Annotated in this window: 48 protein-coding genes and 1 tRNA gene (1 of these 49 running past the window's edge); 30 read left to right on the top strand and 19 right to left on the bottom strand. The window is 65.0% G+C overall.

What is annotated here, in order from left to right; all coding sequences use genetic code 11:
• Window positions 1–1,060 carry the 5' portion of an acetyl-CoA carboxylase biotin carboxylase subunit gene (locus F753_RS32900; protein ID WP_014822037.1) on the bottom strand. Its footprint begins 356 nt before the window's first position, so 1,060 of the gene's 1,416 nt are visible here — the first part of the coding sequence; it begins with the start codon at window positions 1,058–1,060; its stop codon lies beyond the left edge, outside the window.
• A gap of 239 nt (window positions 1,061–1,299) precedes the next feature.
• Between F753_RS32900 and F753_RS32895 the strand changes: the two genes are divergently transcribed.
• Window positions 1,300–2,259 (top strand): LysR family transcriptional regulator, encoded by a 960-nt coding sequence (locus F753_RS32895; protein WP_023444817.1) that lies wholly within the window; start codon window positions 1,300–1,302, stop codon window positions 2,257–2,259.
• Here the strand turns inward: F753_RS32895 and F753_RS0124800 are convergent.
• Both F753_RS0124800 and hexR read right to left on the bottom strand, forming a co-directional pair.
• Window positions 2,204–2,416 (bottom strand): PA3496 family putative envelope integrity protein, encoded by a 213-nt coding sequence (locus F753_RS0124800; RefSeq protein WP_031297448.1) that lies wholly within the window; start codon window positions 2,414–2,416, stop codon window positions 2,204–2,206. The genes F753_RS32895 and F753_RS0124800 overlap by 56 nt on opposite strands.
• 101 nt (window positions 2,417–2,517) lie before the next feature.
• Window positions 2,518–3,384 (bottom strand): transcriptional regulator HexR, encoded by an 867-nt coding sequence (hexR, locus tag F753_RS32890; protein WP_014822039.1) that lies wholly within the window; start codon window positions 3,382–3,384, stop codon window positions 2,518–2,520.
• 142 nt (window positions 3,385–3,526) lie between these two features.
• On the opposite strand from hexR, the gene zwf reads away from it, so the two are divergent.
• From zwf to trhP, 8 genes are all read left to right on the top strand, one after another.
• Window positions 3,527–4,969 carry a glucose-6-phosphate dehydrogenase gene (zwf, locus tag F753_RS32885; RefSeq protein ID WP_031297446.1) on the top strand — a complete coding sequence of 481 codons (1,443 nt, stop codon included), beginning with the start codon at window positions 3,527–3,529 and terminating at the stop codon, window positions 4,967–4,969.
• Between the two features lie 629 nt (window positions 4,970–5,598).
• Window positions 5,599–6,114 (top strand): diaminobutyrate acetyltransferase, encoded by a 516-nt coding sequence (gene ectA / locus F753_RS32880; protein ID WP_003297792.1) that lies wholly within the window; start codon window positions 5,599–5,601, stop codon window positions 6,112–6,114.
• Window positions 6,111–7,388: a diaminobutyrate--2-oxoglutarate transaminase gene (gene ectB / locus F753_RS32875; protein ID WP_023444814.1), complete on the top strand. Its 1,278-nt coding sequence runs from the start codon at window positions 6,111–6,113 to the stop codon at window positions 7,386–7,388. Before ectA ends, ectB begins: the two co-directional genes overlap by 4 nt.
• 10 nt (window positions 7,389–7,398) lie before the next feature.
• Window positions 7,399–7,800, top strand: a complete 402-nt coding sequence (locus F753_RS32870) for an ectoine synthase (protein WP_003297794.1) — start codon at window positions 7,399–7,401, stop codon at window positions 7,798–7,800.
• Between the two features lie 69 nt (window positions 7,801–7,869).
• A complete protein-coding gene (gene thpD, locus F753_RS32865) occupies window positions 7,870–8,778 on the top strand; it encodes an ectoine hydroxylase (protein WP_023444813.1) in 909 nt (302 codons plus the stop codon).
• Between the two features lie 154 nt (window positions 8,779–8,932).
• On the top strand, window positions 8,933–10,363 hold the full coding sequence (locus tag F753_RS32860; protein WP_023444812.1) for an aspartate kinase: 1,431 nt from the start codon (window positions 8,933–8,935) through the stop codon (window positions 10,361–10,363).
• A gap of 174 nt (window positions 10,364–10,537) precedes the next feature.
• The gene (locus F753_RS0124795) at window positions 10,538–10,756 is read left to right on the top strand and encodes an HP1242/YdcH family protein (protein ID WP_031297443.1); all 219 of its coding nucleotides are present in this window, start codon (window positions 10,538–10,540) and stop codon (window positions 10,754–10,756) included.
• Window positions 10,757–10,883: 127 nt separating this feature from the next.
• Window positions 10,884–12,257 carry a prephenate-dependent tRNA uridine(34) hydroxylase TrhP gene (gene trhP, locus F753_RS32855; protein ID WP_023444810.1) on the top strand — a complete coding sequence of 458 codons (1,374 nt, stop codon included), beginning with the start codon at window positions 10,884–10,886 and terminating at the stop codon, window positions 12,255–12,257.
• Between the two features lie 33 nt (window positions 12,258–12,290).
• On the opposite strand, the gene F753_RS32850 is transcribed toward trhP, so the two are convergent.
• Window positions 12,291–15,143 carry an EAL domain-containing protein gene (locus F753_RS32850; RefSeq protein ID WP_031297441.1) on the bottom strand — a complete coding sequence of 951 codons (2,853 nt, stop codon included), beginning with the start codon at window positions 15,141–15,143 and terminating at the stop codon, window positions 12,291–12,293.
• 255 nt (window positions 15,144–15,398) lie between these two features.
• Here F753_RS32850 and uvrD point away from each other — a divergent pair, with 255 nt between their 5' ends.
• The 3 genes from uvrD to F753_RS32835 all read left to right on the top strand — a co-directional run bounded on the left by uvrD (window position 15,399) and on the right by F753_RS32835 (window position 19,790).
• Window positions 15,399–17,588, top strand: a complete 2,190-nt coding sequence (gene uvrD / locus F753_RS32845) for a DNA helicase II (protein WP_023444808.1) — start codon at window positions 15,399–15,401, stop codon at window positions 17,586–17,588.
• 73 nt (window positions 17,589–17,661) lie between these two features.
• Entirely contained in the window at window positions 17,662–18,765 is a 1,104-nt protein-coding gene (locus F753_RS32840) for a TRAP transporter substrate-binding protein (protein ID WP_023444807.1), read from the top strand.
• Window positions 18,766–18,947: 182 nt separating this feature from the next.
• The gene (locus F753_RS32835; RefSeq protein WP_023444806.1) at window positions 18,948–19,790 is read left to right on the top strand and encodes a Tim44 domain-containing protein; all 843 of its coding nucleotides are present in this window, start codon (window positions 18,948–18,950) and stop codon (window positions 19,788–19,790) included.
• A 130-nt stretch (window positions 19,791–19,920) separates the two neighbouring features.
• Here the strand turns inward: F753_RS32835 and F753_RS32830 are convergent, their stop codons facing one another.
• Together F753_RS32830 and F753_RS32825 are read right to left on the bottom strand one after the other, a co-directional pair.
• Window positions 19,921–20,871 carry an alpha/beta fold hydrolase gene (locus F753_RS32830; protein WP_023444805.1) on the bottom strand — a complete coding sequence of 317 codons (951 nt, stop codon included), beginning with the start codon at window positions 20,869–20,871 and terminating at the stop codon, window positions 19,921–19,923.
• 38 nt (window positions 20,872–20,909) lie between these two features.
• Window positions 20,910–21,338, bottom strand: coding sequence for an organic hydroperoxide resistance protein (locus tag F753_RS32825; protein WP_014822048.1), 429 nt, complete (start codon window positions 21,336–21,338; stop codon window positions 20,910–20,912).
• 119 nt (window positions 21,339–21,457) lie between these two features.
• Here F753_RS32825 and F753_RS32820 point away from each other — a divergent pair, with 119 nt between their 5' ends.
• The 9 genes from F753_RS32820 (at window position 21,458) to F753_RS32775 (ending at window position 32,087) form a co-directional block, all read left to right on the top strand.
• Entirely contained in the window at window positions 21,458–22,294 is an 837-nt protein-coding gene (locus F753_RS32820; RefSeq protein WP_023444804.1) for an AraC family transcriptional regulator, read from the top strand.
• Between the two features lie 150 nt (window positions 22,295–22,444).
• Window positions 22,445–25,519, top strand: coding sequence for a formate dehydrogenase-N subunit alpha (fdnG, locus tag F753_RS32810; protein WP_156924029.1), 3,075 nt, complete (start codon window positions 22,445–22,447; stop codon window positions 25,517–25,519).
• On the top strand, window positions 25,519–26,457 hold the full coding sequence (fdxH, locus tag F753_RS32805; protein ID WP_023444802.1) for a formate dehydrogenase subunit beta: 939 nt from the start codon (window positions 25,519–25,521) through the stop codon (window positions 26,455–26,457). The genes fdnG and fdxH overlap by 1 nt, the downstream gene beginning before the upstream one ends.
• 57 nt (window positions 26,458–26,514) lie before the next feature.
• A complete protein-coding gene (locus tag F753_RS32800) occupies window positions 26,515–27,138 on the top strand; it encodes a formate dehydrogenase subunit gamma (RefSeq protein WP_023444801.1) in 624 nt (207 codons plus the stop codon).
• 130 nt (window positions 27,139–27,268) lie between these two features.
• On the top strand, window positions 27,269–28,186 hold the full coding sequence (gene fdhE, locus F753_RS32795) for a formate dehydrogenase accessory protein FdhE (protein WP_023444800.1): 918 nt from the start codon (window positions 27,269–27,271) through the stop codon (window positions 28,184–28,186).
• Window positions 28,183–29,592 carry an L-seryl-tRNA(Sec) selenium transferase gene (gene selA, locus F753_RS32790; RefSeq protein ID WP_023444799.1) on the top strand — a complete coding sequence of 470 codons (1,410 nt, stop codon included), beginning with the start codon at window positions 28,183–28,185 and terminating at the stop codon, window positions 29,590–29,592. Before fdhE ends, selA begins: the two co-directional genes overlap by 4 nt.
• Window positions 29,589–31,505: a selenocysteine-specific translation elongation factor gene (gene selB / locus F753_RS32785; RefSeq protein WP_023444798.1), complete on the top strand. Its 1,917-nt coding sequence runs from the start codon at window positions 29,589–29,591 to the stop codon at window positions 31,503–31,505. Before selA ends, selB begins: the two co-directional genes overlap by 4 nt.
• 38 nt (window positions 31,506–31,543) lie before the next feature.
• A tRNA-Sec gene (locus tag F753_RS32780) sits at window positions 31,544–31,639 on the top strand.
• A 130-nt stretch (window positions 31,640–31,769) separates the two neighbouring features.
• A complete protein-coding gene (locus F753_RS32775) occupies window positions 31,770–32,087 on the top strand; it encodes a hypothetical protein (protein ID WP_031297438.1) in 318 nt (105 codons plus the stop codon).
• A 95-nt stretch (window positions 32,088–32,182) separates the two neighbouring features.
• Here F753_RS32775 and F753_RS32770 read toward each other — a convergent pair whose 3' ends face one another.
• Window positions 32,183–32,647: a glycine cleavage system protein H gene (locus F753_RS32770; protein WP_023444796.1), complete on the bottom strand. Its 465-nt coding sequence runs from the start codon at window positions 32,645–32,647 to the stop codon at window positions 32,183–32,185.
• On the bottom strand, window positions 32,644–33,018 hold the full coding sequence (locus F753_RS32765; RefSeq protein ID WP_023444795.1) for a DsrE family protein: 375 nt from the start codon (window positions 33,016–33,018) through the stop codon (window positions 32,644–32,646). The genes F753_RS32770 and F753_RS32765 overlap by 4 nt, the downstream gene beginning before the upstream one ends.
• Window positions 33,019–33,167: 149 nt before the next feature.
• On the opposite strand from F753_RS32765, the gene cfaB reads away from it, so the two are divergent.
• Window positions 33,168–34,349, top strand: coding sequence for a C17 cyclopropane fatty acid synthase CfaB (gene cfaB, locus F753_RS32760; RefSeq protein ID WP_023444794.1), 1,182 nt, complete (start codon window positions 33,168–33,170; stop codon window positions 34,347–34,349).
• A 40-nt stretch (window positions 34,350–34,389) separates the two neighbouring features.
• On the opposite strand, the gene F753_RS32755 is transcribed toward cfaB, so the two are convergent.
• From F753_RS32755 to F753_RS32745, 3 genes are all read right to left on the bottom strand, one after another.
• Entirely contained in the window at window positions 34,390–35,241 is an 852-nt protein-coding gene (locus F753_RS32755; RefSeq protein ID WP_023444793.1) for a universal stress protein, read from the bottom strand.
• A gap of 14 nt (window positions 35,242–35,255) precedes the next feature.
• Window positions 35,256–36,743: a SulP family inorganic anion transporter gene (locus F753_RS32750; RefSeq protein WP_023444792.1), complete on the bottom strand. Its 1,488-nt coding sequence runs from the start codon at window positions 36,741–36,743 to the stop codon at window positions 35,256–35,258.
• 292 nt (window positions 36,744–37,035) lie between these two features.
• Entirely contained in the window at window positions 37,036–38,250 is a 1,215-nt protein-coding gene (locus F753_RS32745) for a cyclic di-GMP phosphodiesterase (protein WP_084799367.1), read from the bottom strand.
• A gap of 200 nt (window positions 38,251–38,450) precedes the next feature.
• Here F753_RS32745 and F753_RS32740 point away from each other — a divergent pair, with 200 nt between their 5' ends.
• Both F753_RS32740 and F753_RS32735 read left to right on the top strand, forming a co-directional pair.
• The gene (locus F753_RS32740) at window positions 38,451–40,214 is read left to right on the top strand and encodes a sensor histidine kinase (protein ID WP_023444790.1); all 1,764 of its coding nucleotides are present in this window, start codon (window positions 38,451–38,453) and stop codon (window positions 40,212–40,214) included.
• A 31-nt stretch (window positions 40,215–40,245) separates the two neighbouring features.
• Complete coding sequence (locus tag F753_RS32735; RefSeq protein ID WP_023444789.1) at window positions 40,246–41,589, top strand: sigma-54-dependent transcriptional regulator; 1,344 nt, start codon at window positions 40,246–40,248, stop codon at window positions 41,587–41,589.
• 272 nt (window positions 41,590–41,861) lie between these two features.
• Here F753_RS32735 and F753_RS32730 read toward each other — a convergent pair whose 3' ends face one another.
• The 3 genes from F753_RS32730 to F753_RS32720 all read right to left on the bottom strand — a co-directional run bounded on the left by F753_RS32730 (window position 41,862) and on the right by F753_RS32720 (window position 43,985).
• A complete protein-coding gene (locus F753_RS32730) occupies window positions 41,862–43,079 on the bottom strand; it encodes an RNA polymerase sigma factor (RefSeq protein WP_023444788.1) in 1,218 nt (405 codons plus the stop codon).
• 2 nt (window positions 43,080–43,081) lie between these two features.
• Window positions 43,082–43,438: a YciI family protein gene (locus F753_RS32725; RefSeq protein ID WP_023444787.1), complete on the bottom strand. Its 357-nt coding sequence runs from the start codon at window positions 43,436–43,438 to the stop codon at window positions 43,082–43,084.
• 88 nt (window positions 43,439–43,526) lie between these two features.
• Window positions 43,527–43,985 carry a YybH family protein gene (locus F753_RS32720; RefSeq protein ID WP_023444786.1) on the bottom strand — a complete coding sequence of 153 codons (459 nt, stop codon included), beginning with the start codon at window positions 43,983–43,985 and terminating at the stop codon, window positions 43,527–43,529.
• A gap of 279 nt (window positions 43,986–44,264) precedes the next feature.
• Between F753_RS32720 and F753_RS32715 the strand changes: the two genes are divergently transcribed.
• Genes F753_RS32715 through F753_RS32705 form a run of 3 tightly spaced genes read left to right on the top strand, consistent with a single transcriptional unit; the run spans window position 44,265 to window position 47,850 of the window.
• The gene (locus tag F753_RS32715; RefSeq protein ID WP_031297437.1) at window positions 44,265–46,505 is read left to right on the top strand and encodes a TonB-dependent receptor; all 2,241 of its coding nucleotides are present in this window, start codon (window positions 44,265–44,267) and stop codon (window positions 46,503–46,505) included.
• Window positions 46,505–47,632: a PepSY-associated TM helix domain-containing protein gene (locus F753_RS32710; RefSeq protein ID WP_023444784.1), complete on the top strand. Its 1,128-nt coding sequence runs from the start codon at window positions 46,505–46,507 to the stop codon at window positions 47,630–47,632. Before F753_RS32715 ends, F753_RS32710 begins: the two co-directional genes overlap by 1 nt.
• Window positions 47,629–47,850, top strand: a complete 222-nt coding sequence (locus tag F753_RS32705; protein ID WP_023444783.1) for a hypothetical protein — start codon at window positions 47,629–47,631, stop codon at window positions 47,848–47,850. The genes F753_RS32710 and F753_RS32705 overlap by 4 nt, the downstream gene beginning before the upstream one ends.
• Here the strand turns inward: F753_RS32705 and F753_RS32700 are convergent.
• Window positions 47,813–50,599, bottom strand: a complete 2,787-nt coding sequence (locus F753_RS32700) for a response regulator (protein WP_023444782.1) — start codon at window positions 50,597–50,599, stop codon at window positions 47,813–47,815. The genes F753_RS32705 and F753_RS32700 overlap by 38 nt on opposite strands.
• Window positions 50,596–51,753, bottom strand: coding sequence for an acyl-CoA dehydrogenase family protein (locus F753_RS32695; protein WP_023444781.1), 1,158 nt, complete (start codon window positions 51,751–51,753; stop codon window positions 50,596–50,598). Before F753_RS32695 ends, F753_RS32700 begins: the two co-directional genes overlap by 4 nt.
• 129 nt (window positions 51,754–51,882) lie before the next feature.
• Here F753_RS32695 and F753_RS32690 point away from each other — a divergent pair, with 129 nt between their 5' ends.
• Window positions 51,883–53,067 (top strand): lactonase family protein, encoded by a 1,185-nt coding sequence (locus F753_RS32690; RefSeq protein WP_023444780.1) that lies wholly within the window; start codon window positions 51,883–51,885, stop codon window positions 53,065–53,067.
• A 71-nt stretch (window positions 53,068–53,138) separates the two neighbouring features.
• On the opposite strand, the gene F753_RS32685 is transcribed toward F753_RS32690, so the two are convergent.
• A complete protein-coding gene (locus tag F753_RS32685; RefSeq protein WP_014822075.1) occupies window positions 53,139–53,351 on the bottom strand; it encodes a hypothetical protein in 213 nt (70 codons plus the stop codon).
• 190 nt (window positions 53,352–53,541) lie between these two features.
• Between F753_RS32685 and F753_RS32680 the strand changes: the two genes are divergently transcribed.
• Window positions 53,542–54,963 carry an iron-containing redox enzyme family protein gene (locus F753_RS32680; RefSeq protein WP_023444779.1) on the top strand — a complete coding sequence of 474 codons (1,422 nt, stop codon included), beginning with the start codon at window positions 53,542–53,544 and terminating at the stop codon, window positions 54,961–54,963.
• Between the two features lie 22 nt (window positions 54,964–54,985).
• Complete coding sequence (locus F753_RS32675) at window positions 54,986–55,933, top strand: methyltransferase (RefSeq protein WP_023444778.1); 948 nt, start codon at window positions 54,986–54,988, stop codon at window positions 55,931–55,933.
• A gap of 113 nt (window positions 55,934–56,046) precedes the next feature.
• Here F753_RS32675 and F753_RS32670 read toward each other — a convergent pair whose 3' ends face one another.
• Both F753_RS32670 and F753_RS32665 read right to left on the bottom strand, forming a co-directional pair.
• On the bottom strand, window positions 56,047–56,979 hold the full coding sequence (locus F753_RS32670; RefSeq protein WP_023444777.1) for an AEC family transporter: 933 nt from the start codon (window positions 56,977–56,979) through the stop codon (window positions 56,047–56,049).
• Window positions 56,980–57,108: 129 nt separating this feature from the next.
• Entirely contained in the window at window positions 57,109–57,627 is a 519-nt protein-coding gene (locus F753_RS32665; protein WP_023444776.1) for a hypothetical protein, read from the bottom strand.
• Window positions 57,628–57,671: the final 44 nt, after the last annotated feature.

Raw genomic sequence — 57,671 nt, 5'->3', positions numbered from 1 at the left:
TGATCTTGCCGAAGCAGGGCAGGAAGTCGTTGCGCGGCTCTTCGGCGTTGATGCGGAACTGCAGGGCAAAGCCGCGGTACTGGATGTCTTCCTGCTTCACCGACAGCGGCTGGCCGGAGGCGATGCGGATCTGCTCGCGGACGATGTCGATGCCGGTGATTTCCTCGGTGATGGTGTGTTCCACCTGCACCCGGGTGTTCATTTCCATGAAGTACACCTCGCCATCGGCGAGCAGGAACTCCACGGTGCCGGCGTTCTCGTAACCCACCGCCTTGGCCGCACGCACGGCCAGGTCGCCGATATAGGCGCGCTGCTCGGGGGTGAGCTGCGGGCTCGGGGCGATCTCGATGAGCTTCTGGTTGCGGCGCTGGATCGAGCAGTCGCGCTCGAACAGGTGCACGGTGTTGCCGAACGAATCGGCGAGGATCTGCGCCTCGATATGCTTGGGTTCGACGATGCACTTTTCCAGGAAGACTTCAGCGCTGCCGAAGGCCTTGGTCGCCTCGGAAATCACTCGCGGAAAGGCCGATTCCAGCTCTGCCTGCGAGTTGCAGCGGCGAATGCCACGACCGCCACCACCGGAGGTGGCCTTGAGCATCACCGGATAGCCGATACGCTCGGCTTCGCGCAGCGCCTCGGCAAGATCGGCGACGTTGCCCTCGGTGCCCGGCGTGACCGGCACGCCCGCCTTGATCATGCTGCGCCGCGCTTCGGTCTTGTCGCCCATGCGGCGGATGACTTCGGCGCTGGGGCCTACGAAGCGGATGCCACGTTCGGCGCAGATCTCCGCCAGTTCGGCATTCTCGGAAAGAAATCCATAGCCTGGATGCAGCGCATCGCAGCCGGTTTCCACAGCCAGGTTCACCAGCTTGCGCGGGTTCAGGTAGCCGGCCAGCGGGTCTTCGCCAATGAAATGCGCCTCGTCGGCACGCTTGACGTGCAGCGCGTGGCGGTCGGCTTCGGAGAATACCGCCACCGAGCGGACACCCATTTCGGCACAGGCGCGGACAATGCGCACCGCGATTTCCCCGCGGTTGGCGATCAGCAGCTTCTTGATCACGCTGTCTTCCCTCGGATCGTTGAGCAGGGGACCCGCGTGCGGGTCATGATCACTCGCATTTGCAACGAGCCGTTTCACCCTACGCCCGCTGGGGGGATTACTGAAAATGAATAATTGTTTGATTGAGAATAAGTAATTACTTATAGATGCACCCTGAGCAGCATTAATCTGGCCGAACGGTCAGCGCCGCTGGCAACGGTGCAACGGGGTTGCGCTTCAATAATATTGCGGAGAACGTGATGCGAAAGTCGTTGATGCGCATGACATTGCGCCAGCTTCAGGTATTTCGCGCAGTGTGCGAAACGCACTCGTATAGCCGTGCGGCGGAGGAAATGGCACTGACCCAGCCCGCCGTCAGTTTGCAGATTCGGCAGCTCGAGGAACTGGTCGGTCAACCGCTTTTCGAGTATCTCGGCAAGAAGCTCTACCTGACCGATGCGGCCGAAGCGCTACAGCGCGCCAGTACCGACATCTTCGGTCGCCTGGACAGCCTCGACATGCAGCTCTCGGATCTGCAGGGCTCGTTGCAGGGCCAGCTCAACCTGGCGGTGGAGTCCAGCGCCAAGTACGTCACGCCGCACCTGTTCGCCGCCTTCAAGCGCCTGCACCCTGAGGTCAGCCTGCAGCTGGTGGTGGTCAACCATGCCCAGGCGGTCAAGCGCCTGTCGGTGAGCCGTGACGACCTGCTGATCATGTCTCAGGTGCCTACCGACATGGACCTGGAGTTCATGCCCTTCCTAAACAACCCGATCATCGCCGTGGCGCCACCCGACCATCCGCTGTGCAACGCCGCCACGCTGTCCCTGCAGGACCTCACGGACTATCCCCTGCTGGTGCGTGAGCCAGGCTCGGGCACGCGACGGGCCGGCGAGGACTACCTGCGCCAGAAGCGCGCGCATTTCGCCCAGAGCATTCAGGTCGCCTCGCTGGATGCGCTGCGCGAATGCGTGGTGGCCGGGCTCGGCCTGGCGCTGCTGCCGCGCCATGCGGTGCATCTGGAGCTGGCCAACGGGCTGCTACGCGAGCTGCCGGTCGAGGAATTGCCGCTGTATCGCAGCTGGTGCGTGGTGCATTCGCGCGGCAAGCGCCTGAGTCCGGTAGCCCAGGCGTTCTTCGCCTTCCTCCGTGAAGAGCGCGCGCAGATCAGTGCGCTGGCGGAGCGCTTCGCCGGCTCGCCGATGACGAGCGCAGCGAGCTGAGCACCAGCGCATCGGCGTAGTCGTTCAGCTCGGCATGCAGCTGACGCTGCTCGGTATAGCTTTCGATGGCGCGGCGAAAACGCATGCGCCGTTCATCCTGCTGTTTGCGGCGGGACTTGCTGTCGAGCTGGCTGCTGTCGTCGGTGTGCCGGAGCATGAGGCGATTTCCCAGAACAGGTAAGGAGAGATCAGCATCGACGTCATGGATGACAAACTGAAGTCAGGGCGATTACGCGACCGTGAAGGTGCAGCGGCGCCTCAATCGTCGTGCGTCTTGACCTTCTGCGGCGACAGGCGAAGGCTGCGCAGGCTGCGCTTCACGCTCTTGAGGTGATTGACCAGACTCGGTCCGCGCGCCATGGCAACACCCATCGCCAGCACGTCGATCACTACCAGGTGAGCGATACGCGAGGTCAGCGGGGTGTAGATCTCGGTGTCTTCCTGTACGTCGATTGCCAGGTTGATGGTGGCCAGCTCGGCCAGCGGCGTCTGGCTCGGGCACAGCGTGATGAGCGTCGCGCCGGATTCACGCACCACGTTGGCGGTGATCAGCAGATCCTTGGAGCGCCCGGACTGCGAGATGCAGATCGCCACGTCGGTGGGCTTGAGCGTCACCGCCGACATGGCCTGCATGTGCGGATCGGAATAGGCGGCAGCTGACAGCAGCAGGCGGAAGAATTTGTGCTGGGCGTCGGTGGCCACCGCGCCGGATGCGCCGAAACCGTAGAACTCCACGCGCTCGGCCTTGGCCATGGCAGCGATGGCGCGCTGCAGCGCTTCGGGGTCGAGCCGCTCGCGCACTTCCATCAGCGTGTGCAGCGTGGTGTCGAAGATCTTCAAGGCGAAGTCGGCCACCGAATCGTTCTCGCTGATGGCGAACTGACCGAAGCTGGCGCCAGCCGCCAGGCTCTGCGCCAGTTTGAGCTTGAGATCCTGAAAACCCAGGCAACCGATGGCGCGGCAGAAGCGCACGATGGTGGGTTCGCTGACACCGACCACGTGAGCCAGGTCGGCCATGGAGCTGTGCATCACCGACGCCGGATCGAGCAGGACATGGTCGGCCACTTTCAGCTCCGACTTCCGTAGCAGGCTTCTGGATTGGGCGATGTGCTGCAGCAGATTCACGTTCCGGACTCGCTATGCTCTCGTCTGATGGCTTTGCTCGGGCGCGATCGGCGCCACTCAGCCGTCAGCGGGTTGTAGTGGGGCGGTAGTTATACTACAAGCCTCGCCACGACGCCCATTTTTTGGCCCTGGGAGAGAATCGATGTCGATATCCTGTGACATGCTCGTGTTCGGCGGGACCGGTGACCTGACGCTGCACAAACTGCTTCCGGCGCTCTACCACCTGCACCGTGACGGGCGCCTGCACGCCGACGTACGGATACTCGCCCTGGCGCGCAAGAAGCTCGACCGCGACGGCTACCTGGCCCTGGCCGAGCGGCATTGCCGCGCGCAGGTCGCCCGCAGCGACTTCAGCCCTGACACCTGGCAGGCCTTTGCCCAGCGCCTGGACTATTTCGCCATGGACGCCAACCAGCGCGGCGACTACGTGCGCCTTGCTCATCACCTCGGTCAGGCCGACGGCCGTGTGCGGGTGTACTACCTGGCGACCGCGCCGGATCTGTTTGAACCCATCGCCGCCAATCTCGAAAGCGCCGGGCTGGCCGGTGACGATGCGCGCATCGTGCTGGAAAAGCCGATCGGCCATTCGCTGGACTCGGCGCTGGAAATCAACGAATCGATCGGCGCCGTGTTCCCCGAGTCGCGGATCTACCGGATCGATCACTACCTGGGCAAGGAAACGGTGCAGAACCTCATGGCGCTGCGCTTCGCCAACGCGCTGTTCGAGCCGATCTGGCGCTCCGGGCATATCGACCATGTGCAGATCACCGTCGCCGAAACCCTCGGCGTGGAGAACCGCGGCGGCTACTACGACAACGCTGGCGCGATGCGCGACATGCTGCAGAACCACCTCCTGCAGCTGCTCTGCCTGGTGGCAATGGAGGCGCCGGTGCGTTTCGATGCCAAGCACATCCGCGGCGAGAAGGTGAAGGTGCTCGAGGCGCTCAAGCCGATCACGGGCAACGACGTGCTGGACAAGACCGTGCGCGGCCAATACGGCGCCGGCCGCATCGGTGGCCACGACGTGCAGGCCTACTACTTCGAGCCGAACATCGACAACGACAGCGACACCGAAACCTTCGTCGCGGTGAAGGCCGAGATCGACAACTGGCGCTGGGCTGGCGTGCCCTTCTACCTGCGCACCGGCAAGCGCATGGCGCGCAAGCGCTCGGAGATCATCATCACCTTCAAACAGGTGCCGCACCTGCTGTTCAGCAAGGGTGAAGTGAACCGCCTGGTGATCAGCCTGCAGCCGGAAGAAAGCATCAGCCTGCAGCTGATGGCCAAGGCACCCGGCAAGGGCATGCAGCTGGAACCGGTGGAGCTGGATCTGAACCTGGCGCACGCCTTCAGCAGCACCCGTCGCTGGGAAGCCTACGAGCGGCTGCTGCTGGATGTGATCGAAGGCGACTCCACGCTGTTCATGCGCCGTGACGAGGTCGAGGCGGCCTGGAACTGGGTCGATCCGATCCTGCGCGGCTGGCACAGCTACTACCGTAAGCCGCGCCCCTATCCGGCCGGCGAGGACGGCCCGGAACAGGCCCATCAATTCATCGAACGCCAGGGTCATCGCTGGTGGCAATGAAGTTGTCTGGCACAACTTCCGACAACTTCGCCACAGCCCCCGTATAACGCGAGATAGAGCGGATCGGTAGACTTTCTGAAATCATCGATCGCGGCCACCACAACTACGCCGAGCAACTAGCTCGGCCGTGGCCAGATCGCGCCGACATACAGACGTCACATCAGCGAAATATCATCGGTAGTTCACGCCGCCATTTAGCGCTATTTCCGCGTCGATTCTCAGCCTGATTCTTCCCCGCACACTTATCCGCAGCACACCATGCCCAACAGCGCGTGCATGACGAACGATTCGGGCATCGCTCAACCACCGCAAATCCAGCATTCATGCTGCTTTCAGCTACGTCATGGCCACTCAAGGCGAACTTCTGCGCATCACCTCCATCGAACTTCTCGCGGCACTCCAGAAACTTCCCCGTAACTATCAGCCTTCACCGCCAGCCTGGCGAAGTGAAACAGGCTGAAACATCCACGGCGCAATCGCCGTAATTACGCGGGATCGAGCGATATATGCAGCGCTCTTAACTTCGCATATTCAGAAGTTCGGGTTGAGAAACTTCTCCGGATATGCCTACCCTAAAAAGGAATTCAATCAACAACCCCAAAGGCATTGTTTTGAGTTTCCCTACCGTAGTGCTCCGTCGCCCAACCGACGGCGACGGTTACAACCTGCATCAGCTGGTGGCGCGCTGCCAGCCCCTCGATACCAATTCGGTCTACTGCAACCTGCTGCAGTGCTCCGATTTCGCCGACACCGCCATCGCCGCAGAGAACGCCCAAGGCGAACTGGTTGGTTTCATCTCGGGTTACCGCCCCCCTGCCCGCCCGGACACCCTGTTCGTCTGGCAGGTCGCCGTCGATAGTTCGATGCGCGGTCAGGGCCTGGCCCTGCGCATGCTGCTGGCGCTGACGGCCCGTGTGGCCCGTGAGCACGACGTGCGCTTCATGGAAACCACCATTTCCCCGGACAACGCGGCGTCGCAGGCACTGTTCAAGCGGGCATTCGATCGACTGGGTGCCGACTGCACCACGCGCACGCTGTTTTCCCGCGCCGCGCACTTTGGCGGTCAGCACGAGGACGAGGTGCTCTACCGCGCCGGCCCATTCACCGTTTCCCATCTAGAAGAAGAGCTCAAGGAGCACGCATGAAAACTTTTGAACTGAACGAATCCAAGGTTCGTAGCTACTGCCGTTCCTTCCCCGTGGTCTTCAACCAGGCCCAGGGTGCCGAACTGGTCACCAGAGACGGCAAGCGTTACATCGACTTCCTCGCCGGTGCCGGCACGCTCAACTACGGGCACAACCACCCGGTACTCAAGCAGGCGCTGCTCGAGTACATCCAGAACGACGGCATCACCCATGGCCTGGACATGTACACCGCAGCCAAGGAGCGTTTCCTCGAAACCTTCAACCGCCTGATCCTCGAACCGCGCGGCATGGGCGACTACCGCATGCAGTTCACCGGCCCAACCGGCACCAACGCGGTCGAAGCGGCGATGAAGCTGGCGCGCAAGGTCACCGAGCGCAACAACATCATCAGCTTCACCAACGGCTTCCACGGCTGCAGCATCGGCGCGCTGGCCGCGACCGGCAACCAGCATCACCGCGGCGGCTCCGGCATCAGCCTCACCGATGTCAGCAGGATGCCGTACGCCAACTACTTCGGCGACAAGACCAACACCATCGGCATGATGGACAAGCTGCTCTCCGACCCCTCCAGCGGCATCGACAAGCCCGCCGCGGTGATCGTCGAGGTGGTGCAGGGCGAAGGCGGACTGAACACCGCGTCGACCGAGTGGATGCGCAAGCTCGAGAAGCTCTGCCGCAAGCACGAGATGCTGCTGATCGTCGATGACATCCAGGCCGGTTGCGGCCGCACCGGGACCTTCTTCAGCTTCGAGGAAATGGGCATCCATCCGGACATCGTGACCCTGTCCAAGTCGCTGTCCGGCTATGGCCTGCCATTCGCCATGGTGCTGCTGCGCCCCGAGCTGGACCAGTGGAAGCCGGGCGAGCACAACGGCACCTTCCGCGGCAACAACCATGCGTTCGTCACTGCTGCCGCAGCCGTCGAGCACTTCTGGCAGAACGACGAGTTCGCCAACAGCGTGAAGGCCAAGGGCAAGCGCATCGCCGACGGCATGCAGCGCATCGTCCGCCGCCACGGTCCGGATTCGCTGTTCCTCAAGGGCCGCGGGATGATGATCGGCATCAGCTGCCCGGATGGCGATATCGCCTCCGCCGTCTGCCGTCACGCCTTCGAGAACGGCCTGGTGATCGAAACCAGCGGCGCCCACAGCGAAGTGGTCAAGTGTCTCTGCCCGCTGATCATCAGCGAAGAGCAGATCGACCGCGCACTCGCCATTCTCGACAAGGCCTTCGCTGCCGTGATGAGCGAGCAGACCGAAAACCAAGCTTCCTGAGGTATTTGCAATGATCGTCAGAACCCTCGCCGAGTGCGAGCAGACCGACCGCAAGGTCCACAGCAAAACCGGCACCTGGGACAGCACCCGTCTGTTGCTCAAAGACGACAACATGGGTTTCTCGTTCCACATAACCACCATCTACGCCGGCACCGAGACGCACATCCACTACCAGAACCACCTGGAGTCGGTGTACTGCATGAGCGGCAACGGCGAGATCGAGACCATCGCCGACGGCAAGATCTACAAGATCGAACCCGGCACGCTGTACATCCTCGACAAGCACGACGAGCACCTGCTGCGGGGCGGTAGCGAGGACATGAAGATGGCCTGCGTCTTCAACCCGCCGCTCAACGGCAAGGAAGTACATGACGAGAGCGGCGTCTATCCGCTGGAGGCCGAAACCGTCTGATACCGGTTTACCGGGGCGGCCGCCGAGCCGCCCCGCCATCACAAGAGAAAGGAGGTAAGCGTGAACCCTATGCAAGCCGACCTGTATCCCTCGCGCCAGGAAGACCAGCCCAGCTGGCTGGAACGCCTGGATCCGGTCGTCTACCGCAGCGACCTGGAGAATGCGCCGATAGCGGCGGAGCTGATCGAGCGTTTCGAGCGCGACGGCTACCTGGTCATCCCCAACCTGTTCAGCGCTGACGAAGTGGCGGTATTCCGCGCCGAACTCGAGCGCATGCGCCAGGACCCGGCCGTCGCCGGCTCCGGCAAGACCATCAAGGAACCCGACAGCGGCGCCGTCCGCTCGGTGTTCGACATCCACAGCGACAACGAACTGTTCGCCCGCGTGGCCGCCGATGAGCGCACCGCCGGCATCGCCCGTTACATTCTCGGCGGTGATCTGTACGTGCATCAGTCGCGGATGAACTTCAAGCCCGGCTTCACCGGCAAGGAGTTCTACTGGCACTCGGACTTCGAGACCTGGCACGTCGAGGACGGCATGCCGCGCATGCGTTGCCTGTCCTGCTCGATCCTGCTGACCGACAACGAGCCGCACAACGGCCCGCTGATGCTCATGCCCGGCTCGCACAAGCACTACGTGCGCTGCGTCGGCGCCACGCCGGAGAACCACTACGAGAAGTCACTGCGCAAGCAGGAGTTCGGTGTGCCCGACCAGAACAGCCTGAGCGAGCTGGCCAGCCGCTTCGGCATCGACTGCGCCACCGGCCCGGCCGGCAGCGTGGTGTTCTTCGATTGCAACACCATGCACGGCTCCAACGGCAACATCACACCCAGCGCGCGGAGCAATCTGTTCTACGTCTACAACCACGTGGATAATGCCGTGCAGCCGCCGTTCTGCGAGCAGAAACCCCGCCCGGCCTTCGTCGCCGAGCGCGAAAACTTCACGCCGCTGGACATTCAGCCGCAACAGTATCTCTGAGGCGATCGGGCGCGTCTGATGACGGGCCCGATCCCCCGGCTTGGCCGATCGCTTATTGGCCCAGGGATGAACTCACTTCCAGCTCGTTGATCGACAGGTGCGCCAGCCGCGCCGGGCCCGTCAACGGCCTGCCAGATTCGGACGCAATAAAAAGATGCATACCGTAGAAAAGATCGGCGGCACGTCGATGAGCCGCTTCGAGGAAGTCCTCGACAACATCTTCATCGGCCGCCGGGAAGGCGCAGCGCTGTACCAGCGCGTCTTCGTCGTCTCGGCCTACAGCGGCATGACCAATCTGCTGCTGGAACACAAGAAGACCGGCGAGCCCGGCGTCTATCAGCGCTTCGCCGATGCACAGAGCGAAGGCGCCTGGCGCGAGGCGCTGGAGAACGTGCGCCAGCGCATGCTGGAAAAGAACGCCGAACTGTTCAACTCCGAGTATGAGCTGCATGCCGCCAACCAGTTCATCAATTCGCGCATCGACGATGCCAGCGAGTGCATGCACAGCCTGCAGAAGCTCTGCGCCTACGGCCACTTCCAGCTCTCCGAGCACCTGATGAAGGTGCGCGAGATGCTCGCCTCCCTCGGTGAAGCGCATAGCGCCTTCAACTCGGTGCTGGCGCTCAAGCAGCGCGGCGTCAACGCGCGCCTGGCCGACCTCACCGGCTGGCAGCAGGAAGCGCCGCTGCCGTTCGAGGAGATGATCGCCAGCCATTTTGCCGGCTTCGACCTGAGCCGCGAACTGGTGGTCGCCACCGGCTACACGCACTGCGCCGAAGGTCTGATGAACACCTACGACCGCGGCTACAGCGAGATCACCTTCGCCCAGATCGCTGCAGCCACCGGCGCCCATGAGGCGATCATCCACAAGGAATTCCACCTCTCTTCCGCCGACCCGAACCTGGTTGGTGCCGACAAGGTGGTAACCATCGGCCGCACCAACTATGACGTCGCCGACCAGCTGTCGAATCTCGGCATGGAAGCGATCCATCCGCGCGCGGCCAAGACCCTGCGTCGTGCCGGTGTCGAGCTGCGCATCAAGAATGCCTTCGAGCCCGAGCACGGGGGCACGCTGATCAGCCAGGACTACAAGTCCGAGAAGCCCTGCGTGGAAATCATCGCCGGGCGCAAGGACGTCTTCGGCATCGAGGTGTTCGACCAGGACATGCTCGGCGACATCAGCCATGACATGGAGATCAGCAAGCTGCTCAAGCAGCTAAAGCTCTACGTGGTGAACAAGGACTCCGATGCCAACAGCATCACCTACTACGCCTCCGGCTCGCGCAAGCTGATCAACCGCGCGGCCAAGCTGATCGAGGAGAAGTACCCGGCCGCCGAGGTCACGGTGCACAACCTGGCCATCGTCTCGGCGATCGGTTCGGACCTCAAGGTCAAGGGCATCCTGGCGAAGACCGTAGCGGCTTTGGCTGGAGCGGGCATCAGCATCCAGGCGATCCACCAGTCGATCCGCCAGGTGGAGATGCAGTGCGTGGTCAATGAAGAGGACTACGACGCCGCCATCGCAGCGCTGCACCGCGCGTTGATCGAGCCGGAAAACCACGGCGATGTGATCGCTGCGGCCTGATCCAGACGCAAGACCGAAACGCCGGGCTCGTCCCGGCGTTTTGCTGTCCGGCTTCCCGACTGCGTATGACGCGGGTCAATACCACAGGCAAGCACCGGCACGACCATGGAAGCACGAGGCAGCTCGGCCCGAGCCGATCTGCCCAACCCGCTCATCCATGCCGAAGGAGTTGCCATGTTCCCCGAGTACCGCGACCTGATCACCCGCCTGAAGGCGGAAAACAAGCCCTTTGCCCGCCTGTTCGACGAGCACAACGAGCTGGATCAACGGGTCAAGAACATCGAAGCGCACATCGTCCCGGGCACCGACAGCGAGGTCGAGACCCTGAAGAAGGAGAAGCTGCAGCTCAAGGACCGGCTCTACGCCATGCTCAAGGAAGCGCCCGCCGCCTGATCCTCGGCGCCCCGCTCAGGCGGGGCGCCATTGCGCCTCACCCCGAATATCGCAGACGACGCGCAATCGACCGCCGAGCGCAGTAAAATGCCGCGCTTCTTCGATGCCCTCCTGCGAGTCCCGCGCCATGAGCACCCCCTACCGCACCGAGCTGCTGTCGCCTGCCGGCACGCTGAAATCCATGCGCTATGCCTTCGCCTACGGCGCCGATGCGGTGTACGCCGGGCAGCCGCGCTACAGCCTGCGCGTGCGCAACAACGAGTTCGACCATGCCAACCTCAAGCTTGGCATCGACGAAGCACATGCACTGGGCAAGCAGTTCTACGTGGTGGTCAACATCGCCCCGCACAACGCCAAGCTGAAGACCTTCATCAAGGATCTGGAGCCGGTGGTGGCGATGGGACCGGATGCGCTGATCATGTCCGACCCCGGGCTGATCATGCTGGTGCGCCAGCACTTCCCGCAGCAGACCATCCACCTCTCGGTGCAGGCCAATGCGGTGAACTGGGCGACGGTGAAGTTCTGGGAGAGCCAGGGCGTCAGCCGCGTGATCCTCTCCCGCGAGCTGTCGCTGGAGGAGATTGGCGAGATCCGCGAACAGGTGCCGGGCATGGAGCTGGAAGTGTTCGTCCACGGCGCGCTGTGCATGGCCTATTCCGGCCGCTGCCTGCTGTCCGGCTACATCAACAAGCGCGACCCCAACCAGGGCAGCTGCACCAACGCCTGTCGCTGGGAGTACAAGACCCATGAGGCGAAGGAGAACGAAGTCGGCGACATCGTGCACAAGTACGAGCCGATCGTCGTGCAGCCGGCACAAACTCCCAGCCCCGACCCAACCCTCGGTATCGGCGCGCCGACCGATGAGGTATTCCTGCTCGAAGACAGCAGCCGTCCGGGCGAATTCATGTCCGCCTTCGAGGACGAGCACGGCACCTACATCATGAACTCCAAGGACCTGCGCGCCGTGCAGCACGTCGAGCGCCTGGTGCAGATGGGCGTGCACTCGCTGAAGATCGAAGGCCGCACCAAGAGCCACTACTACGTGGCGCGCACTGCGCAGGTCTACCGCAAGGCCATTGACGACGCCCTCGCCGACCGGCCATTCGACAAGTCGCTGATGGATACCCTCGAATCGCTGGCCCACCGCGGCTACACCGAGGGCTTCCTGCGCCGCCATGTGCACGACGAATACCAGAACTACGAGCGCGGCTTCTCGCTCTCCGAGCGTCAGCAGTTCGTCGGCGAGCTGACCGGCGAACGCCGCAACGGCCTGGCCGAGGTGACGGTGAAGAACCGCTTCGCGGTTGGCGACAGGCTGGAACTGATGACGCCGCAGGGCAACCTCAACCTGCGCCTGGAGCAGCTGGAGAACAAGCGCGGCGAAGCCATCGAGGTGGCTCCGGGCGACGGTCACACGGTCTACCTGCCGGTGCCGGAAGACGTCGATCTGCGCTACGCGCTGCTGATGCGCGAGCTCGAAGGCAGCACCACCCGCGGCTGACGCCGCTACGGGCGGCGCGTTACCGCGTCGCCGCTAGCGCAGTAATTCGGCGAACTGCTCGGCCGGCACCGGCGGGCTGAGCAGGTAGCCCTGAATCTCGTCGCACTGGTTGGCCTTGAGGAAATCCATCTGCGCCTGGGTTTCCACCCCCTCGGCCACCACCTTGCGCTCCAGGCTGTGGACCATGGCGATGATCGCCCGGGTAATCGCCGCATCCTGACTGGAATGCTCCAGCTCACTGATGAACGAGCGGTCGATCTTCACGTAGTCCACCGGGAAGCGCTTGAGGTAACTCAGCGACGAGAAGCCGGTGCCGAAGTCGTCGATCGCCAGCCTGACTCCTAGCGCGCGAAGTTGCTCGCTGATGCTGATGGCATTGTCGATATCGTCCAGCAACTGGCTCTCGGTCAGCTCCAGCTCCAGCATGGTCGCCGGCAGGCCGGTTTCCTCGAGCACCTGGCGCACCAGGCTGACGAAGTTGCCCTGCCGCAGCTGCTTGACCGAGAGGTTCACCGACACGCGAATCTCCGCCAGCCCGTCCTGCTGCCACTGGCGTGCCTGGCGGCAGGCCTCGCGCAGGACGAACTCACCGAGCGGAATGATCAAACCGGTTTCTTCCGCCAGCGGAATGAAGTGCGCCGGCGCGACCAGCCCGCGCTGCGGATGACGCCAGCGCACCAGCGCTTCGGCGGCCTCCAGAGCATCGTCGGCCAAGCTCAGACGTGGCTGATAGAAGACTTCCAGCTGGCCGACTTCCAGCGCCTTGCGCAGCTGATTCTCCAGCTGCAGGTACTGCATGCTCGACGCCTGCGGCCGGTCGGTGAAGAACTGCAGCGTGTTGCCGCCCAGATGCTTGGCCTGCTGCATGGCCATGTTCGCCTGGCGCAGCAGCACTTCCGCGTCACGGCTGTTGTCCGGCATCAGGCTGACACCGATGGAGGCGCTGATGACCAGCTCCTGCTCATCGATGATCAGCGGCTTGCGGATTCGCTGCAGCAGCCGGCTGCCCAGATGCGCGAGGCTACTGAGGCTGCCGTAGGCGTCGAACAGCACGACGAACTCGTCGCCGGACAGCCGCGCGATGGTGTCAGCATCTGCCAGGGTCTGGGTGATGCGCCGCGACATCTCGCGCAGCAATGCGTCGGCGGCCTCGTGCCCGAGGCTTTCGTTGAGCAGCTTGAAGCGGTCCAGATCGATGTAGAGCACCGCCATGTTGCGGCCGTTGCGACGCACCCGCTGGCAGGCCTCGTGCAGACGCTCCTTGAGCAGGCCGCGGTTGGCCAGCCCGGTGAGGTCGTCGTAATGGGTCAGGTAGCGCAGGCGCTCTTCGATCTTGCGCCGCACGCTGAGGTCGGAGATGAACGCGACCACATGGGTGACGCTGTCGTTGGCATCGCGCACTTCGCGCAGCTGCACCCACTGCGGGTAGACCTCGCCGCTCTTGCGGGTCTCGATCAGCTCGCCCTGCCAGTGACCGTGCAGTTCCAGCGCTTCACGCATGGTCTGGTACTGGCGCTGACTCTCCGGCGAACCGGCGATGCGCGCCACGCTGTGCCCGAGCAATTCCTCGCGACTGTAGCCGGACAGCGCGCAGCAGGCGTCGTTGACCGCCAGCACGCGGTAGTGATCGTTCATGATCACCATGCCTTCGCTGGCCGCCTCGAACACCGTCGCTGCCAGGCGCTGCTGTTCGGCCTGGCGGCGCAGCTCGCTGATGTCGCGACGGGTGCCGATCATGCGCAGGGCACGGCCAGCGGCGTCACGCTGGATCACCCGGCCGCGATCCTCGAGCCAGATTTCGCTGCCGTCGGCGCGCAATGCACGGTATTCGACGGCGAACTGTTCGGATTCGCCCTTCAGGTGCGCGATCAGGATCGCGCGCACGCCGTCCAGATCCTTGGGGTGGATGTCCGGCAACGGCGAGCCATCCTCGTCGTAGCGGTGCTGCCGGCCGATGCCGAACACCACCTCCAGACGGGAATGATGAACATGGTTGTTCTGCAGATCCCAGTCCCACAGGCCGAGGCCACTGGCGTCCAGCGCCAGATTCAGCCGCGCCTCGCTTTCCCCCAGCTCTTCGGCGAGCTGCGCGAGTTCCGCGGTGCGCTCGGCGACGCGCTGCTCGAGGCCATCGTAGGCGCTGCGCAGCTGCTTTTCGGCATGGCGGCGCTGCTCCACTTCTGACGCCAGACGACGATTGAGCTGGTCGGCTTCGCGGCCGGCGGTTTCCAGCCGTTCGATCAGTTGCTGTTTGTGAAGCCGCTGTTCGAGTCCGTCGTTCACCAGCCGGCTGATCTGCCAGCCGATCAGGCTGAGGGTCGCCAGCACGATCATCGCCAGCAAGCCCCAGCCCTGCTGCAGCGGATGGCTGCTGGTCATCAGCAGAAGGCCGGTCGGCAATAGGCTGGGCACGGCGAAACTGAAGAAGGCGGGCAGGCAGACCCCGTAAGCGACGCTGGCGGCCACAACGACCGAACCGATCAGTCCGTACAGCAGCGCCTGGGTAACGAAGACATCGGCCGGCACCAGCACGACCATTGCGTAGCACAGGCTCAGCGCAGACGCGCCACTGCCGAGCAGAAAGCGCCAGCGCCAGCACGGCGCGGCTTGCGCCTCAGGGCTGGCCCGATTGAAGGCGAAGATCTGCTGCAAGCGCAACAGTGCCAGCGCGCCCATCCAGCCCAGCCACAGCCCGAGCTCGATACCCCCCTGTTCGCCCCAGAGCACCACGCCGAGAACCAGCGTTGCCAGCAATAACAGCCAGGCAGGTACGCGCGAACCTCGATACAGCAGCCGGGTGCGCTCGGCAACGAGATCGGCCGCCGACGCCCCGCGGGACAATGGCTGTGTTGATGCCGGGCAGGCAGCTCGGATGGAATCGGTCATGAATATTGTTCTAGTAATAACTGCACCTAAAACAGGTTCCCTCGGAACCATACCACCGTCGATAATGGCACGTTGATGGCGTCGCGTCATACCATGGTGCGTCGGAAAAACGGCGATCGGTACTCCAGCCGACCAGCGGAAGGTTCCACTAGGCGCGATCGACCAGGACCGCGCCCGCGCCGGTTTGCCGCAGACTGCGCTTTCGAATGGACCGCAGGGCGAGCGCAGCGCAGGCATTTCCAATAGAATGCCGCGATGCATGACGATCTCTCTCTCCTCCTGAATTCCCTCAACGATGCTCAGCGCCAGGCCGTGGCCGCGCCGCTGGGCCGCCAGTTGGTATTGGCTGGTGCCGGCTCGGGCAAGACCCGCGTTCTGGTGCACCGTATCGCCTGGCTGCACCAGGTCGAGCACGCCTCGCTGCACTCGATCCTGTCGGTGACCTTCACCAACAAGGCTGCCGCCGAGATGCGCCAGCGCATCGAGCAGCTGCTGCACGTGAACCCGCAGGGCATGTGGGTGGGCACCTTTCACGGCCTGGCCCATCGCCTGCTGCGCGCGCACTGGCAGGAAGCCAAGCTGGCGCAGAACTTCCAGATCCTCGATTCCGACGACCAGCAGCGGCTGGTCAAGCGGGTGATCCGCGAACTCGGCCTCGACGAGCAGCGCTGGCCAGCGCGCCAGGCACAGTGGTGGATCAACGCGCAGAAGGACGAAGGCCTGCGTCCGCGCAACATCCAGGCCGGCGGTGATCTGTTCCTCGCCACCCAGCTGAAGATCTACGAAGCCTATGAAGAGGCCTGCGCCCGCGCCGGGGTGATCGACTTCTCCGAGCTGCTGCTGCGCGCCCTGGACCTGTGGCGCGACCACCCGGGCCTGCTCGATCACTACCAGCGGCGTTTCCGCCACGTGCTGGTGGACGAGTTCCAGGACACCAACGCCGTGCAGTACGCCTGGCTGCGGCTGCTGGCCAAGGGCGGCGAGAGCCTGATGGTGGTCGGCGACGACGACCAGTCTATCTACGGCTGGCGCGGCGCGCGGATCGAGAACCTGCACCAGTTCAGCCAGGACTTCCCCGACGCCGAAACCATCCGCCTGGAGCAGAACTACCGCTCCACCGCCTGCATCCTCAAGGCCGCCAACGCGCTGATCGCCAACAACCAGGGCCGTCTCGGCAAGGAGCTCTGGACTTCCGGCTGCGAGGGTGAGCCGATCAGCCTGTACGCCGCGTTCAACGAGCACGACGAAGCGCGCTACGTGGTCGAGAGCATCGAGAAGGCCATCCGCGACGGCATGAGCCGCAGCGAGATCGCCATCCTCTACCGCTCCAACGCCCAGTCGCGGGTGCTGGAAGAGGCGCTGCTGCGCGAGAAGATTCCCTACCGCATCTACGGCGGCCAGCGCTTCTTCGAGCGCGCCGAGATCAAGAACGCCATGGCCTACCTGCGCCTGATCCAGACCCGCGACAACGACGCGGCGCTGGAACGGGTGATCAACGTGCCGGCGCGCGGCATCGGCGAGAAGACCGTCGAAGCACTGCGCCAGCTGGCGCGTGATCAGGGCCTGTCGATGTGGGCGGCGCTGCATCAGGCGGTCGGTACCAAGGCGGTTTCCGGCCGCGCTGCCAGCGCGCTGAACGCCTTTGTCGAGCTGGTCGATACCCTGGCGCTGAAGGTCGAAGGCATGCAGCTGCACAGCATGGCGCAGCTGGTCATCGAGCAGTCCGGGCTGCTTGCCTATCACCGCGACGAAAAGGGCGAGAAAGCCCAGGCGCGGGTGGAAAACCTCGAGGAACTGGTCTCCGCCGCGCGCGCCTTCGACAGCTACAGCGAAGAGGACGACGACGTCCAGTCACCGCTGGCGGCCTTTCTCGACCACGCCTCGCTGGAGGCCGGCGAACAGCAGGCCGGCGACCACGAGGACAGCGTGCAGCTGATGACCCTGCACAGCGCCAAGGGCCTGGAGTTCCCGCTGGTGTTCCTGGTCGGCATGGAAGAAGGCCTGTTCCCGCACAAGATGAGCCTGGAGGAATCCGGCCGTCTGGAAGAAGAACGCCGCCTGGCCTACGTCGGCATCACCCGCGCCATGCAGCAGCTGGTGATCACCTACGCCGAAACGCGCCGGCTGTACGGCAGCGAGACCTATAACAAGATCTCGCGTTTCGTCCGCGAAGTGCCGCCGGCGCTGATCCAGGAAGTACGTCTGAGCAATACCGTGACGCGCTCGTTCAGCGGCAAGAGCATGAGCGGCTCGTCGCTGTTCGACGGCGCCGGCGTGCCGGAAACGCCGTTCAGCCTCGGCCAGCGTGTACGCCATTCGCTGTTCGGCGAAGGCACCATCCTCAACTTCGAAGGCTCCGGCGCCCAGGCCCGGGTGCAGGTGAATTTCGAGGATGAGGGCAGCAAATGGCTGATGCTCAGTTACGCAAAACTTGAAGCCCTCTAGGGTTGACGCTAACGTCAACCCGTCATACCAACAAGCCATTCCTATAAGAAGAGTCTTCCAAGGATACCGACCCATGAAACGCCGCCATCTGTTCGGTGCTGCCGCTGCCTTGCTTGCCACCCTCGGCCTCGCCGGCTGCAACGACGACAAGAAAGTCGAAACCACAGGCCAGCAGGCCGCCAGCGAACCCGCCAAGACCTACGCCTGGAAGATGGTCACCGCCTGGCCGAAGAACTACCCGGGCCTGGGCACCGCCGCCGAACGCCTGGCCGATCGCGTCAAGGTGATGAGCGACGGCCGCCTGACCATCAAGGTCTATGCGGCCGGCGAACTGGTCCCGGCGCTGGAAGTGTTCGATGCCGTTTCCCGCGGCACCGCCGAACTGGGCCACGGCGCCGCCTACTACTGGAAAGGCAAGGTGCCCACCGCGCAGTTCTTCACCTCGGTACCGTTCGGCCTGTCGGCCATCGAGATGAACGCCTGGCTGAGCAAGGGCGAAGGCCAGAAGTTCTGGGAAGAGGCCTATGCGCCTTTCGGCGTGAAGCCGATGGTGGTCGGCAACACCGGCATGCAGATGGGCGGCTGGTACAACAAGGAAATCAATGCGCTGGACGACCTGCGCGGGCTGAAGATCCGCATGCCGGGCCTCGGCGGCGAAGTGCTGGCGCGTCTCGGCGCGACCACCGTGAATCTGCCCGGCGGCGAAGTGTTCACCGCACTGCAGACCGGCGCGATCGACGCCACCGACTGGGTCAGCCCGTACAACGACCTGGCCTTCGGTCTGCACAAGGCCGCCAAGTATTACTACTACCCAGGCTGGCAGGAGCCGCAGGCGGTGCTGGAGCTGCTGGTGAACCAGAAGGCGATGGACACCCTGCCCGAGGACCTGCAGGCGATCCTCACCGAGGCGACCCGTGCGGCCAGCCGCGACATGATGGATGACTACGTCTACAACAACGCCCTGGCGCTGGACCAGCTCAAGCAGCAAGGCGTGGAGCTCAAGCGCTTCCCCGACGAAGTGCTCGGCGCCATGCAGGAGCAGTCGGAGCTGGTGCTCGGCGAGCTGGCCGAACAGAGCGAGCTGAACGGCCGCATCTGGGCGTCGATGAAAGCCTTCCAGGAACAGGTCAAGCCGATGCACGAGATCTCCGAGAAGGAGCTGTACAACTGGCGTTGATCCAGCGCTCGAACGAACGGAGCCGCGAGGCTCCGTTTTCGCAACCGCATCACCCTATCTGAGCCAGCCCTGGCGCGACCAACGGTCGCAAGCAAAAGCCGGTAACATACTGCCCCTGGCCAACCCCTGCCTGCCTCGGCAGGATGGCGCGCGTACTCCACTCTTTTTAGCGGGAACACTCAATGCAACGTGTGCTTAGCATCTTCATGGCGCTGTGTATCAGCCTGACCTTCGCGCTCGACGCCCACGCCAAGCGTTTCGGCGGCGGCAAGAGCTTCGGCTCGGCGCCCAGCCACCAGACCCGCCAGGCGCCCCAGCAGACCCAGGCCGCACCGAATCAGGCTGGCCGTCAGACGCCCGCTGCCGCCAGCGGTGCCTCGCGCTGGCTCGGCCCGCTGGCCGGTCTGGCCGCCGGTGGCCTGCTCGCCTCGATGTTCATGGGCGACGGCTTCGAGGGCATCCAGTTCATGGATATCCTGATCTTCGGCCTGATCGCGTTCCTGCTGTTCCGCTTCCTCGCCGCCCGCCGTCGCCAGCAGCAGCCTGCCATGGCCGGCCATGCGCCGATGCAGCGTGACATGCCGCAGCAGCCGTCGACCTCCATCTTCGGTGGCAGCGCCGCCCCGGCCGCCGCCGCTCCGGTGATCAATGCCCCGGCCTGGTTCAACGAGCAGAGCTTCGTCGCCGCAGCCCGCGAGCACTTCCTCTCGCTGCAGCAGCACTGGGACGCCAACGAGATGGACAAGATCTCCGAGTTCGTCACCCCGCAGCTGCTGGGCTTCCTCAAGCAGGAGCGCGCCGAGATCGGTGATGCCTATCAGTCGACCTACATCGACGATCTGCAAATCCAGCTCGACGGCGTCGACGACGATGCCGAGAAGACCACCGCGACCCTGACCTTCACCGGCACCGCGAAGACATCGCGCTTCGACCAGGGCGAGCCGTTCAGCGAAAGCTGGCGCATGGAACGTGCCCAGGGCGAGAACCAGCCTTGGCTGGTCGCTGGTATCCGCCAGAACGCCTGATCGGCGTCGTGTAGAAAATCTGGTCTGCCTTAGCGCAGTCCACAGACAAACCCCGCCATCTGGCGGGGTTTGTCGTTTCTGAGCGGCAAGTGACGCGGTGCTGCGAGCCGCTCGATAAAGCCGCTGCGCATCACTCCTTGAGAAAGGCCAGCAGATCGTTGTTGAAGCGCTCCTTGTGAGTGTCGGTCAGGCCGTGCGGAGCACCGGGATAGACGATCAGCTTCGCACCCTTGACCAATGCAGCGGACGCCTTGCCGGAGCTGTCCAGCGGCACGATCTGGTCATCGTCGCCGTGGATCACCAGCGTCGGCACGTCGAACTTCTTCAGGTCACCACGGAAATCGGTGGCCGAGAACGCGGCGATGGAGTCGTAGATGTTCTTGTGCCCGGCCTGCAGACCCTGGGCGCGCCGGTTGTCGATCAGGCCCTGGGAAACCTTGGCACCCGGACGGTTGAAGCCGTAGAACGGCCCGGATGCGAGGTCGAGGTACAGCTGCGCGCGATCCTCCAGCGATGCTTTGCGGATGCCGTCGAAGACTTCCAGCGGCAGCCCACCCGGGTTATCCGCGGTTTTCAGCATCATCGGTGGCACGGCGCTGACCAGCACGGCCTTCTTCACCCGTTCGGTGCCGTGGCGGCCTATGTAGCGCGCCACCTCGCCGCCACCGGTGGAGAAGCCCACCAGGGTGACATCCTTCAGGTCCAGCGCTTCGATCACCGCGGCCAGGTCGTCGGCGTAATGATCCATGTCGTTGCCTTCCCAGGGCTGACTGGAGCGGCCATGGCCGCGGCGGTCGTGAGCGACCACTCGGTAGCCCTCGGATGCGAGGAACAGCATCTGTGATTCCCAGCTATCCGAGTTGAGCGGCCAGCCATGGCTGAAGGTGACCACCGGACCGTCCTTCGGGCCCCAGTCCTTGTAGTACAGCTGCACGCCATCGGCCGTGGTGATGGTGCTGGCGGTGCGAGCGCTGGCGATACTGGATGTCGGTTGCGTGGTCTGCTCCGGCTGCGCGGCGAAAACTGGCTGCATCGCGATGGCCAGCAGCGGGAGGGTGAAGGTGCGGATGATGGCATTCATGGCGTGTGTCTCCTGTTAGTTAGGTACGGTGGGCTGAATCAGTCGGCGAGGATCAGGGTTACGTCGATGTTGCCGCGGGTGGCATTGGAGTACGGGCAGACCACGTGGGCCTGGTTGACCAGCTCCTGCAACACGTCGTGGGCAATGCCGGGTGCGCTGATGGTCAGCTCGGCTTCGATGCCGAAGCCGGTGGGGATCTGGCCGATGCCGACCTTGCCGGTGATGCGGGTGTCGGCTGGCAGGGCGACCTTCTGCTTGCCGGCGACGAACTTCAGCGCGCCGAGAAAGCAGGCCGAGTAGCCGGCAGCGAACAGCTGCTCGGGGTTGGTGCCGGGGCCGCCGGCGCCGCCCAGTTCACGCGGCGTGGACAGCTGCACGTCGAGCGCCTGATCGGAGGAGCTGGCGCGACCTTCACGTCCGCCGGTGGCGGTTGCAGTGGCGGTGTAGAGAATCTTTTCGATGGTCATGGCTACGGTTCCTGTTCTGTTGGTAGGCCAGGGCGTTGTTGCCCGGTGAGAGCTATTCTGCTCACCAGAAAAAACTATTGGTGACGTAGAATCCGGAAAACATGATCAGGAGTACGAAGATGGCCGACCGGCTCGCTGCGCTGATGACCCACTTCCCGATGAGCGCACAGGTGTTCAATACCGGCCCCCTGTGCGGCATCAACACGCTGCAAAGCGATGGCGTGCACGGGCAGCTGCATCTGGTGCGCAGCGGCACGCTGGAGGTGCGCTATGGCAGGGAGTCGCTGCAGGTCGAGCGACCGAGCCTGCTGCTGTTTCCGCGCCCGCTGACGCACCGTTTCATCATCGCCCCCGGGCAGAACGCCGACATGGTCTGCGCAAACCTGTCGTTCGAAGGCGGCACCAGCAACCCGATCGCCTCGGCGCTGGCCGATGTCGTCTGCCTGCCGCTGGATCAGGTCTGGGGCGCCGAGCCGATCCTCTCGCTGCTGTTCGAGGAGGCCTTCGAGCAACGCTGCGGGCGCGTGGCATTGGTCGAGCGGTTGCTCGAAGTGGTGATGATCCAGGTCCTGCGCCAGCTGATGGAAAGCGACGAGGTGAATGGCGGGTTGCTCTCCGGGCTTGCGCACCCGCGCCTGCGCAATGCTCTGGTGGCGATGCACGAGGCGCCGGCGCAGGACTGGACGCTCGAGGAGCTGGCCAGCGTTGCCGGGATGTCCCGCAGCGTGTTCGCCACGGCCTTCCGCGAGACCGTCGGCACTACGCCGGGCCAGTATCTGCAGGGCTGGCGCGTCCGCCTGGCGCAGAAGGCCCTGCGTCGCGGACGGCCGATCAAGATGATCGCGTTCGAAGTGGGCTACGGCAGCGAAGCCGCGTTCTCCCGGGCGTTCAAGGCGCACGCCGGGCATTCGCCGCGGGAGTGGAAAAAGCAGCTGATCACGGCCGCCGACGGGTGAATTCCCGGTACAACCCAGGCTCTTTCACAGGTGCAGCGCGAGGCAGCGGAGCGCGGAATTAGCCCTTTACTTTGCCCATTCTTGACTAAGCTGCTTAGCAGACGCCGGCAAAGCATCGGCGTACCAGCCTGATAAGAAGGAGAACCTCCGATGGATATGAACCGTCGACAGTTCTTCAAGGTCTGCGGTGTGGGCCTTGGGGCGTCGAGCATGGCGGCATTGGGTATGGCCCCACCGACGGCGTATGCCGAGTCGATCCGGCATTTCAAACTGACCAACACGCGCGAAACTCGCAACACCTGCCCCTACTGCTCCGTCGGTTGCGGGCTGATCATCTACAGCCAGGGCAGCGGCGGCAAAAACGTTGCGCAGAACATCATCCACATCGAAGGCGACTCCGATCACCCGGTCAACCGCGGCACCCTGTGCCCGAAAGGTGCCGGCCTGCTCGACTTCGTCCATAGCCCCAACCGCCTGACCCACCCGGAAGTCCGCGAAGCCGGCAGCAACGAGTGGAAGCGCATCGAGTGGAGCGACGCCCTCGACCGCATCGCCCGGCTGATGAAGGACGACCGCGACGCCAACTTCGTCGAACGCAACGAAGAGGGTCAGACGGTCAACCGCTGGCTGAGCACCGGTTTCCTCGCCGCCTCGGCATCATCCAACGAGGCGGGTTACATCACCCACAAGGTGGTTCGTTCACTCGGCATTCTGGGATTCGATAACCAGGCACGTGTCTGACATGGCCCGACGGTGGCAAGTCTTGCCCCGACGTTTGGCCGTGGAGCCATGACCAATCACTGGTCCGATATCCAGAACGCTGACCTGGTCCTGATCATGGGCGGTAACGCCGCCGAAGCGCACCCGTGCGGCTTCAAATGGGTCACCGAGGCCAAGGCGCGCAACAAGGCGCGGCTGGTGGTGGTCGATCCGCGCTTCACCCGTTCGGCCTCGGTGGCCGACATGTATGCGCCGATCCGCACCGGCACCGACATCGCCTTCCTCGGCGGGCTGATCAACTACCTGCTGGAAAACGACAAGATCCAGCACGAATACGTGGTCAACTACACCGACGTCTCGTTCATCGTGAAGGAAGGCTTCGGCTTCGAGAACGGTCTGTTCAACGGCTACGACGGCGATCGGCGTACCTATACGGACAAGGCCAGCTGGAGCTACGAGCTGGACGAAGAAGGCTTCGCCCGCGTCGACAAGAGCCTGACCCACCCGCGCTGCGTGTTTAATCTGCTCAAGCAGCACTACAGCCGTTACACGCCGGAAGTGGTCAGCAACATCTGCGGCACACCGCAGGACAAGATGCTGCAGGTGTGGGAGACCATCGCCGAAACCTCGGCACCGGGCAAGGTCATGACCATCATGTACGCCCTGGGCTGGACGCAGCATTCGACCGGTTCGCAGATGATCCGCACCGGCGCCATGGTGCAGCTGCTGCTCGGCAACATCGGCATGCCCGGCGGCGGGATGAATGCGCTGCGCGGGCACTCCAATATCCAGGGCCTGACCGATCTCGGCCTGCTCTCCAACCTGCTGCCGGGCTACATGACCCTGCCGCTGGAAGCCGAGCAGGACTACGCGGCCTACATCGCCAAGCGCACCGCCAAGCCGCTGCGCCCGGGGCAGCTGTCCTACTGGCAGCACTACGAGAAATTCCACGTCAGCCTGATGAAGGCCTGGTACGGCAAGAACGCCACCGCGGAGAACAACTGGGGCTACGACTGGCTGCCGAAGCTGGATATCCCCGGCTACGACGTGCTCAAGGTGTTCGACATGATGTACCAGGGGCAGGTCAACGGCTATTTCTGCCAGGGCTTCAACCCCATCGCCTCGTTCCCCAACAAGGCCAAGGTCAGCGCCGCGCTGGCCAAGCTCAAGTACCTGGTGATCATGGACCCGCTGGCCACCGAGACCTCGGAGTTCTGGCGCAACGCCGGCGAGTACAACGACGTCGACACCGCCAGCATCCAGACCACGGTGTTCCGCCTGCCGACCACCTGCTTCGCCGAGGAGGACGGCTCGCTGGTCAACAGCGGCCGCTGGCTGCAATGGCACTGGAAGGCCGCCGAGCCGCCGGGCCAGGCGCAGACCGACGTGGTGATCATGGGCGGGCTGTTCCATCGTCTGCGTGAGCTGTATCGCAAGGAGGGCGGCGCCTATGCCGAGCCGCTGCTCAACATCGACTGGGGCTATCGCCAGCCGGAAGAACCGACCGCCGAGGAAATCGCCCAGGAGTACAACGGAAAGGCCCTGAGCGATGTGTTCGACCTGCAGACCGGAGCGCAGGTGGCCAAGGCCGGCGAGCTGCTGCCGGGCTTCGGTCTGCTGCGTGCCGACGGCACCACCTCCAGCGGCTGCTGGATCTGGTGTGGCTCCTGGACTCAGGCCGGCAACCAGATGGCCCGACGTGACAATGCCGACCCCTACGGCATGGGCCAAACGCTGGGCTGGGCCTGGGCCTGGCCAGCCAACCGGCGCATCCTCTACAACCGCGCTTCGGCCGACCCGGCCGGCGACCCGTGGGACCCGCAGAAGAAACGCCTGGTCTGGTGGGACGGCACCAAGTGGGGCGGCACCGACGTGCCGGACTTCAAGGTCGATTCACCACCCGAAGCCGGCATGAACCCGTTCATCATGAACCCCGAAGGGGTGGCGCGGCTGTTCGCCGTGGACAAGATGAACGAGGGGCCATTCCCCGAGCATTACGAGCCGTTCGAGACGCCCATCGGGCGCAACCCCATGCACCCGGATAACGTCCAGGCCATCAGCAATCCGGCCGCGCGGGTGTTCAAGAACGACATGGAGCTGTTCGGCACCGCGGAGGACTTCCCCTACGCGGCCACCACCTACCGGCTGACGGAGCACTTCCACTTCTGGACCAAACATTGCCGGCTCAATGCGATCACCCAGCCCGAGCAGTTCGTCGAGATCGGCGAGGTGCTGGCCAACGAGCTGGGCATCAAGGCCGGCGAGCGGGTCAAGGTGTCGTCCAACCGCGGCTACATCAAGGCGGTGGCGGTGGTGACCAAGCGCATCAAGCCGCTGACGGTGGACGGCCAGACCGTGCATCACATCGGCATTCCGCTGCACTGGGGCTTCGCCGGGGTGGCGCGCAACGGTTACCTGACCAACACGCTGACGCCGTTCGTCGGTGACGCCAACACCCAGACGCCGGAGTTCAAGTCGTTCCTGGTCAACGTGGAGAAGGCATGATGGCTACTCAAGACGTGATTGCCCGCTCCGCCACGACTACCGAGCGGCCGTCGATCCGCGAGATCGGCGAGGTGGCGAAACTGATCGACGTCTCCAAGTGCATCGGCTGCAAGGCCTGCCAGGTGGCGTGTTCGGAATGGAACGACCTGCGCGATGAAGTCGGCACCAGCAACGGGACCTACGACAACCCGATCGACCTCACCGCCGAATCCTGGACGGTGATGAAGTTCGCCGAGTACGAGAACCCCGGCAGCGGCAACCTCGAGTGGCTGATCCGCAAGGACGGCTGCATGCACTGCGCCGACCCCGGCTGCCTCAAGGCCTGCCCGGCGCCGGGGGCCATCGTGAAGTACGCCAACGGCATCGTCGACTTCAACCAGGACCACTGCATCGGCTGCGGCTACTGCATCACCGGTTGCCCGTTCGACATCCCGCGTATCTCCGAGAAGGACAAGAAGGCCTACAAGTGCACGCTGTGTTCCGACCGCGTTTCCGTCGGCCTTGAGCCAGCCTGCGTAAAGACCTGCCCCACCGGGGCAATTGTCTTCGGCAGCAAGGACGATATGAAGGATCACGCGGCCGGGCGTATCGCCGATCTGAAGGAACGCGGTTTCGACCAGGCCGGCCTGTACGACCCCGATGGTGTCGGCGGTACGCACGTGATGTACGTGCTGCACCATGCCGATCAGCCCTCGCTGTACAACGACCTACCGAACGAGCCGACCATCAGTCCACTGGTCGGCCTGTGGAAGGGCGTGACCAAGCCCCTCGCCTTGCTGGGCATGGGCGCGGCGGTGCTGGCCGGCTTCTTCCACTACACACGAGTCGGGCCGATCCGCGTCGAGGAAGAGGACGACAAGGCCGAACTCAGCGAGCCCGTGGTGCACCAGGTCGATCCTTCGGTGCATGTGGTCGACCCCAAGGAGCCGCGACCCTGAATCCGGCGGCCCCGTTCGCGGGGCCATCCTCGGAGTCGATCGCTCAAGGAGCCAACGATGAACAACAACGACATCGAACGCTACAACCCCTCGCAGCGGACCAATCACTGGATCGTTGCCATCCTCTTCGTACTCGCCGCGCTGTCCGGCCTGGCGCTGTTCCATCCGGCGCTGTTCGGCCTCTCCGGGCTGTTCGGCGGCGGCACCTGGACGCGCATCCTGCACCCCTTCATCGGGGTCGCGATGTTCGTCTTCTTCCTCTGGCTGGCGATCCGCTTCGCCGGGCACAACCGCATCGAAGCACGCGACCGCCAGTGGCTCAGGCAGATCAACGACGTGGTGCACAACCGCGAGGAAAAACTGCCGGAAGTCGGCCGCTATAACGCCGGGCAAAAGGTGCTGTTCTGGGTGCTGATCCTCAGCATGCTGGTGTTGCTGCTCAGTGGCATCGTCATCTGGCGCGAGTATTTCAGCAGTTTCTTCGGCATCGTCTCGCTGCGCTGGGCCAGCCTGCTGCATGCGGCCGCCGCCTTCGTGCTGATTGTCAGCATCATCGTGCACATCTACGCCGCCATCTGGATCAAGGGCTCCATGGGCGCGATGCTCTACGGCACCGTCAGCCGGGCCTGGGCGCGCAAGCATCATCCGGCCTGGTTTCGGGAGATCACCGAGCGCAAATAAGCACACCGCTGTAAGCCGAAGATTCCCTGCACCCGCGCGGGAATCTTCGGCCCCGCGCATCATCGAAGCCGAGCGACAGCCGGTGACGGACTATGCTGTTCGGCACAACCCCAAGAATAAGGAGTCCTGCGTGGCAGGCACCATTCTCGAACCCGGGCAGATCGAAGCCGCTGCCAGCAAACCACCCTTCCTCAACCTGCCACCGCGCAACCTGTTCGCCCTCCGCAGCGAGCGCCTGACCAGGCTCGCCGAAGGCCATCCGTTCGCCGACTACCTGCGCCTGCTAACAGCGGTGTGCCAGGCGCAACAGCAGGTGCTGGACAACCCGCCGACAATCGCGCCGCTGGACGAACACCGCACCCGCGAAAGTCTCAGGCACAATCTGCCGCCGCTGGCTGCCGATACTCTGGTGCGCGACGATGCCTGGCTGACGATGCTGGATGCCTGGCTGGATGCCTTCGTGGCGCCGGAAAGCCCCGCGGTAGTGACTGCCATCGAGCAACTGCGTGAGGCCGAAAGCGGCCAGCGCAAGGCATCGGCCGTGGCACTGGTCAGTGGCCAGTACGACAGCCTGCCGCCAGCACTGGTGCCCTTCCTCGGCGCCGCCCTGCAGCTGGCCTGGAGCCACTGGCTGCTGCAGCTCGACCTCTCCGACATGCGCGAGCGCGAAGACCAGACCCACTGCCCCTGCTGCGGTGCGCCGCCGATGGCAGGCATCATCCGCCATCGCGGCCAGCTCAACGGCTTGCGTTATCTGGTCTGCTCGCTGTGCGCCTGCGAGTGGCATTACGTGCGCGTCAAATGCAGCCTCTGCCGCAGCACCAAGAAACTCGACTACCTGCACTTCGAAGGCTCGCCGCAAGGCGTCAAGGCCGAGGTCTGCCCTGAGTGCAATGGCTACCTCAAGCAGCTCTACCTGGACCTGGCGCCGGATGGCGAAAGCCTCTCCGCCGACCTCGCCACCCTGGATCTGGACATGCTGCTGTCCGAGCAGGGCTTTCAGCGCCAGGCCCCCAACCTGCTGCTGGCGCCGGGGGGCGATGCATGAGCAGCAGCCACCTGCCCTCGGTCGACAAGCTGCTGCGCGACCCAGCCTGTCAGCCGCTGCAGCAGCGCTACGGCCGTCAGGCATTGCTGAGCACCCTGCGCGACCTGCTCGATGAACTGCGAGAACCGGCCCGCCACGGCCAGCTGGCTGCACTGGAATTGTCCGAAGCGGTGCTCGCCGGGCGCGCCGGCGAACGCCTGGCCAGCCAGCACCGCAGCCGCGTGCGCCGGGTGTTCAACCTCACCGGCACGGTGCTGCACACCAATCTCGGCCGCGCCCTGTTGCCGGATGAAGCCATCGAGGCGATCACCCTCGCCGCACGTTACCCGCTCAATCTGGAATTCGATCTCGCCACTGGCAAGCGCGGCGACCGCGACGACCTCATCGAAGGGCTGATCCGCGAGCTGACCGGCGCCGAGGCGGTCACCGTGGTCAACAACAACGCCGCCGCCGTGCTGCTGGCCTTGAACAGTCTCGGCGCACGCAAGGAAGGCATCATTTCCCGCGGCGAGCTGATCGAGATCGGCGGCGCCTTCCGCATCCCTGACATCATGGCCCGCGCCGGCGTGAAGCTGCATGAAGTCGGCACCACCAACCGCACCCACGCCAAGGATTACGAAGCGGCGATCAACCCGCGCTCGGGCCTGTTGATGCGTGTGCACACCAGCAATTACAGCGTGCAGGGCTTCACCGCCAGCGTCGCCACCACCGAACTGGCGCGCATCGCCCATGCCCACGATCTGCCGCTGCTGGAAGATCTCGGCAGCGGCAGCCTGCTCGACCTCTCTCGTTGGGGCCTGCCGAAGGAACCCACGGTGCAGGAAGCGCTGCGCGACGGCGCCGATATCGTCACCTTCAGCGGCGACAAGCTGCTCGGCGGCCCGCAGGCCGGGCTGATCGTCGGCAGCAAGGCGCTGATCCAGAAGATCAAGAAGAACCCGCTCAAGCGCGCCCTGCGCGTCGACAAGCTGACCCTTGCCGCGCTGGAAGCGGTGCTCAACCTCTATCGCGATCCCGACCGCCTGGCCGAACGCCTCACCAGCCTGCGCCTGCTCAGCCGCCCGCAGGCCGACATTCGTACCCAGGCTGAACGCATCGCGCCGGCGCTGACGGCCGTGCTCGGCGAAACCTGGCAAGTCGCAGTAACCGATGCCCTGGGCATGATCGGTAGCGGCGCGCAGCCGGTGGCACGCCTACCCAGCGCAGCGCTATGCATCCGCCCGCAGCAGCCCAAGCGCCTGCGCGGCCGCAGCCTGCGCCAGCTGGAAGAAACCCTGCGCTGCCTGCCGATTCCGGTGCTCGGGCGCATCGACGACGACGCCCTCTGGCTCGACCTGCGCCAGCTCGACGACGAGCCGGCATTCCTCGAGCAACTGATGCACCTGCAAGAGGAGCTGGCCCGTTGATCGTCGGTACCGCCGGCCATATCGACCATGGCAAGACCGCGCTACTGCAAGCCCTCACCGGGCAACAGGGCGACCGCCGCCGCGAAGAGCGCGAACGCGGCATCACCATCGACCTCGGCTACGTCTACGCCGACCTAGGTGAAGGCAGCCTCACCGGCTTTATCGACGTGCCCGGCCATGAGCGTTTCGTGCACAACATGCTGGCCGGCGCCAGCGGCATCGACTGCGTGCTGCTGGTGGTCGCCGCCGACGATGGCGTGATGCCGCAGACCCGCGAACACCTGGCCATCGTCGAGCTGCTCGGCATCCGTCGCGCGCTGGTAGCGCTGACCAAGATCGACCGCGTCGAGCCGGTGCGCATCGCCGACGTCGAGCAGCAGATCGAAGACCTGCTGGCCACCGGGCCGTTGGCCGGCGCGCCGATCTTTCCGGTTTCCAGCATCCGCGGCGATGGCATCGACGCCCTGCGCGCGGCGCTGATCGATGAAGCCGCGCGCACCGCCGCACGCGGCGACAGCGGCCACTTCCGCCTGGCCATTGATCGCGCCTTCAGCGTCACCGGCGCCGGTGTGGTGGTCACCGGTACAGCCTTTGCCGGGCGCGTGCGAATCGGCGATGAACTGCTGCTCGGCCCCACCGGCAAACGCGTGCGCGTCCGCGGTCTGCACGCGCAGAACCGTGAAGCGAACGAAGCCCATGCCGGCCAGCGGGTGGCCTTGAACCTGGCCGGGGATCGGCTTGCAGTGGAGAAGATCCATCGCGGCGATTGGCTGCTGCACCCACTGCTGCATGCACCAACGCAACGCATCGATATCGACTTCCAGCTGCTGCCGGGCGAGGCCCACGAACTCAAGCACTGGACGCCGGTGCACATACACCTCGGCGCCCAGGACGTCACCGCGCGCGTCGCCCTGCTCGAAGATGCGAGCCTGGCACCGGGCGAACGCGCCTTTGCCCAATTACTGCTGAATGCACCGAGCCACGCCGTGCATGGCGATCGCATCGTCCTGCGCGATCAGTCCGCCCAGCGCACCCTCGGCGGGGGCCGCGTGCTCGACCCGTACGCACCACCGCGCAATCGCCGCCGCGCCGCACGGCTGGAGCAACTTCGCGCCCTCGCCCAGCCAAGCCTGGAGCAGGCATTGCCGCCGCTGCTCGCCAGCGCCGCCAACGGCATCGACCCACAAAGCCTGGAACGCCAGTTCAACCGCCCGCGCGACGGCTGGCAGCTGCCGCACGGCGTAGTGGAAGTAGGTACACGACTGGGCCCACGACTGTTCGATCAGGCCCGCTGGAGCGAACTCGAAACCACCCTGCTCGCCACCCTGCAGCGCTTTCACGAAGAACAACCCGACGAACTCGGCCCTGACCGCGACCGCCTGCGCCGCTATGCGCTGCCGCAACTGGAACGGCCGGTGTTCATCGCCCTGCTGGAGCAGGCACTGGCCGCCGGCAGCATCGAAACCAGCGGCCCCTGGCTGCACCGCCCCGATCACCGGGTGCGCCTGAGCGATACGGAAGAAGGTTTGAAGGAACGCCTGTGGCCGCTGCTCGAAGCCGGCCAGTTCGACCCGCCCTGGGTCCGCGACCTGGCCCGCGACCTCAGCGTCGATGAAACGCAGATGCGCAACCTGCTCCGCAAGCTCGCCCGCCTCGGCCTGTTGCAACAGGTGGTGAAAGATTTGTTCTACCCCGAGTTCACCATTCGCCAACTCGCGGGGCATGTACTGCAACTGGAAGCACAAAGCGGCGTGATCCGCGCCGCCGCCTTCCGCGACCGCATCCAGCTCGGCCGCAAACGCAGCATCCAGCTGCTCGAACACTTCGACCGCATCGGCCTAACCCGCCGCTTCGGCAACGAACGCAAAGTCCGCCAGGAAAGTGCCTTGGCGATCCAGTCAGGCCTGGGGTAGGCTGGTCGCCGCTTCCCTTTGGCGTCTCGACCAAATAAGGAAGGCAATCGCACCCGGTGGTGCGGCCGGGCTTCAAACCCGGTTGGGGGCGGCAGCCGTTCCCGGGTGAGTTCGACTCTCACTGCCTTCCGCCATCTACCCCCTCTACCCCTCGCCACCACCCTGCGACAGCCCGCCTCACTTCGCAATATCAAAAAGCCATCGCGCTCTAGCGCGAAGCGCGTCACAATCGCGGCTTTTCTTTCCAGGGATAGGAGAGGTGTCGTGGGTAACCCGCCAGATGAGCGCCGTGCATTACACGCGTTGCGTGACCATATCGATTGCCTGCTGGCTGAAGGTGCATCCCTCGTCGGGCGCGACCCGGTGCAGCTGAGCTTTCAGGGCCGGACGCTGACGGTGCAGCACGGCATGCTGGTCAACGAGAGCGGCCATCAGGATCTGATCGAGACGCTGGCCGAGCTGGAGTGGACGAACAAGCGCACGCGCAATATGGCGATCGATATCTGCATCCGCCAGCTGGACCATGCGATCAAGGCGAGCTGTGTGAAGGTGCTCGACCTGTCGACACCGGACAAGCCCTGAGCGCCTATCCCGCGGCAATTGCCAGCATTGCGCCCTGGCATAGCGTCGGGGCGGCGGGCTGAAAGCCTCCGCTCCTGGCCCACCTCAAGCACCTACTATTTCCACTGCAACGCCTGCACATGGGCGTTGGCGGGGTCGAAGTTGTCGAGCCGCATGCGTTCCGCGATGGCGGCTTCGGCGGCTTCGCCCAGTGGGAATTGGTCGCGCACGGTGACCCAGTCCGCGGGTTGCAGGCGGACCATCCAGCCCTCCCCATAACAATCCTGATTGATCAGCGCCGGACGCTGTAGCAGTGCTTCGTTCGCCGTCAGCAGTTCACCGCTCACCGGGCTGCGCGCCGACGAGGCGGCCTTGGCAAATTCCACTACACCGAAGCTGCGGTCGCGCTCGATACGTGCGCCGACGCGCTTGGGGGTGAAAGCGAAGATCTGGCCGTACAGCGCGCAGCCGTATGCGGTCAGGCCGATGGTCAGGCTGCCGTCGGCCTCCTCGCGCAGCCACAGGCTGTGCTCCGGGGCGTAGCGCAGCGAATCGGGGAATTCCAGGCCGTGCACATTCATAGGGTCAGCACCCGTTCGTATTCGAGGATCATCTGCGCCAGTTCGCCGCCGCTGGAGATTTCATCCAGCTCGGCGATCAGCGTGGCGGGGTCGAGCTGAACCCCGGGCTGGCGACACATCAGCAAGCGCGCGCCAGCCTGCTTGGCGTTGCGGATGAAGTGCAACAGCGGCTCGCCACCTTCCACCGCGCACAGCGATTCGGCCACCTCGCGGCGCGCCAACTGCGTGCCTTCACCGGTGAGGTAGAGGGTTACCTCGGCATCCATGCAGGCCAGCAGCGTGGCGATATGAAAAGGCGCGGCGCAGCGCGCCGGGGTACTGGGGCCGCTGGCGACCAGAACCAGTACGCGTTGTGAACCGTTGTGTTCCATAAGCCCTCATGCGGTAGCCCGGCGAGTTAAGCCGTCAAATGCACGTTCGCCGCTGTTCGAACCATAGCGCGAAACTATCATCACCATAGCCTACCGGTTGCCGTTTGATGGTCTAGGATTTTCTTCGTGCACTGAAAAGGAGATCGAGCATGTTGGCAACCTTGCTACCGGCCCTTAAAGAACTCGCCCTGCCGTTGAAGCTGCAGCTATGGGATGGCAACGAGATCGAGATCGGCCCTACTCCCTGCGTCACGCTGGTGATTAAGGACCCCAGCCTTGTTACCCGGCTGAGGCAGCCGAGCCTGGACGTGCTCGGCGCGGCCTACGTCGAGGGGCAGATCGACCTGCTTGGGCCAGTGGGTGAGGTCATTCGGATCGGCGATGTAATCACAAGGGCGCTGGGCCAGGACGATTTTCCGCTGCCTTCGCGCGAGGCGCATGACAAGGCGACCGACGCCGAAGCCATTTCCTATCACTACGACCTGTCCAACGATTTCTATCGGCTCTGGCTGGATAGGGACATGGTCTATTCCTGCGCCTATTTCGAAACCGGCAGCGAGGATCTGGAACAGGCGCAGCAGGCCAAGCTGCGCCACCTATGCCGCAAATTGCGGCTCAAGCCTGGCGAGCGCCTGCTGGATGTCGGCTGCGGCTGGGGTGGTCTGGCTCGCTATGCGGCACGCGAGTTCGGCGCGAAGGTGTTCGGCATCACCTTGAGCCGCGAGCAGCTCGAACTGGCTCGCGAACGGGTGGTCGAGGAAGGCCTAGCAAAGCAGATCACTCTGGAGCTGATGGACTATCGCGACCTGCCGCAGGATGGCCGTTTCGACAAGGTCGTCAGCGTCGGCATGTTCGAGCATGTCGGCCACGCCAACCTGCCGCTGTACTGCCAGCGGCTGTTCGACGCCGTGCGCCCCGGCGGGCTGGTGATGAACCACGGCATCACCGCCCGACACATCGACGGCCGCCCGGTCGGGCATGGCGCCGGCGAGTTCATCAACCGCTACGTATTCCCCCACGGCGAGCTGCCGCATCTGGTGAACATCAGCAGCTGCATCAGCGATGCCGGGCTGGAAATCGTCGACGTGGAAAGCCTGCGCCTGCACTACGCGCGTACGCTGGAGTTCTGGAGTGAGCGGCTGGAAGCGCAGCTGGAGCAGGCAAAACGGATGGTTCCCGAACGCGCGTTGCGCATCTGGCGCCTTTACTTGGCCGGTTGCGCCTACGGCTTCCGCCACAACTGGATCAACCTGCACCAGATCCTCGCCAGCAAGCCGCTGGCGGATGGCTCACACGAGCTGCCCTGGAGCCGGGCGGACCTTTACAGCTGACCACAGCCGCGCCCGGGACGGGCGCGCAGCGGATGGGTGATCAGCGCAGCAACAGCAGCGGCGTGGAGGTGGTGCGGATCATGTTGGTGGTGGTGCTGCCGACGAAGAACTGGCGAATGCGCGAGTGGCCGTAGGCGCCCATCACCAGCAGGTCGATACCGTGCTCGGCCTGATAGGCATGCAGGGTCGGCTCGACTTCACCGGCGCGGATGGCGATTTCCACGTTGAAACCGGCGGCGGTCAGCACGCCGCGGGCATTTTCCAGCTGGGCCTGACTGTCGGCGGTGTCGGCCGCGACCATTACCAGATGAATCGGCATGCCCTTGAACAGCGGGCTGCCGGCGAGCATTTCCACGCCCTTGCGGCTGGTGGCGCTACCGTCGAAGGCGAGCATCACGCTTTGCGGTGCGCTGAAGTCGCCGGGCGCGACCAGGATCGGCCGCTGCATGGTGCGGATGACGTTTTCCAGCTGGCTGCCGATGTGCTGGATGGCATCGCCGCTGTCCTCGCCCTGACGACCGATGACCAGCAGGCGTGTTTCGTCCTGCAAATCACGCAGGGACTCGACCAGATCACCGTGGCGCTGCCGACACTCGGGCTGGGCGACGCCGGCGGAGATCGCCCGCTGACGTGCCGAATCGAGCATCATGCGGCCCTCCTCCAGCGCCAGCTTGGCGCGTTTCTCGTCCAGCGTGGCCAGCTCCTGCAGAAGGAATTCGCGGCTGCCGAGGCCGATGATGCCGCTCAGGTCGCCCGACACCGGATACTGCTGGCGGTCGAGCACGTGCAGCAGCGTCAGGGGCGCATCCAGGCGCTTGCTGGCCCAGGCCGAACAGTCGCAAACCGCCGCGGCCTGCGGTGATCCGTCGATACAAGCCATTACGTGGGTCATTGTCGTTCTCCTGGTCAGTGGCTCATGAGCTTGTCGATGGCCTCGGGTTTGTCATGCACACCGAAGCGGTCAACGATGGTCGCGCTGGCTTCGTTCAGACCCAGCACTTCGACCTCGGTGCCTTCGCGGCGGAACTTGATGACCACCTTGTCCAGCGCCGCCACGGCGGTGATGTCCCAGAAATGCGCGCGGGACAGGTCGATGGTGACCTTGCCGAGTGCTTCCTTGAAGTCGAACGCACCGGTGAATTTTTCCGACGAGCTGAAGAATACCTGCCCGACCACCCTGTAGGTGCGCTGATTGCCGGCGGCATCCAGCTCCGAACCGATGTGCAGGTAGTGGCCGACCTTGTTGGCGAAGAACATCGCCGCCAGCAGCACGCCCGCCAGAACACCGTAGGCCAGGTTGTGGGTGAAGACCACCACCACCACGGTGACGACCATGACGATGTTGGTGGAAAGCGGGTAGCGCTTGAGGTTGCGCAGCGAATCCCAGCTGAAGGTGCCGATCGACACCATGATCATCACCGCCACCAGCGCGGCCATGGGGATCTGCCCGACCCAGTCACTTAAGAACACCACCATCAGCAGCAGCACCACACCGGCGATCAGCGTCGACAGCCGGGTACGGCCGCCGGATTTCACGTTGATCACCGACTGGCCGATCATCGCGCAGCCGGCCATGCCGCCGAAGAGGCCGGAGACGATGTTGGAAACGCCCTGCCCTTTGCATTCGCGGTTCTTGTCGCTGCCAGTGTCGGTGAGGTCGTCGACGATGGTCGCGGTCATCAGCGATTCCAGCAGGCCGACCACGGCCAGCGCGGCGGAATACGGGAAGATGATCGCCAGGGTTTCGAAAGTCAGCGGCACTTCCGGCCAGAGGAAGACCGGCAGGGTGTCAGGCAGGTCACCCATGTCGGCGACGGTGCGGATATCCAGGCCGAAATACATGGCCACTGCCGTCATCGAAAGAATGCACACCAGCGGCGAGGGGATGACCTTGCCGAGCTTCGGCACATAGGGGAACAGGTAGATGATGCCGAGGCCCGCCGCGGTCATGGCGTAGACGTGCCAGGTGACGTTCGTCAGTTCCGGCAGCTGCGCCATGAAGATCAGGATGGCCAGCGCGTTGACGAAGCCGGTAACCACCGAACGCGACACGAAGCGCATCAGCGAACCCAGGCGCAGGTAGCCGGCGCCGATCTGCAACAGGCCGCAGAGCAGTGTCGCCGCCAGCAGGTACTGCAGGCCGTGCTCACGCACTAGCGTCACCATCAGCAGTGCCATGGCGCCGGTCGCTGCGGAGATCATTCCCGGGCGGCCACCGACGAAGGCGATCACCACGGCGATACAGAAGGAGGCATACAGGCCGACCCGCGGATCGACCCCGGCGATGATGGAGAAGGCGATGGCTTCGGGAATCAGCGCCAGCGCGACGACGAGGCCGGACAGCACATCGCCACGGACGTTGGAGAACCAGTTTTGTTTGAGCGTTTGCAGCATCGGACTATCCAGAGCAAAAGCACCACCATGCAGACCACGGGCGGCCGGCAGCGATACAAGACGAGATTTTTGGTGTGATTGATTCGGCTGTCAGTCGACGAAACGCACGGACAGCAGCGCACGACCACCCCATGACAGGCAGTCGCAAAGTGACGCGAGGGGGCGCAGCGCTATGGCGGACTAGGCAGCCAGGTCATGGGCATTACGAGCTCTTCTCTGAGCGACTCGCCGGGCGAATCGCATTCGGGGGGCGACATTCTAGTCGCATCGCCCCCCGTTTACGACCGCCAATCTAGGTCCAGAGCGCATCCAGATTGCTGAAGCCCCAGGCGGCGGGGTCTTCGCGGCCGACAATGCGGTCGCTGCATTGCGGGCTGGAGAGGTCCAGCTCCACCGGCACGATCGTCGCGCGGGCGCGGGTGGAATAGAACAGTTTCAGGCGCGGCGCCGTCAGCTGCTGCGCGTTGTGTTCGATGACCACGCCGAGCCGCCCGGACTGCAGCCGTACCAACGAGCCCAGCGGGTAGATGCCCACCGTGCGCACGAAGGCATGCAGGATCTGGGTATCGAAGTGCCCCTGCCACTGCGCCATGCGCGCCAGCGAGCCCGAGGCATCCCAGGCGGTTTTATACGGGCGATCCGAGGTGATGGCGTCATACACGTCGCAGATCGCGCCCATGCGCGCCAGCCGGCTGATCTGCTCGCCGGCCAGCCGGTGCGGATAGCCGGTGCCGTCCATCTTCTCGTGATGATGCAGGCAGACGTCCAGCACTGCGTCGGAGATGGCCGTTCCCGCGCCCAGCAGGATCGCGTGACCACGCTCGGGGTGGCTGCGCATGACTGCGTATTCGTCGTCGCTGAGCTTGCCCGGCTTGTTCAGCACATCCAGCGGCATGGCCATCTTGCCGATGTCGTGCAGCAGCCCGGCAAAGCCGGCTTCCTGGACTTCCTGTTCGCTCAGGCCCAGCTGCCGGCCCAGCGCGACCATCAGCGCGCAGACCGCCACCGAATGCATGTAGGTGTACTCGTCCTTGGTCTTCAGCCGCGCCAGGCTGAGCAATGCCGAGCCGTTGCGCGCCAGGGATGCGGAAATCTGCTCGACCAGTGGCAGGCACTGCTGCGGGTCGACGGCCTTGCCCAGGCGCGCCTCGTTGAACAGCGAGGTCACCTGCTGCTTGGAACGCTTGAGCAACTGCGCGGCGCGCTGCATTTCTTCCTGAACGTTGCATTGCTGGACCGACGCGGCGGTCGGCCGAGGCGCAACTGGCACGGCGTCGGAGACCAGCTGTGGAGACTCGGCGGCCGGGGGCGTTGCCGTTTCGACATCGACGCCCTTGCCCGTATCGATCCACAGCGCCTTGACGCCGCTGCTGCGCAGCGCCTGCAGGTCGGCGGGGTCTGTGAGCAAGAATTTGCTGCGCCAGAAGGAATGATCGAACCAGCTGCCGTCCAGCCCATGGACGTACATGCCGAAGCGGAGTTGGCTGACAAGGATTTTTCTGAGCAAGGCGGACCTCGACTGGAGCGGCTGGCCGTTCCGTACTAGCGATCCCTGCTGAGCTGATGGTAACTCCCCGCAGTATAGTGATGACGGCACTATGCCTCCATTGGGATAGATCAAGACTTTGGTGCTATCCCGAGGCTCGCCAATGCGCCACCACTGCCGACTATCGCTTACCATCGTCGCGTCCTGTCGCGAGCGCCGTCATGTCAGCACTGTCCAACCGCCTGCGGGTAACCCTGATCGTTGCGCTGATCCTCATCGGCCTGCTGCTGAGCATGTACTGGGCCGGGCGCCTGGCCGAGCAGCGCGCCTGGGCCGAGCGAGCCCAGGAAGCGCAGGGGCAGCTGGAACTCTATGCCCAGGCGATCCACACCCAGGTCGAACGCTTCCGCTCGGTGCCGGCCCTACTGGCGCTGGACAGCGACATCCAGGCGCTGCTCGCCGAACCGGGCAACCGCGCGCTGCGCCGCCAGCTCAACCAGCGCCTGGAACAGCAGAACCACGCAGCCGGCTCCTCGGTGCTGTACCTGCTCGACCGCGACGGCGAGACCATCGCCGCCAGCAACTGGCGCGACTGGAGCAGCTTCGTCGGCAACAACTACGCCTTCCGCCCGTATTTCCGCGATGCGGTGAGCAACGACAGCGGGCGCTATTTCGCCGTCGGCGTCACCACCGGCATTCCCGGCTACTTCCTCTCCAGCTCTGTGAAGAATGCCGACGGCGAGGTGCTCGGCGTGCTGGTAGTCAAGCTCGAGCTGGAAGAGATGCAGCGCGACTGGGTCGGCCAGCCGGGCATCCTGCTGATCGCCGACTCGCTCGATATCGTCATCCTCACCAACCGCCCGGCCTGGCGCTTCCGCTATCTGCGCCCGCTCAGCGACGAGGTGCGCAGCCGCCTGATCGACGCCCGGCGCTATGCCGAACAGACGCTGCAGCCGCTGCCGAGCAGCCGCGTACAGCAACTCGCCGAGGGCAGCGAGCGACGCCTGGTGGATGGCCCGGACGGCCGCCGAGAATACCTCTGGCAACGCCTGGCGCTGCCGGAAGACGACTGGACTCTGCACCTGCTGCACGACCCACAGATGGTGGTCGCCAGCGTGCGCAGCTATCGCCTGGCCGCGGCGGGCGTGTGGATGACCCTGGCCTTTCTGCTGCTCTACCTGGCGCAACGCGGCAAGACCCGCCGCGTCGAACAGCGCAGCCGCAACGAGCTGGAGCGCCTGGTGCACGAGCGCACCCGCGAGCTGCACACCGCCCAGGACGAACTGGTGCATGCGGCGCGCATGGCCGCCCTGGGGCAGATGTCCGCCGCCCTCGCCCACGAGATCAACCAGCCGCTGACCGCATTGCGCATGCAGCTCGCCAGCCTTCGCCTGCTGCTCGACAGCGGCCGCGACGGCGAGGTGCGCGAAGGCCTCGGGCATGTCGAAAGCCTGCTCGAACGCATGGCGGCGTTGACCGGCCACCTGAAGACCTTCGCTCGCAAGAGCCCGGCCGGGCTGCGCCAGCGTCTGAGCCTGGCCGAGGTGCTGGAGCAGGCCCTGCAGCTGCTCTCGCCGCGCATTCGCAGCGAGCAGGTCGAGGTATTCCGCCAGGTACCGGCCGAGGCTGCGGTCAGCGGCGACGCCATCCGCCTCGAGCAGGTGCTGATCAATCTGCTGCACAACGCGCTGGATGCCATGGCCGAGCGCCCGCAGCGACGCCTGCGCATCCTCTGTCAGCTCAACGGTGACCGCTGGCAGCTCAGCGTGGGCGACAACGGCGGCGGTATTGCCAGCGAACATCTGGATCAGGTTTTCGAGCCCTTCTTCACCACCAAGCCGGTCGGCCAGGGCCTCGGCCTCGGGCTGGCGGTGTCCTACGGCATCGTCCGTGAGATGGGCGGCACGCTGGAAGTCAGCAACGACGAGCACGGCGCGGTGTTCACTCTGACGCTGCCGGCTGCCGAAGCGCACGCCGCCGAGTAAACTGCCGCGACGCGACCGCGAGGAGCAGGCAATGAGCGGGCAGGTAATCTTCATCGACGACGAGGCGGCGATCCGCCAGGCCGTGCAGCAGTGGCTGGAGCTGTCCGGCTTCCAGGTGCGCACCTTCTCACGCGCGCGCGAGGCGCTGGCGGCGCTGGATCGCGATTTTCCTGGCGTGCTGATCAGCGACGTGCGCATGCCCGATCTCGACGGCCTCGGCCTACTCGAACAGCTGGTGGCGCTGGACACCGACCTGCCCGTGATCATGGTCACCGGGCACGGCGACGTGCCAATGGCGGTGCAGGCGCTGCGTCAGGGCGCTTACGACTTCATCGAAAAACCCTTCACCCCGGAACGCCTGCTCGACAGCGTGCGCCGTGCCATGGACAAGCGCCGGCTGGTCTGCGAGAACCGCCAGCTGCGCGAGCAGTTCGCCCGCAAGGGGCGTATCGAATCGCAGCTGCTCGGCGTATCACGGGCGATGGTCAGCCTGCGCCGGCAGGTGCTGGAGCTGGCCGGTACCGACGTCAACGTGCTGATCCGTGGCGAGACCGGCAGCGGCAAGGAACAGGTCGCGCGCTGCCTGCATGACTTCAGCCCGCGCGCCGGCGGGCCGTTCGTGGCGCTGAACTGCGCAGCGATCCCGGAAACCATCTTCGAAAGCGAGCTGTTCGGCCACGAGAGCGGCGCCTTCACCGGCGCTCAGGGCAAACGCATCGGCCGCATCGAACACGCCGCCGGCGGCACGCTGTTCCTCGACGAGATTGAAAGCATGCCGCTGGCCCAGCAGGTCAAGCTGCTGCGCGTGCTGCAGGAAAAGACCCTGGAACGCCTGGGTTCAAACCGCAGTATCGAGGTCGACCTACGGGTGATCAGCGCGGCCAAGCCGGACCTGCTGGAAGAGGTGCGCGGCGGCCGCTTCCGCGAGGACCTGCTGTACCGGCTGAACGTCGCCGAGCTGCACATCCCGCCATTGCGCGAGCGTCGCGAGGACATTCCGCTGCTCTTCGAACACTTCGCCAGCCAGGCCGCCCAGCGCCACGGCCGCGCCGCACCACCGATGACGCCTGGCGAGCTGACGCAACTGCTCGCCCACGACTGGCCGGGCAACGTGCGCGAGCTGATCAACGCCGCCGAACGCCACGCCCTCGGCCTCAGCGCGCCGGCCCCGGCGAGCAGCGGCGGCCAGTCGCTGGCCGAGCAGATGGAAGCCTTCGAGGCGCAATGCCTGCACAACGCCCTGCAGCAGTGCAAAGGCAACATCACCGAGGTCATGACCCAGCTGCAGCTGCCACGGCGCACCCTCAACGAGAAGATGCAGCGCCACGGCCTGAGCCGCAGCGACTATTTGCCGGCGGGCAGCACGGATAACTGAGCAGTTGGCCGAGCTGCAGAACTTCCGGCAGAGGTCCCCGCGCAACGAGCGCCTCGAACGCCGCACCGCAGCTGACCCGCAGGCTTTGTCGCCAGGCCATTCAAGGCTTAGCGGCATTGAACATCAGCATCCAGCTCGCCCCCCGAACAAACCTCAGGGCAACCTTGGCCGCGAAGCTTTTGTGCCGCCGCTCGGCGGGCTAGAGCATGGGATCAGCGCACCGGTCGCCTTTCGCGGTCGAGCCCGCTCCCACAAAAGGTTTCTGGGTACGGTCAGTCGCCCAACTCATCCAGCTGCCGCTGCAGGAAACGCCGTTCGGGCTCCAACTGCACCAGGCGCAGCGCGCTGCGATAGGCCTCGCGGGCCTCGTCGATACGCGCCAGCCGGCGCAACAGATCGGCACGGGTGGCGTGGCTGAGGTGGTAGTCCTGCAGATCACCGTGCCCGAGGAGTTCATCCACCAACAGCATGCCGGCCTCGGGCCCGTCGCGCATGGCCACGGCCACCGCGCGGTTCAGTTCCACCACCGACGACGGGCTCAACTGCAGCAGCACATCGTAGAGCCGGACGATCTGCGGCCAGTCGGTCTGCGCGGCGCTCGGCGCCTCGGCATGCACCGCGACGATGGCGGCCTGCAGCGCGTAGGCGCCGAACGCGCGACTGGTCAACGCCAGCTGCACCAGCTGCGATCCTTCGGCAATCTGCTGACGGTTCCACAGGCTGCGGTCCTGCTCATCCAGCCGCACCAGCTCACCGGTAGCATCGGTACGCGCAGCCCGGCGGGCATCGTGCAGCAGCATCAACGCCAGCAGCCCCATCACCTCGGCGTTGGGCAGCAGTTCGAGGAGCAGTCGGCCCAGGCGAATCGCCTCGGCACAGAGGTCGGCGCGGGTCAGCTCGGCGCCGGCCGATGCGGTGTAGCCCTCGTTGAATACCAGATAGACCACCCGCAGCACGCTCTCCAGCCGCGCCGACAGCTCGTCGCGCTCTGGCACCCGATACGGCAACCGGGCGTCACGGATCTTCGCCTTGGCGCGCACGATGCGCTGGGCAATGGTGGCCGGTGGAGCGAGAAAGGCACGGGCAATCTCCTCGGTGGTCAGGTCGCAGACTTCACGCAGGGTCAGCGCCACGCGGCCATCGGCCGGCAGGGCCGGGTGGCAGCAGGTGAAGATCAGCCGCAGACGGTCGTCTTCCATCTCATCGACCTCCACTGCCTGCGCCGCGTCTTCCAGCTGTTCGGCCAGCAGCCGCAACGAGGCGTCGAAACGCGCACGGCGGCGCAGGGCATCGATGGCCTTGAAGCGGCCGGCGGAAACCAGCCAGGCGCGCGGATTGTCCGGAATCCCATCGCGCGGCCACTGTTGCAAGGCCTCTTCGGCGCGATCGAAGTCGCCCAGCAGACGGATCAGCGTGGCCAGCACGCGCCGCGATTCGCTGCGATAGACCGCCTCGACCCGCGCCGCCGTGAAATGTCCGGTCAGCGGCATGCTCAGCGCTGCGGCAGCTGGCGCAACGGCCGGACCTCAACGCAGCCAAGGCTGGCCGGCGGGATCTTCGCCGCGATGGCCTCGGCCTCCTGCTGGTCCGCCGCCTCGATCAGGTAGAAGCCCGCCAGCTGCTCGCGGGTTTCGGCGAACGGGCCGTCGACCACCGAGGTGACGCCATCACGCACGCGCACCGTGCGCGCGGTACGCACCGACTGCAGCGGTTCGCCGGCGAGCATGTGGCCACTGGCGCGCAACTCTTCGCCGCAACTCACGCAACGCGCGACCAGCGCATGCCACTGTTCGTCGGTCATCGCATCCACACGCTGTTCATCGTAATAGATCAGGCACAGGTAGTTCATGGCGGGGCTCCGTCTGCCGGCAACGCAGCAAAGCTAGCAGCCATTGAACGACCTCGCCCGATCACGCGACGAAGACCGCGGGCCAGCCTCAACCGGTCTGTTGCTGCGACGGTGTCTGATCCATGCATACCTGGCCGGTCTGCATGTCGAAGGGCATCGAAAAGTGCTCATGGATCACCTTCCACTCGCCATCGCGCCGGGCCCAGACCCGCGTGCCGCGCATCCAGGCCGTTTGCATCTCGCCTTCGGCATTGGGGCCGCCACAGTGGGTAAGCATGCGGCTGCAGGCCAGCTCGCCGCCGACATCCACATGCAGCTCATGGGTCTCGAAGAAGCCTTCGCCCTGGCAGAACTCGAAGCAACGCTGCCAGTGCGCCCGATATTCCTCAACACCCTTGAATTGCAGTGCGCCGACTGCATCGAAGGCGACTACGTCGTCGGCGTACTGCGCCATGATCCGGTCGAGATCCTTGGCCTTGGTGGCTTGTTCGAACGTTTCGTGCAGCTGGCGAATGGCGCTCTCGACCTGGCTGTTCTGGGTATTCATGTCCTTCTCCTCTGATCGGGTGAACGGGGTTCACCAACTAGTCGTCCGGCGACTTCCAGAATCGACAGACCCAATCAGTTTTTTCTACGCAGGCGCGGCCCGCATGCCAGACGCCCTGCGCCGGCGGCGCGCGAGCACACCACGGCTCCATCGGGCGGAATACGGTTGCGAATTGTTAGCATTGAAATATGATAGTGGCTCTCAGATGGCACAGGCTCTCAACTACCCGCCGCGCCGTCATCCGCCACCCTCACAGCTCAACGTCCGGTCAGGTCCGCCATGCCCACTCTTCGCTTCCCGCGTAAAACCGCACTGCTGCCCGTTTGCCTTGCCGCCAGCTTCGCTGGCTCGCCGCTCATGGCTCAGGAGCAACTCGAAGATCAATCTCAAGGCACTGCCGCCGAGCCGGTCGAACTGCAATCGGTGGAAATCACCGCCAGCGCCGACGCCTCGGCCGATGGCCTGACCCAACCCTACGCCGGCGAACAGGTTGCGCGTGGTGGGCGAGTAGGGATTATGGGCAATCGCGACTACATGGAAACCCCGTTCACCTCGACGTCCTATACCTCGCAGCTGATTCAGGACCAGCAGGCGCGTAGCGTGTCGGACATCGTGCAGAACGATCCTTCGGTGCGCGTGGCGCGTGGCTTCGGCAACATGCAGGAGCTGTACGTCGTGCGCGGGTTCACGCTGTTTTCCGACGACATTTCGTACAACGGGCTTTACGGCCTGCTGCCGCGTCAGTACGTAGCGGCCGAATTCATCGAGCGCGCCGAAGTTTTCCGTGGCGCCAGCGCCTTTCTTAATGGTGCGGCACCGGGAGGCTCAGGTGTTGGCGGCATGATCAACCTCGTACCCAAGCGTGCTCCGAATGAGCCGCTCACGAGACTGACAGTGGGAGCCGAAAATGGCGGTCAAGGTTCGGCAGCCGTCGATCTGGGCCGCCGCTTCGGTGAAGAGGAGCGCTTCGGCTTGCGTCTTAACGCTGCCAAGCATGCCGGCGAGACTACCGTCGAAGACGAGGATCGCACCCTCGACATGTTCGCCCTCGGCCTCGACTATCAGGGCGACAACTTCCGCCTATCTGCTGATATCGGTCATCAATACCACTTCATAGATGCGCCTCGCCCCAGCGTGAGCATCGCCATCGGTATACCGCTACCAAGCGCACCAGACGCCAAAGATAACTTTGCTCAGCCATGGACGTTCTCCAAGGAAAAGCAGACGTTCGGCACCGTCCGGGGCGAGTACGACTTTTCTGACTCGGTCACGGGCTGGCTAGCCGTAGGCGCGCGCCGCGGCGAGGAAGAAAACCGCTTGGCCAACCCGACTTACGTCGGCGCCGACTCCACGACAGCTTACCGCTTCGATAACCGCCGCAAGGAAGAGATCTCTACGGGTGAAATAGGCCTGCGCGGCCTTGCATTGACCGGACAGGTCTCCCACCAATGGGTAATGTCCGCGGCGACCTTCCAGGCCGAGGAACGCAACGCGTTCGGTGGATCCGATTATGACAACCCCTTTGCCGGCAGCCTCGATACTCCGTATGACGCCCCTATCCCCGACTTGCTGCCGAAAAACATCAACGGTTCGTTTTCCGATCCTAATGTGATCGGCCGCACCTCCACTCGGAGCCTGGCGATCGCAGACACGCTTGGGTTCATGGATGATCGGCTACTTGTAACCCTAGGCGCACGTCGACAAGGGATCGAGACCAGGAACTACTCTGCGGCGACCGGAGATCGCGCGTCACGGATCAACCGCTACGAGACCACTCCTGTTGGCGGCGTGCTCTACAAGCTGACCGATGACGTATCAATCTATGCCAACTACATCGAGGGGCTTGCCAAGGGTGACAGCGCCCCATGGACCACCAGGCGGCCCGATGGAACGACCGAGGCAGTCAGCAATGCCGGGCAAACACTGGCGCCACACATCGCCAAGCAAACCGAGATCGGCTTGAAGTACGACGGCATTAATCTGGGCGGCAGCCTGGCGGTGTTCCGCACCGAACGCCCTATCGGCGTAGTGACCGACGGCGTCTTCCGCGAAGGAGGCGATCAGCTCAATCGCGGGATAGAACTGTCGCTGTTCGGCGAACCGGCCCCCGGAATGCGTCTGCTGGGCGGCGTGACCCTGCTCGATACCGAGCTAAGCGACACCGATAATGGCGATTACGACGGGAACCACGCTATTGGCGTGCCCAAGACCCAAGCCAACATTGGCGGAGAATGGGATGTGCCTCGGCTTGCCGGCCTCACGCTGACCAGTCGCGTCGTCTATACCAGCAGCCAGTACACCGATATCGACAATAACCGAGAAATCCCGTCCTGGACGCGTCTGGACCTCGGTGCGCGCTACGAGATGAAAGTGCAGGACCGCGACGTTACGCTCCGCGCCCGTCTCGACAACGCCACTGGCCGTGACTACTGGGCCTCCACAGGTGGCTATCCAGGCTCCAACTACCTCGTCCTCGGCGCCCCGCGCACGCTCTCGGTCAGCGCTACGGTCGATTTCTGATGCAGGCAGTCACCCTGCGGCGGTGGGGCTGGGTCCACAAGTGGTCCAGCCTCGTCTCTACGCTGTTCATCCTGATGCTGTGCCTGACCGGCTTGCCGCTGATCTTCTCCCACGAGATCGATCACCTCAGCGGCAACGAGATCGAGGCGCCGGCGATGCCCGAGGGCACGCCGCGCGCTGCGGTCGACCGGGTTGCGGCCGAAGCTGTGAAGGCCTACCCCGGCCTGGTGCCGCTATATTTCTTTGCCGAGGAAGACGCGCCGGATATCTGGTACGTCAAGCTCGACACCCGCGTCGATACCGATGAAAGCCAGTCCACCTTGATCCTCTCCGATGCCCGCACCGCCGCAGTGCTTGGCGCGCCGAACTTCGACGAAGGCTTCATGAGCGTGATGTACCGCCTGCACGTCGACCTCTACGCGGGGCTGGCGGGCAAGTTGTTTCTCGGTTTCATGGGGCTGTTGTTGATGATCGCGATCGTCTCTGGTGTCGTGCTCTATGCGCCATTCATGCGCAAGTTGCACTTCGGCGAAGTGCGCCAGGAACGCACCACCCGCACCCGCTGGCTGGACCTGCACAACCTGCTCGGCATCGTCACCCTGGTGTGGGCCCTCGCGGTGGGCTTCACCGGAGTGATCAATACCTGGGCGGACCTGATCTTCCAAGCCTGGCAGGCCGAACAGGTCGCCGCGCTACAAGCCGGTGAAACGCGGGTACTGCTGGCCACCGATGCCAGTGATGCGCCTGCCGCTGATGGCTCCTTGCAGACTGCGGTCGATCGCGTGCTGGCTGCGGCGCCGGACATGGCGGTGTCGATGATTGCCTACCCCGGCACACTGCGCGCCACGCCGGAGCACGTCGCGGTGATCCTGCGCGGCGACACGCCGCTGACCTCGCGCCTGACCCAGGCGCTGCTGGTCGATCCGGCTAATGGCGAGGTGCTCGAAGCCGGCGCGCGACCCTGGTACGTCACCGCGCTGCAACTGTCCGAGCCGCTGCATTTCGGCGATTACGGTGGCCTGCCGCTGAAGGTCCTCTGGGCGTTGCTGGATATCCTCACCATCGTCGTGCTCGGCAGCGGTCTGTACCTGTGGCTCAAGCGCGGCGCGACTGAGGTGCGCTCATGATGCGCATCTGGTTCTGGCCGGTGCTGATCGGCGTGCTGTCCATGCTCGGGCTGATCGCCGGGCTGCTGTCCGAAGGCGCGGGCGATTGGCTGAGCTGGCTGGCCCTGGCGGCGCCCGTCGCCATCGGCCTGCATGGCTTGTCGCGCAGCGGCGCCCGCCCCCAGGCACGCGGCGAGGCCCTTACCCTTGCAGGATCTCGGCGAGCTGGTCGAAGCTGAACGGCTTGGGCAGCGAGCGCGCCGGCAGGTTGCTTTCGATACGCCCTTCACCGGAGACGAATACCAGCCGCAACCATGGCTGGGTTCGCAAGGCCTCGGCGGCGAAGTCGGTGCCTGATCGGCCCGGCAGATTGACGTCCAGCAACAGGTGATCGAAGCGCTGTTCGTGCAGCCCCTGCGCGGCCGCTTCAGCATTCGGATAGCCGCAGACGCGGTAGCCCAGCTCCTCGACCATCTCGCAGGCCAGCACCAGCAGTTGCGGCTGGTCCTCCACCACCATCACCCACTGCTGCTCGACGGGCTTGTCGTCGCTGTGCTGCGTGCCCAGCAACTGGCGCACCTTGCGCGCCAGGTCTTCCTGCCGATAGGGCTTGCTCAGCAACTCCACGCCCGGATCGAGGCGCCCGCCATGCACGATGGCATTGCGCGTGTAGCCGGAGGTGAACAGCACGGCGATATCCGGCAGCAACACGCGAGCCTGGCGCGCCAGTTCGGTGCTGCTGAGCGGCCCCGGCATGACCACATCGGTGAACAGCAGGTCGATGGAAAGGCCGCTCTGCAGGATGCTCAGGGCGCTCTGCGCATCGTTGGCGCGCAGCACCGAATAGCCGAGGCCGGTGAGCAGCTCGATCACCGTGGCCTGCACCGGCAGATCGTCCTCGACCACGAGGATGGTTTCGCTGCCGCCCACCACCGGCCCGACGGTGGATGGCTGCGCCTGTACCTCGGGTTGCTCGGTGCGCGGCAGGTAAAGCTTTACGCTCGTGCCGGCACCCGGCTCGCTGTACAGGCGGATATGCCCGCCGCTCTGCTTGGCGAAGCCGTAGGCCATGCTCAACCCCAGCCCGGTGCCCTGCCCTTCTGGCTTGGTGGTGAAGAACGGTTCGAAGGCCTGTTCGATAATGTTGGCGGGCATGCCAACGCCTGTGTCCGACACCGCCAGCAACACGTATTGCCCTGGCGCGACGTCGATCTGGGTACCGGTGTAGTGCTCGTCGAGCATGGCGTTGCCCAGCTCCAGGGTGAGCTTGCCCCCATCAGGCATGGCATCGCGGGCATTGATCGCCAGGTTCAGCACCACCTGTTCGAGCTGGTTCGGGTCGACCATCGTCGTCCACAGCCCGCCCGCCACCACGGTTTCGATTTCGATGCGCTCGCCCAACGCCTGGCGCAGCAGCTCGTCGAGGTCGCGCAAAAGCCGGCTAAGGTTGGTCGGCTGCGGGCGCAGCGGCTGCCGACGGGCGAAGGCCAGCAGTTGCCGCGCCAGCTTGGCACCGCGCTCGACGGCGGAGCTGGCCGCATCGACCCGCTTCGCCGCGCCACGGTTGGCCTCCACCAGCGGCTGCAGCAATTGCAGATTGCCGGCGATCACCTGCAGCACGTTGTTGAAGTCGTGTGCCACGCCGCCGGTGAGCTTGCCGATGGCTTCGAGCTTCTGCGACTGATACAGAGCCTGGCGGCTGAGTTCCAGCTCGCGGGTGCGCTCCTCGACCAGCTCCTGCAGCTGCTCGCTGGAGCGCTGCAGCGCCTGCTGCGCCAGCACCTGGGCGGTGACATCATGGCCCTGGCAGAAGATGCCGCTGACCTGCTCGTCCTCGCTGAACACCGGCTGGAAAATGAAATTCACATAGTGACGCTCGGCCTTGCCGCCGGCCTGCGGGCGCACGCGCACGGCGATGTCGCGGCCGATATAGGGCCGCCCGGTGACATAGACCTGCTGTAGCAAATCGGAGAGCGCGCGGCTTTCCAGTTGCGGAAACGCCTTGAGCGCCGGACGCCCGAGCAGCTCGCGGGCGCCGACCAGCTGGTGGAAGGCGCGATTGGCGATCTTCAGCTCGTGCTGCGGCCCTTCGGTGATGGCGATGAAGCCCGGCGCCTGGTCGAACAGCCGTTGCAGGTGGGCGCGCTCCTCGCTGAGCTGACGACCATGCAGCTCGTTGGCGCGACGCTCCGCGACCAGCGCCGAGACATCGCGCAAGGTCAGTGCCGCGCCCACCACTGCGCCATCCGCAGAACACACGGCGGCGACGACGATCTCCAGCGTTCGCCCGTTAGCCGCATCTTCATGCTGCAGGGTCAGCGTCGTGTCGCAATCCTGGACCTGCGCCAGGGCCTGGCCCAGCTCGTCGCTCCAGAACGGCAGCCCGCTCGCCGCACGGCGTAGCACCTCGCCACGGCCAAGGCCGAACATCTCGGCGGCACCGGCGCTCCAGTAGAGCACCGCCCCGGCGCGGTCGAGACCGACGATGGCGTCGCGCGCCGCGTCGATGAAATGATGCAGGTAGAGCTCTGCGGTGAGTGACGAACGCTTGCTCAACTGCCCGCCATCGACCATCGCGTTGGCCTGCGCCAACGTGGTGCGCAGGCGCGACCGCCGCCGCACGCTGGCCAAGGCCTGATCAAGCTGCGCCAGCGCGCTGGCGCCGAGGGTGACGATCGACCAGTGAGGCCCGAGCAACGGCGCCGGGCCCAGCTCGCGGTGCAGCGAGTCGACGCCCGCCTCATCGCTGAGGAACAGCAACTGGGTGGCCTTCCAGCGACTGCGCAGCTGCCGGGCCTGCGCCACCGGGCGTTGCAGACCGGGCGCCAGCAGCACCAGCGCCGGCTCGTTCTCATCGGGCAGCAACGCGCCTGGATCAAGGCTGCGCACCTGCAGACCGTGGGCTGTCGCCCAGCTGTCGATCTGCTCGCGCAACGCGGCATCGCCTGCCTCCAGCAGCGCGATCTGATCGAGCAGCAGCTCGCTCATAGCAGCGGCAGCCCCAGCAGGCTGCGACCGGTCCAGAGCTTGAGCAGGCCGGTGGTGGGGGTCATCACGTGCGCGGCCCGCGCGTCACGCAGCAGACGGGCGACACGACTGTTCTCGCGATAGGCCGCGCCGCCGCAAAGAGTCATCGCCTCGTTGGCCAGACGCACTGCGGTCTCCGCCGCATCGGCCTTGCACGCCAGAATGAACGACAACGCTTCGGGGTGGGCGCCATCGCCCCGGCGTGCGGCTTCGCGCACCAGCGCGCGGGTCTTGACCAGCTCGGTCCAGAGTTCGCCATAGCGGATCTGCAGGCTTTCCACATCCCGCAGCGACTCGCCGGAATGGCTGTAATGCCGCGAGCGCAGATGCAGGCTCGCCTCGTCCAGCGCCGCCTGGGCAACGCCCAGATAGGTGCCGGCCATGGCCATGAGGAAGAACGGCGCGACCACCTCGAACACGTACCAGACCTGATCGCCCGGCTCGCCGAGCAGGTTGCGCGCCGGTACCCGGACGCGATCGAGCTGCAACGGCCGCGAGGAATTGCCACGCATGCCAAAGCCGGCCCAGGGCTCGAGCCAGTTCATGCCGGCACTGCCCTGGTCGACGATCAGGCAGCTGAAATCCCCCGCCTCGGCGCCCGCCGCGACGGTGGACACGACGTAGGAGTCAGCATGGTCGCCGTTGGTAACGAACTGCTTGGTACCGTCGACCAGGAAATCTTCGCCGTCGGCATCCAGATGGGTTTCCGGCAGGTAGAAATGCGCGCCAGTGCCCCGCTCGGAGAGCGCCAGCGTGGTGATGTGCTGTCCCGCGGCGATCTCCCGCAGGTAGTGTTCGCGCTGATGCTCGGTGGCCTTGGCCGCGATCACCGCGGTCGCCACGCAATGCATGCCGTAGCACAGCGCCGACGACGGGCAGGCGCGGGCGATGGTTTCGGTAATCACGCACAAGCCCAGCAGCCCCTGCCCCAGGCCGCCCAGTTCGCTCGGCACCTGCAGCCCGAGCAGCCCGGCATCGCCAAGTGCTCGCAGCGAATGGGCGGGCCAGCGGCAGTCGGCATCGACCTCGGCCGCCAGCGGCGCAATGACGGTTTCAGCCAGATCGGCGGCGACGTTTTGCAATTCGACGAGCTGAACGGGTAGCAAGTGGTCCATGAATCTTCCTGAATTCGCGGGTGGCTGGCGTCCGCCCAGGTGCATATCAGACCCTGACAGTCAGGTATTGTTCGAACAACGTCTTCGGGAGCGTTGGGCGCCCACGGTGGTCATAGTGGCATGACATCAATGACCACGCGCAAACGCCCCGTACTGCTTCGCCTCGCTCTCGCTCTGCTGATCGGCGCGACCCTGTCTGCCGGCGCGCGAGCCGAGACCGACGACATGCACATCCTGATCGGCAGCTACACGCACGACAGCCACAGCCCGGGCGTTCTGCGCCAGCGCTTCGATCCGGCGAAAGGTTGGATCGACCCGCAACCGCTGCAGACCCTCGCCAGCCACAATCCCTCCTGGCTGGTGCTGGACGAGCAGCGCGGGCGCCTCTATGCCACCAACGAGAACAGCCCAACGCACGCCGACCCGGTCGGTCGTGTCAGCGCCTGGCAACTCGACAGCAGCGGCGAGCACCAGCTGATCGGGCAGAACATCAGCCTGGGCGACGAACCGACCCATGCCAGCCTCAGCCATGACGGGCGCTACCTGTTCATCAGCAATTACGGGGCGCGACCGAACCCGGGCGGCAGCCTGGCGGTGATGCCGCTGGCCGAGGATGGCCGGCCACTGCCGGTCACGCAGCTTCTCGCGCATCAGTCGAGCGGCGTGCACCCCGAGAGGCAGCAGGCGGCGCATGTGCACTCCGCCGTACCGAGCCCGGACGACAAGCGCCTGCTGGTCAGCGACCTGGGCGCCGATCATGTATTCGTCTACCGCTACGACCCGCGCAATGCCGAACGTCCCCTGCAACCTGACGAACCCGCCAGCATCGAGCTGCCAGCGGGCAGCGGCCCGCGCCATCTGGTCTTCCACCCCAATGGCAAGCACGCCTATCTCGCCCTCGAGCTGAGCGCCCAAGTGGCGAGCTTCGACTACACGGACGGCACCCTGATCCGCCGGCAACTGCTGGACCTGAAGGATGCCGCTAGCGAGGTGCGTCATTCACCGGGGGCGATCCACACCTCGGCCGATGGCCGTTTCCTCTATGTCAGCGACCGCGGCGACTACAACCACATCATCGTCTTCGCTATCGACAGCGACGGCGCCCTGCGGGAAATCCAGCGCCGCCCCACTGAAGGCCGCGAACCACGAGAATTCGCCATCGCCCCAGACGGGCGTTTCCTGCTGATCGCCAATCAGCTGAGCGATGACGTGGTGGTGATCGGGCGCGATCCGGACAGCGGAAAGCTCGGCGAGACGCTGCAGACCCTGCCGGTCGAGCGCCCGTCGGACATCAAGTTTCTTGCCAAACCCTGAAGCCGAGCGGCGGTACTAGCAGCAGGCCAGCCGGACCGCGTGCCGGCTGAGCCTGACATCGGCGCTCACAGTCAAGGCTTGCGTTGCGACTCGCGCGAGGCGTCCTCTTCGCTCACCTCCTCGGCCAGGCCCGGCGGCACGTTGTAGGCGCCGCCGGGTACGTCGGCTTCGTCACCACCGGCGACCTCGCCCTGGGTGGACGTGGTTTCCGGATTCTGCTCGTGGGCGTCGCCGCTCTGGTCGATGGACTCGATGCTCTCGCGACCCTGGTCGTTCTGACTCATCAGCTGCTCCTCGCGTACCTGTGGCCATGCCCGGCCCGTCCGGGTGGCTCTATCGATTGGGAGGAGACGTGGCGGCGGAAGTTGCAGCGTAACGGCGCTTTTCTGGACCGATGGCCGCTCGGCGGTGCAGCTGAACTAAACCACAGGCCCGGCAGCCAAAACTGGACTAGAACTGCCATAGAACAGAATCATGCAACTGACTTCTCGCAGCCTGCCGATCACTCCTGCCCTTCACCCGGAGCAGGATCAGCCCTCACGGGCGCTGTACTTCGCCCTTGCCCGCGAGGTCGACGCGCAATCACGCGACAGCGCTGCGGAGTACCTGCGTGCGCAGCTCGAGGCCGCCGCTGCGCTGCCGTCCGACCTGCCGGAGGACCCGGCCAGCCTGGAAGCCTGGGTCATGCGGCGCACCGAAGTGGTCGGACGCCAGTATCAGGCTTACCTGGACCAGCGCCGTGCCGGCGGTCCGCGCCGCTATTTCGCCAGCAAGGCCCATGCACTGCATTTCCTGCGCGGGGTGGCGCCGACCAAGCTGGTCGATGGCGCCTGGCTCTATGGCCTGCTGCAGCGCTGGGATGATGCGCGCTTCACCGCGCTGATCCAGACCTATCTGGAGGAGCTCGGCGAAGGCCTGCCGGAGAAGAACCATGTGGTGCTCTACCGCAAGCTGCTGGCCAGCCAAGGCTGCGATGACTGGCAGGAGCTGGACGACGAGCACTTCGTCCAGGGGGCCATCCAGCTGGCACTGGCCGAGCATGCCGAGCAGTTCCTGCCGGAAGTGATCGGCTTCAACCTGGGCTACGAACAGTTGCCGCTGCACCTGCTGATCACCTCCTACGAGCTGACCGAGCTGGGCATCGATCCCTACTACTTCACCCTGCATGTCACCGTCGACAACGCCGACAACGGCCACGCCAAGAAAGCCGTGCAGGGCGTGCTGGATGCCTTGCCGCAGGTCGGCGACAGCGCGGAGTTCTATCGACGGGTGCGCAACGGCTACCGGCTCAACGACCTCGGCGCCAGCACCGTCTCGGTGATCGGCGACTTCGATCTGTCCCGGGAGGTGCAGCGCATCCTCGAGAAGAAGGCGGCGGTCGGCCAGTTCGTACACTCCGACTACTGCCGTTTCGAAGGCCGCACGGTCAATCAGTGGCTGGCCGAGGACGTCGAACAGTTTCTCTCCGTGCTGGACAAGCGCGGCTGGATCAAGCGCGGCCATGACCCGCAGGAAAGCCGCTTCTGGCAGCTGATCGCCGGCGAACAGGCGCCGATGTTCGGCGTCTTCAGCGCTTACGAGCAGCAGATGATCCATGACTGGATCGCTGGCGACTGGCAGGCCGACAGCAAGCGCAGCCCGCGCGGTGCGTTGCTGCAGCGCCAAGCGCTGTTCAACGCCCGGCGTGTGCCGCAGGAGCCGGGTGCGCTGCAACCGGCGGAAAGCGTCAGCGGCAACGATTTCGACGAGGAACTGCAGCTGCTCGAGCAGCAGATTGCACGCCTGCCCGATCGCGCCGCGCGCATGCGCCTGCTGCTGCCGCTTCTCGCCCCGCAACGCCACCACACTGCCGCCGGCCTGCTGGCCACGCGGCTGTTCAACGGACTGTTCAACTGAAGGCACACCAAGGAACGCGACGATGATCATGGACAATGCGCAGGACCTCGCGCTGCTGCACCTGGGCCAGGCCCTGCGGGATCGCGGCTATCACTTCATCACCCCCACGCCGCTGACCCATGAACGAGTCAATCAGCGCCCGGAAAATGCGCTCGCCGATGACCTGCCGGGGGTTTTCGGCTGGAGCCGCCCGTTCCAGCACGAACTGCTGCCACCACCGCTGTTCAGCCTGATGGATCAGGCTGACGTGCTGGAACCCTATGGCTCGCGCTGGCGCTCCAAGGTGCGGCTGTCCAGCCTCGACGGGCAGCTGTTCCTGCATTCGGCCTTTCCCACCGAAGCCACCGACGCGGTGTTCTTCGGCCCGGACACCTACCGTTTCGCCAGCGCCATCTGCTGCCATCTCAACCAGCATACCGGCGAGATCCGCCGCGTGGTGGACATCGGCTGTGGCTCGGGCGCCGGCGCCATTCTCACTGCCCTGGCGCGACCGCAAGCCGAAGTGCTGGCGGTGGATATCAATCCGGAAGCGCTGCGCTTGACGCGTATCAACGCAGCGCTGGCTGGGGCGAACAACCTGCGCGCCGAACGCAGCGACCTGCTGAGCAACGCACAAGGCGAGTTCGATCTGGTGCTGGCCAATCCTCCTTATCTGGTCGATACCGACCAGCGCGCCTATCGCCACGGCGGCGGACCGCTCGGTGCCGGGCTGTCGCTGGCGATTCTGGATGCCGCGCTCGGCCGCCTGGCGCCGGGCGGCACGCTACTGCTGTATACCGGGGTCGCCATGATCGACAACCAGGACCCCTTCCTGGCCGAGGTGCGCCAACGCCTGGAGCGTACCGACCTGCAGTGGGGCTACCGTGAGATCGACCCGGACGTATTCGGCGAGGAGCTGCTTGGCGGGGCCTATACCCAGTGCGATCGCATTGCTGCCGTGGTGCTGGAAGTGACGCGGGCGATGGGCTGACAGTAGGGGGAGGTTCGCCCGAGGAAAACGCTTCGCGGTTTTCCCCCAAACGACCGGCCAGGCGTAGGGTGGATAACGCCGCAGGCTTATCCACGCGCAAGTGAGCGCGCTTATCAGACCGGAAATAGCACCAAGATCAGTGACAGAGTGATCAGCGAACCCAGCGTCGACAGCAGCACCACCCGCGACACCCGCGAGCCTTCGCGTCCATAAAATTCCGCGAGCATGTACGGCCCGGTCCCGGTGGGTAACGCGCTGAGCAGCAACGCCGAATAGGCCCACAGCGTCGGCAGCTCGAATACCTGAAAAGCCAGATACCAGGTAATCAGCGGCTGCACCATCAACTTCAGCCCCACCAGCGGCCACACCCCCTGCACCCGTCCTCCGGGCTGTGGCTGGGCGAGGAACAGCCCCAGCGACACCAGCGCGCAGGGCGCCGCCGCCGCGCCCAGCAGCTTGAGCAATGTCGCCAGCGGCACCGGCAATTGCAGACCGCTCGCCGCCCAGAGCGCGCCGAGCAGCGGCGCGATCACCAGCGGATTGCGCGCCAGTGCACTGCTTACCTTTCCCAGCGTGCGCAACACGCCCTGCCCGGCATGCAGGCCGGTCTCGACGCAGGCCAGGGCGATGGCGAACAGCACACAGACCACCACGATCGAGGCGACCATCGCCGGCTGCAGCGCCTCGTCGCCCAGCACCAGCATGCACAGCGGAATCCCGACATAGCCGGTGTTGGCGTAGGACGCACCCAGCGCGTCCAGGCTGGCGTCGACCAGCGGCTGCTTCTGCAACATGCGATACGCAAGAGTGAAGGCGAACACGCCGAGGCAGCCGATGGCGAAGGCGGCGATAAAGCCGGGTTGCCAGAGCTGATCCCAGGTCGAGGTGGCAACCACGCTGAACAGCAGCGCCGGCAGGCCCAGCCAGACCACGAACCGATTGAGTTCGGAAGCGCCGGTTGGCCCCATCCTGCCGCTACGGCGGCACAGGTAACCGAGCAGGATCAGCGCAAAGACGGGCAAGACGACATTGACGACCGAAGACATGGACTCTCATCTGCAAGCTGGCGGCGCGGCGCAGGGCCACGACCGAAACGGCCGGCCACCATAGCAAATGCGGCGGATCGTCGCGCTCAGAGTCGACCAGGCACTACCCAGCCAACCCTGGGTTTCAGCTCAATGAAGCGACGGCGAATAGCCGTTGGGCGCGGCCCGCGCGGCGGCGAACTCGGCCTCGACGCTGCCACGCATCTGCGCAGTGCCGCCGGGGAAACCGCTGCGGTCTCTGTAGTCCCATTCGACCACCGGCACCTGCTCGGCATCCAGACCCTTGGCGCAGCTCAGGTCCAGCGCAGTAATGCCGGCCACCGCGCCGGCGGCAATAGCCGCATTCGCCGGCTCGTGGCCGTGCTCGATGCTCCAGCCGAGACCGGCCAGGTCCAGTGCATCGCCGCCGATACGACCGTAGATCCAGGGTTTCGGATCATCCGCCAGCAGGATGCCGACACCGGTGGCGATCTCGCGCAGCCCGCAGGCGCGGACCAGCCCGTCGCTGCCGGGCATGCCGATAAAGCGTGCGACCTGCCGCGGCGCCACCAACTGGACGACGCCCAGACCGATACTGAACCAGCCCAGCCCCCGCGCCAGCGTGCGCGCGGAATGGTTGGGCCGGGTGACTTGACGTGGAATGCTCATAAAGACTCCTCGCTCGATAACGTGGCTCCCCCCCCCCCCCCCCT

It is taken from the genome of Stutzerimonas chloritidismutans AW-1 (genome assembly GCF_000495915.1).
Taxonomy (GTDB): Bacteria; Pseudomonadota; Gammaproteobacteria; order Pseudomonadales; family Pseudomonadaceae; genus Stutzerimonas; species Stutzerimonas chloritidismutans.
This window is presented reverse-complemented; position numbering and strand designations above follow the sequence as displayed.

What these genes read in the sequence shown, in the direction of transcription:
- F753_RS32825 (WP_014822048.1), bottom strand. Translation starts at nt 21,338, where the DNA reads ATGACCATCGAAAAGATTCTCTACACCGCCACTGCAACCGCCACCGGC.
- F753_RS32860 (WP_023444812.1), top strand. Translation starts at nt 8,933, where the DNA reads ATGCATACCGTAGAAAAGATCGGCGGCACGTCGATGAGCCGCTTCGAG.
- trhP (WP_023444810.1), top strand. Translation starts at nt 10,884, where the DNA reads ATGAGCACCCCCTACCGCACCGAGCTGCTGTCGCCTGCCGGCACGCTG.
- F753_RS32740 (WP_023444790.1), top strand. Translation starts at nt 38,451, where the DNA reads ATGTCAGCACTGTCCAACCGCCTGCGGGTAACCCTGATCGTTGCGCTG.
- F753_RS32705 (WP_023444783.1), top strand. Translation starts at nt 47,629, where the DNA reads ATGATGCGCATCTGGTTCTGGCCGGTGCTGATCGGCGTGCTGTCCATG.
- F753_RS32700 (WP_023444782.1), bottom strand. Translation starts at nt 50,599, where the DNA reads ATGAGCGAGCTGCTGCTCGATCAGATCGCGCTGCTGGAGGCAGGCGAT.
- F753_RS32895 (WP_023444817.1), top strand. Translation starts at nt 1,300, where the DNA reads ATGCGAAAGTCGTTGATGCGCATGACATTGCGCCAGCTTCAGGTATTT.
- F753_RS0124800 (WP_031297448.1), bottom strand. Translation starts at nt 2,416, where the DNA reads ATGCTCCGGCACACCGACGACAGCAGCCAGCTCGACAGCAAGTCCCGC.
- F753_RS32710 (WP_023444784.1), top strand. Translation starts at nt 46,505, where the DNA reads ATGCAGGCAGTCACCCTGCGGCGGTGGGGCTGGGTCCACAAGTGGTCC.
- F753_RS32800 (WP_023444801.1), top strand. Translation starts at nt 26,515, where the DNA reads ATGAACAACAACGACATCGAACGCTACAACCCCTCGCAGCGGACCAAT.
- F753_RS0124795 (WP_031297443.1), top strand. Translation starts at nt 10,538, where the DNA reads ATGTTCCCCGAGTACCGCGACCTGATCACCCGCCTGAAGGCGGAAAAC.
- F753_RS32850 (WP_031297441.1), bottom strand. Translation starts at nt 15,143, where the DNA reads ATGACCGATTCCATCCGAGCTGCCTGCCCGGCATCAACACAGCCATTG.
- F753_RS32755 (WP_023444793.1), bottom strand. Translation starts at nt 35,241, where the DNA reads ATGACCCACGTAATGGCTTGTATCGACGGATCACCGCAGGCCGCGGCG.
- F753_RS32695 (WP_023444781.1), bottom strand. Translation starts at nt 51,753, where the DNA reads ATGGACCACTTGCTACCCGTTCAGCTCGTCGAATTGCAAAACGTCGCC.
- selA (WP_023444799.1), top strand. Translation starts at nt 28,183, where the DNA reads ATGAGCAGCAGCCACCTGCCCTCGGTCGACAAGCTGCTGCGCGACCCA.
- fdxH (WP_023444802.1), top strand. Translation starts at nt 25,519, where the DNA reads ATGGCTACTCAAGACGTGATTGCCCGCTCCGCCACGACTACCGAGCGG.
- F753_RS32675 (WP_023444778.1), top strand. Translation starts at nt 54,986, where the DNA reads ATGATCATGGACAATGCGCAGGACCTCGCGCTGCTGCACCTGGGCCAG.
- F753_RS32715 (WP_031297437.1), top strand. Translation starts at nt 44,265, where the DNA reads ATGCCCACTCTTCGCTTCCCGCGTAAAACCGCACTGCTGCCCGTTTGC.
- F753_RS32680 (WP_023444779.1), top strand. Translation starts at nt 53,542, where the DNA reads ATGCAACTGACTTCTCGCAGCCTGCCGATCACTCCTGCCCTTCACCCG.
- ectB (WP_023444814.1), top strand. Translation starts at nt 6,111, where the DNA reads ATGAAAACTTTTGAACTGAACGAATCCAAGGTTCGTAGCTACTGCCGT.
- F753_RS32735 (WP_023444789.1), top strand. Translation starts at nt 40,246, where the DNA reads ATGAGCGGGCAGGTAATCTTCATCGACGACGAGGCGGCGATCCGCCAG.
- F753_RS32725 (WP_023444787.1), bottom strand. Translation starts at nt 43,438, where the DNA reads ATGAACTACCTGTGCCTGATCTATTACGATGAACAGCGTGTGGATGCG.
- cfaB (WP_023444794.1), top strand. Translation starts at nt 33,168, where the DNA reads ATGTTGGCAACCTTGCTACCGGCCCTTAAAGAACTCGCCCTGCCGTTG.
- uvrD (WP_023444808.1), top strand. Translation starts at nt 15,399, where the DNA reads ATGCATGACGATCTCTCTCTCCTCCTGAATTCCCTCAACGATGCTCAG.
- F753_RS32765 (WP_023444795.1), bottom strand. Translation starts at nt 33,018, where the DNA reads ATGGAACACAACGGTTCACAACGCGTACTGGTTCTGGTCGCCAGCGGC.
- F753_RS32685 (WP_014822075.1), bottom strand. Translation starts at nt 53,351, where the DNA reads ATGAGTCAGAACGACCAGGGTCGCGAGAGCATCGAGTCCATCGACCAG.
- F753_RS32730 (WP_023444788.1), bottom strand. Translation starts at nt 43,079, where the DNA reads ATGCCGCTGACCGGACATTTCACGGCGGCGCGGGTCGAGGCGGTCTAT.
- F753_RS32720 (WP_023444786.1), bottom strand. Translation starts at nt 43,985, where the DNA reads ATGAATACCCAGAACAGCCAGGTCGAGAGCGCCATTCGCCAGCTGCAC.
- F753_RS32770 (WP_023444796.1), bottom strand. Translation starts at nt 32,647, where the DNA reads ATGAATGTGCACGGCCTGGAATTCCCCGATTCGCTGCGCTACGCCCCG.
- thpD (WP_023444813.1), top strand. Translation starts at nt 7,870, where the DNA reads ATGCAAGCCGACCTGTATCCCTCGCGCCAGGAAGACCAGCCCAGCTGG.
- F753_RS32690 (WP_023444780.1), top strand. Translation starts at nt 51,883, where the DNA reads ATGACCACGCGCAAACGCCCCGTACTGCTTCGCCTCGCTCTCGCTCTG.
- F753_RS32670 (WP_023444777.1), bottom strand. Translation starts at nt 56,979, where the DNA reads ATGTCTTCGGTCGTCAATGTCGTCTTGCCCGTCTTTGCGCTGATCCTG.
- F753_RS32870 (WP_003297794.1), top strand. Translation starts at nt 7,399, where the DNA reads ATGATCGTCAGAACCCTCGCCGAGTGCGAGCAGACCGACCGCAAGGTC.
- F753_RS32750 (WP_023444792.1), bottom strand. Translation starts at nt 36,743, where the DNA reads ATGCTGCAAACGCTCAAACAAAACTGGTTCTCCAACGTCCGTGGCGAT.
- F753_RS32830 (WP_023444805.1), bottom strand. Translation starts at nt 20,871, where the DNA reads ATGAATGCCATCATCCGCACCTTCACCCTCCCGCTGCTGGCCATCGCG.
- zwf (WP_031297446.1), top strand. Translation starts at nt 3,527, where the DNA reads ATGTCGATATCCTGTGACATGCTCGTGTTCGGCGGGACCGGTGACCTG.
- F753_RS32665 (WP_023444776.1), bottom strand. Translation starts at nt 57,627, where the DNA reads ATGAGCATTCCACGTCAAGTCACCCGGCCCAACCATTCCGCGCGCACG.
- F753_RS32820 (WP_023444804.1), top strand. Translation starts at nt 21,458, where the DNA reads ATGGCCGACCGGCTCGCTGCGCTGATGACCCACTTCCCGATGAGCGCA.
- F753_RS32835 (WP_023444806.1), top strand. Translation starts at nt 18,948, where the DNA reads ATGCAACGTGTGCTTAGCATCTTCATGGCGCTGTGTATCAGCCTGACC.
- F753_RS32840 (WP_023444807.1), top strand. Translation starts at nt 17,662, where the DNA reads ATGAAACGCCGCCATCTGTTCGGTGCTGCCGCTGCCTTGCTTGCCACC.